The organism is Ralstonia sp. 25mfcol4.1 (assembly GCF_900104095.1).
Lineage (GTDB): Bacteria > Pseudomonadota > Gammaproteobacteria > Burkholderiales > Burkholderiaceae > Cupriavidus.
In genome coordinates, this window is record NZ_FNJO01000004.1 from 382,817 (window position 1) to 432,339 (window position 49,523).

Sequence of the window (49,523 nt, forward strand, 5' to 3'; positions counted from 1 at the left end):
TTGGTGGTGTTGCCCGAGATATTCGTCGAGCCGTTACCTCCGGTGTTGATGGTGCCATTGCCGTTGTCGACGCCAGTTCCATCGGTGGTGTTGCCCGAGATATTTGTCGAGCCGTTACCGCCCGTATTGATAGTGCCGTTACCGTTGTTCACCCCGGTACCGTTCGTCGAGTTACCCGAGACATTGGTCGAGCCATTGCCGTCGGTATTGATCGAACCATTGCCGTTATCGACGCCAGTTCCATCGGTGGTGTTGCCCGAGATATTGGTCGAGCCGTTGCCGCCGGTGTTAATGGTCCCGTTACCGTTGTTCACCCCGGTACCGTTGGTCGAGTTACCCGAGACGTTGGTCGAGCCATTGCCGTCGGTGTTGATGGATCCATTGCCGTTGTCAACGCCGGTACCGTTGGTGGTGTTGCCCGAGATATTCGTCGAGCCGTTACCTCCGGTGTTGATGGTGCCGTTGCCGTTGTCCACGCCAGTACCGTCCGTCGTATTGCCGGAGATGTTGGTGGAGCCGTTGCCGTCGGTTGTGATTGATCCGTTCCCGTTGTCGACGCCTGTTCCGTTAGTCGAATTACCGGAAATATTGGTCGAGCCATTCCCACCAGTGTTGATGGTGCCGTTTCCGTTATCCACCCCAGTGCTGTTCCCGGAACCGCCCGAGATATTGGTCGAACCGTTGCCTCCGGTGTTGATCGAACCGTTCCCATTGTTGACGCCGCTTCCGTTGGTCGAGTTACCCGAGACATTGGTCGACCCGTTGCCGTCAGTGGTAATCGATCCATTACCGTTGTCTACACCGGTACCGTCGGTCGTATTGCCCGAGATGTTCGACGAGCCATTGCCCCCGGTGTTAATGCTGCCGTTACCGTTGTTGACGCCGGTCCCATTGGTCGAGTTACCCGAGACGTTGGTCGAGCCATTGCCCTGCGTGTCAATGGTGCCGTTGCCATTGTCAACGCCAGTTCCATCGGTGGTGTTGCCGGAAACGTTTGTCGACCCATTGCCGTCAGTGGTAATCGAACCGTTACCGTTGTCTACACCGGTACCGTCGGTCGTATTGCCCGAGATATTGGTCGAGCCATTACCGCCGGTGTTAATTGTGCCGTTACCGTTATCGACGCCGGTGCCGTTCGTGGAATTCCCCGAGACATTGGTGGACCCGTTGCCGTCCGTGTTGATCGAACCGTTGCCGTTATCGACGCCGGTGCCGTTCGTCGAATTCCCCGAGACATTGGTGGACCCGTTGCCGTCCGTGTTGATCGAACCGTTGCCGTTGTCTACGCCTGGGCCGCCGGTAGAGTTGCCCGAGATATTGGTCGAGCCGTTGCCACCTGTGTTGATGGTGCCGTTGCCGTTATCCACACCGGTACCGTTGCCGGAATCACCCGTGACGTTCGTCGATCCATTGCCACCGGTGTTAATGGTGCCATTGCCGTTATTGACACCCGTGCCGTTGGTCGAGTTGCCAGACACATTGGTCGAACCATTGCCCTGGGTGTCGATCGTGCCGTTACCGTTATCGACGCCCGTACCATTCGTAGTATTGCCCGAAATATTCGTCGAGCCGTTACCCCCGGTATTGATGGTCCCGTTGCCGTTATCGACGCCGGTACCGTCCGTCGTATTGCCGGAAACGTTGGTCGACCCGTTGCCGCCCGTATTTATCGAGCCGTTGCCGTTGTTGACACCCGTGCCGTTAGTCGAATTCCCCGAGACATTGGTGGAACCGTTGCCTTGTGTGTCAATCGTCCCGTTGCCGTTATCAACGCCGGTGCCATTGGTGGTGTTACCCGAGATATTCGTCGAGCCGTTTCCACCCGTGTTGATCGTGCCATTTCCGTTGTTGACGCCGGTTCCGTCCGTCGTATTACCTGAGATATTGGCCGATCCGTTGCCGTCGGTATTGATCGAACCATTGCCGTTGTCTACCCCAGTGCCGTTGGTCGAGTTACCCGAGACATTGGTCGAACCATTGCCCGCCGTGTTGATGGAGCCATTGCCGTTGTCGACGCCGGTGCCATTGGTCGAGTTACCGGTGACGTTGGTCGAGCCGTTGCCGTCAGTATTGATGCCCCCGCCATTGTCGACACCCGAGCCATTCGTCGAGTTACCGGTGACGTTGGTCGAGCCGTTGCCGCCTGTATTGATGGAGCCGTTGCCGTTACTGACGCCCGTACCGCCGGTCGAATTACCCGAGATATTGGTGGATCCGTTGCCCCCGGTATTGATGGTGCCATTGCCGTTGTCTACGCCCGGGCCGCCAGTGGAGTTGCCCGAGACGTTGGTCGAGCCATTGCCCTGGGTGTCGATCGTGCCATTGCCGTTATCGACGCCAGTGCCATTGGTGGAGCCGCCCGTAACGTTGGTCGAGCCATTACCGTCAGTATTAATGCCACCGCCGTTGTCTACGCCAGTGCCATTGGTCGAGTTGCCAGTGACATTGGTCGAACCATTGCCGCCGGTGTTAATCGAGCCGTTTCCGTTGCCGACGCCAGTACCGTTGGTCGAGTTGCCCGACACGTTGGTCGTGCCGTTGTCGGTCGTATCGATCGTCCCATTACCGTTATCTACGCCAGTACCGTCCGTGGTGTTACCGGAGATATTGGTCGAGCCATTGCCATCGGTGTGAATCGAGCCGTTTCCGTTATCCACGCCGGTACCGTTGGTGGTATTGCCCGAGATATTGGTCGAACCATTGCCACCCGTGTCGATCGTGCCATTGCCGTTATCTACGCCAGTACCATTGGTGGAGCCGCCGGTGACGTTGGTCGAGCCATTGCCGTCGGTGTTGATACCACCGCCGTTGTCCACGCCCGAGCCATTGGTCGAATTGCCGGTGACATTGGTCGAGCCATTGCCACCGGTGTTAATCGAGCCGTTTCCGTTGCCGACGCCAGTACCGTTGGTCGAGTTGCCCGAGATATTGGTCGAACCGTTGCCCTGGGTGTCGATCGTGCCATTGCCGTTATCTACGCCAGTACCATTGGTGGAGCCGCCGGTGACGTTGGTCGAGCCATTGCCGTCGGTGTTGATACCGCCGCCGTTGTCCACGCCCGAGCCATTGGTCGAATTGCCGGTGACATTGGTCGAGCCATTGCCGCCGGTGTTAATCGAGCCGTTTCCGTTGCCGACGCCAGTACCGTTGGTCGAGTTTCCCGAGATATTGGTCGAACCGTTGCCCTGGGTGTCGATCGTGCCATTGCCGTTATCTACGCCAGTACCATTGGTGGAGCCGCCGGTGACGTTGGTCGAGCCATTGCCGTCGGTGTTGATACCGCCGCCGTTGTCCACGCCCGAGCCATTGGTCGAATTGCCGGTGACATTGGTCGAACCATTGCCACCGGTGTTAATCGAGCCGTTTCCGTTGCCGACGCCAGTACCGTTGGTCGAGTTACCCGAGATATTGGTCGAACCGTTGCCCTGGGTGTCGATCGTGCCATTGCCGTTATCGACGCCAGTACCATTGGTGGAGCCACCCGTGACGTTGGTCGAGCCGTTGCCGTCGGTATTGATGCCGCCGCCGTTGTCTACGCCCGAGCCATTGGTCGAATTGCCGGTGACATTGGTCGAGCCGTTGCCACCCGTGTTAATCGACCCGTTTCCGTTATGGACGCCAGTGCCATTGGTCGAGTTACCCGACACGTTTGTCGTACCGTTGTCCGTCGTATTGATGGTCCCGTTACCATTGTCTACGCCAGTACCATCCGAAGTGTTGCCGGAGATATTGGTCGAACCGTTGCCGCTCGTATTGACTGAGCCATTGCCGTTATCGACCCCGGTGCCGTTGGTCGAGCCGCCCGTGACGTTTGTCGAGCCATTGCCGTCGGTGTTGATACCGCCGCCGTTGTCCACGCCCGAGCCGTTGGTCGAATTGCCCGTGACATTGGTCGAGCCATTGCCACTGGTATTGATCGAGCCATTGCCGTTATCGACACCCGTACCGTTGCTCGAACCGCCGGTGATGTTGGTCGAGCCGTTTCCGCCGGTGCTGACGCTGCCATTGCCATTGTCCACGCCGGTGCCATTGCCTGAGCCACCCGTGATGTTTGTCGAGCCATTGCCATCAGTGTTGACGCGGCCGCCGTTGTCGACGCCAGAGCCGTTGGCCGAGTTTCCGGTAATGTTCGTTGTGCCGTTACCGTCCGTATCGACCGTACCGTTTCCGTTTTTCACCCCGACGCCATTTACCGAGGTGCCGGATAAATTGGTCGTACCGTTGTCGGTCGTATTGATGGAGCCGTTACTGTTATCTACACCCGTGCCATTGGTGGTACTGCCAGCAATATTGGTCGAGCCGTTTCCACCAGTGCTGATCGAACCATTGCCGTTATCGATGCCATGTCCATTCGTCGAATGCCCCGTGACATTCGTCGAACCGTTGCCGTTTGTATTGATCGAGCCATTTCCGACATTGGAAAGTACGCCAATGCCGTTGACGACGCCTGAACCATTCGTGGAAGTTCCCGAAATGTTCGTCGACCCATTACCGTCTGTGCTGATGTTCCCTTGAATACGAACACCTGCACCATTTGCCGAGTTGCCAGTGATGCTTGTCGAGCCGTTTCCAATAGTACTGATGGTGGAATTGCCCGTCGGGCTCATGGCTACGCCGGCCCCGTTATTCGAACTACCCGTAACGGCAAGGGAACCGTTGCCGGATACTTCCGCCACGGGCCGCAACCATACGCCAGCACCGTTACCGGTCGCAGTTCCGCTCAGATTAACCCCGGCCTGACCACCGATGTTGAGAATGCTGGCTACGAACACGCCCGCCCCATCAACAGTTGTTCCGTTGGCAGTTAACGTCGCATTCCCAGTCAGATCTGTTGTGCCGGTCAAATCAACGGCGCGACGATTTGTGGAATTTCCCGAAAAAATCGCTCCACCATCATCCGAGATGTTCAACTGCCCGGAAACATATACGCCGGTTTCGTTCGCCGAGGTACCCGTGGCAGTCAATTTGCCATTGTCGGACACAGTAGCATTAACAATATCGACGCCTCGACCGTTTGTGGAGGTACCTGAAAAATTCGCTCCGGCGCCATCAGAGATATTCAACTGCCCGGACACAAATACGCCGGTTCCATTCGCCGAGGTACCCGTGGCAGTCAATGTGCCATTGCCGGACACAGTGGCATTTACAATATCGATGCCTCGACCGTTTGTGGAGTTACCTGAAAAATTCGCTCCAGCGCCATCAGAGATATCCAACTCCCCGGACACAAATACGGCGGCTTCATTCGCCGAGGTACCCGTGACAGACAATGTGCCATTGCCGGACACCGCAGCATTTCCGATCTCAACGCCTCGATTATTCGTGGACGCGCCTGTGATGTTCAGCGCCGCATTTCCCGTGGCGTTGAGGCTTCCTACCACAACACCACTGCCATTACCGCCGGTTCCGGTGATGTTCATTCCGACGTTGTCGCCGGACAAACTTACCCGCTCAATAACGGCACCGGCACCATTGGCACTGCTGCCATCGATATTGATTGATGCATTGTCTGTGCCCCGGATATAACCGGTGTCTGCATCGCCAAAGGGCCGCATCCAGACAACACCCGATCCGTCCCCTTGCGATGTACCTTGGATATTCAGCCTGGAGCCTCCGGACACATTGATATCCGTAGCGTAGCCGACGACGCCTCGACCCAGAACGGAACTGCCGTTCAAACTCAATGTTCCACCATTGGATACCTGAATAGCCTGACTGCCGCTGTAGTAGCCATGGTTGACCGGGTTGTACCCCGAAGCGATGCCGACCAGATTCGTGGAGTGACCTTCAAACGAGACATCGGCACCGTCGATATTCATCCTTACCACATGATCGATACCGAGGGCGTTCTGCGATGTGCCGCGTACATTCAGTGTCCCACCCAGCACGGCGAGATTGGCTGCGGAATTAAATGCCGTGGTCCCAATCATCACGCCACTGGCATCGACCGAAGTACCAGTAATATTCAGAGTTCCTGCTCCGGTCTTGGTGATATTTGACGAAACCGAGAAAGCCACGCCGGCGCCGGCATTTGCGTTGCCGGTGATCTCGCCACTGCCGACCGATAAATTGCCACCAAAAAATACGGCAGCGTCCGTTCCACCTGTCGTGTTACCCGATACCCGGATATCCCCGCCGTTCAGATCGATGGTGCTACCGCCGTTCTGCCGGACTAGTCCGTTCGTGCCCCCCATCGCGGCCGTCAGATTCAGATTCAGCTCATTCGATGTCGAGGTGATATTCCCGTTCAGCGTGATGCTGCCGTTGGCAGCCAGGGTCAGGTTGGCCGCGCCGCCCGCCGTCTTGCTGATATCCGCACCACCTTGCTGCGTGATGTTTCCCGTGGCCGTACCCGAACTGGCGGTGGTAATCGTGACGTCCGTACCGTTGTTCAGCGCGTCGTTGATCGATGTGTTGCGGACCGTTGCCGTGTTGTTGGTACCGGCGTCGAAGCCGCCGGAGAGGTTGCCGTTATAGCCGGCATCGGCACCCGTACCGATTGTGATATCTGTCGGGTCAATCAGCCAGTGCCCGGATTTTCCATTCGGTGCCGCAGCCGTGACCGTGCCTTGCACGTTGAGCTTGTGACCCGACGTTTCAACGAACCCGCCATCGCCGTTCAGCGCGCCTGCGTCGATACGCGCACCGCCATCCACCTGCGTGAAATTGGCGAATGCCACGCCGTCCTGGAGCAGCGTCGCCGCGTCCGTGCCGGCCAGCTTGCCCAGGCTGTCGCCGCCCAGCACCACCTTGCCGCCGGCTGCGTCGCCCTTCACGTTGATCGACGCATTGCCGAACAGGCCCACGCGGTCGCCCGACAGCACCACCGTGCCGCCCTTGCCGCCCGCCGCCGTGCTGGACGCATCGATGGCGCCGGTCATCGTCACGTCGCCAGTCTTGCCGGCGTCCGCCACCACCGTGCCGGCGCGCACCACGCCGCTCAGGTTCACCACCGTCTTGAGCAGCGTGTCCTTGCCCCGCGCGGTCAGCAGCACCGTGCCGTCCTGGGCGCGGATATTGCCGCTGTTTTCCACCAGCGCGTTGGCCGTGGCGTTGGTCAGCGTTACCGAGATGCCCTGGCCGTTGTTCAGCGCGAACGTGGCGCTGTCGCCGGCTGCCAGCACGACCTGGCCGCCAGCACCGGCGTTGATCGAACCGCTATTGCGTACCTGGTCGCCGACCAGCGTGACAAAGCCGGCAGCGTTGATATCGCCCTCGTTGATGACGCCGGCCTGCTTGCCCGTTGCGCCGAGCGCCAGCGGGTTGCCGGCCATGAACGCGTTGACATCGATCGATTTGGTGGTGGCCAGCAGCGAACCCACGTTGACCACGGCGCCCCGGCCGAACAGCACACCGTTGGCGTTCTGGATCAGCACCTGGCCGTTGGCCAGCAGCGACCCCTGGATGTTGGACGGCACGCCACCGGTCACACGGTTCAGCGCCTGCGCCTGCGCGTTGGGCTGGTTGAACTGGACGGTGTTGCCCTTGCCGATGTTGAAGGTGTTCCAGTCGATCACGGTGCGCTGGCTGCCCTGATCGATGTGCATGGTGTTGCCGTTCGGCTGCGAGATCGTGGCTTGCCCGGCCACCACGTTGCCGTTGGTCGGCAGGGCCTGCGCGAAGGCCTGGCCCGACTCCAGAATCAGCATGGCCAGCGCGATGGAGGTCATCGCGGACACCACGCCGAACTGGGCGCCATTTGCGTCGCCACCCCCCTCGCCGGGGCGCTTGCCCTGGCTCTTCACGTTCTCCGCAACGGCCACCAGCATGCCGAGTCGCTTGCTGAATACGCGACGATACCGATTCTTGTTCATGGACTGATCCTAAAAATTGATTGCACGGCATCCGTCCCGCATCGCGCGGCGACGGATGAGAGCGCAGGCATTGCGGCGGGCATCGCTACGGCGATGTTCGGCAGGCAAGCCCTGCGATATCTCGCTTCCGGGAGTCGGGAGCGCGGGCGCACACGTCTGGTGGTTGCCGCGTTCGTGGCCTTCTGGCGAATTCGCCAGAACGCTTTTTGGCGATTCCTCGCTTCGGATCGTATGGAAGACGCCTTCGCTGCGTAATCGCAGATTTCCTAAAGTGCGGGCGTGTGGAAAAAACACCGCAGCCATGCGGACCTTGCTCAAAGGACAAGCCGCAGAACGTGAATAGTAATTCGACGAAATTCGGCCCAATGCCACTGCATTGCGCCAAATTCGAGTTAGTTCCATAGGCGGATATCCGTCTGATCAGCAGACTCGTCAGATTGCCTTTTCGCAGTCAGCCATTTCTGGATATGGCGCACGGGCCGGGCGATCCGATTCAGCAGGAAATGGAAATGGAAGTTCTTCCATCCTGCACGGGATGCCGGAAATCTACGCTCTTATTTGCGCTGTCTGGGCAGTGGCCTCACACGCCGAGATTTGAAAGTCGCGATCTGAAAGATCGAATACTTGCGGCGATATATCGGCGCTTGCAGTTGCCGGCCCCGTAATGCAATCGGCTGGCGGTGCGCTGTCGCCCGGCCAAATCACACCGGCATATTCCGGGAAATCGCACTATGACCACCATTCGCGTCATGCTGGCTGACGATCATCCGTTCATTGTGTTCGGCCTGCGCGAGATGCTCGGCAAACGGCTTGGCTTCCATGTGGTGGCCGAAGCCACCAACCCGCAAATGCTGCTGGAAAACCTGGCACAAAACGAATGCGATGTCCTGATAACCGATTTCTCGATGCCTTGTGATAATGCGCCGGACGGCCTTGCATTGCTGCATTCCATTCGTACGAGATTTCCGAAGGTCAGGATCGTGGTGCTGACCATGCTCGATAATCCCGCCCTGCTTGGCTGCATGCGCAAGGCCGGGGCGCTGTCGTTGCTGAACAAGCGCGACGGGATGCAGGAATTGTCCAAAGCCGTCATTGCCGCGTTCCAGGGCCGCGAGCATTCGAGTCCATCGGTCAGGAAGGCACTGGCCAAGCTCGGCGCGGCAAGTGCGGAAGCCCTTGCCATCGGCAGGCTCAGTCCGCGCGAGATCGAGGTGCTGCGGCTTTACGTCGGCGGGATGACCACCTCCGACATTGCCCGCTATCTGAACCGGAGCATCAACACGGTCAGCACGCAGAAACACAGCGCCCTGCGCAAGATCGGCGTGAAGAACGATGCGGAGCTTTTCGACTACGCGATCGAGCATGGGCTCAAGGCGTAGCCGATTTCTTAAAAGTAGTGCCGCTTCAAAAAAAACCCCGAGCCGTGATGGACCGGCCCGGGGGTGGGAAGGGGATACGCGGTCGAGGGGTCAGCCCGTGATGCCAAAGGCCGAAAGGGCCTTCGACGCAAAGGCCACCTGGGCGGCGGCACGTCCGACATCGAACGACTTCCAAAATCCGCGATGAATCTTCGGCGAGCCCGGCACGCCTGCGTCCGTCCGACGATGTGCGTCGAACGCTGCATTTGAGCCGTCAACGCGCCATGCTGTAAACTACGCCCCTTCCGTCGTACGGGCCCGGCCGTTTGATGCCTTTCAGGCACTCCGGCCATCGCCATTGTCGAAGTGGTGCGGCGGATATCGGATTCCTCAGGGCCCTGCGCCCGTCCCTGGCTTGCCTGCGCCTTGCCCGCAGCATTCGCCTTCTGACTTCGACCCTCGATCCGGGCCCTGCGCCCCTGGCTGCATCTGGCGGCCGTAACCCGGATAACGCCCCGTGCGCCTTCGCCAGAAGGGCTTCCGCGCGGGACTGGAACCCCCTCAGGTAGTTGCCTGAACCGACCCTTGCCGACGCTTGTGCGCGCCGGCCGGATCCGTATTCCGGAGGACAATTCGTGAAGAAACCAGCCAGCCTTTGGCTGCTAGCGGCCGGGCTGCTGCCTTGCGTCGCATACGCCGACCCCGGCGTGACCCTGTATGGCATCGTCAGCTCGGCGGTGCGCTATACGTCGAATGTCGACGCACGTCATCACGACCAACTGGCGCTGGTGTCGGGCGGCATGGTGGGCAGCCGTTTCGGCCTGAAGGGCTCCGAAGACCTTGGCGGCGGCAATCATGCGATCTTCCAGCTCGAATCGGGCTTCGGCAGCGATACCGGCCAGGCGGCCTACAACAGCTTCTTCGGCCGCCAGGCCTGGGTGGGCCTGAGCGGCGACTGGGGCAGCCTCACGTTCGGCCGGCAGTACAACGCGCTGAACAACATCGGCTGGGCCTTCGATCCGCTGGACCAGGGCTGGGGAAATTTCTGGTCCGATCCGCTCTACATCGGCGGCGACATCTTCTTCCAGGACTACCGCATCAATAACAGCGTGGTCTACCAGCGCACGGTGGGGCCGTTTTCGGTGCAGCTGGACTACGGCGCAGGCGAGCAGCCGGGCAGCATGACCCATGGCACCACGCTCGGTGGCGGCGTGAAGTACAGCCAGGGGCCGCTGGCGCTGGGCGTGGCGTATGACCAGCGTCGCAGCGACGACGGCAGCAACACGGTCCGCAACTATTCGGTGGGCGGCTCTTACACGATCGGCAAGGCAACGGGCTACATCGGCCATATGGGCCGGCGCGAATCGACCGGCCAGGCGCGCTACAACATCTCGTTCGTCGGTCTGGGCTACCAGCTGACGCAGGCGCTGCACCTGTCGGGCGCCTACTACCGCTACCAGCAGTCAGGCGACGTCACCACGCAGTTCCAGGACGCGCCGGTGCACCTGGGTGGCGGCAATGCGGACAGCGTGGCCTTCGTGGCCGACTATGCGTTCTCCAAGCGCACCAGCCTGTACCTGGAGACCGACATCGTGCACGCGCGCGGCGGCACGGTGGGCCGCGAGACCGAATACTGGGCCGGCACTCCGGTGACCGATGTCAGCCGCAGCACGCGGGTGGGCGCGATGATCGGCATGCGCCACCACTTCTGAGGATCCGGCTCAGGCGCCCTGGGTGCCCTTCTCGCTTGCTTCCTTTGCGATCTCGCGGATGGCCTGCTCGAACGCCTCGACAGGCTGGCCGCCCGTGACCAGGTAGCGGTTGTTGAAGATCACCGACGGCACCGACTGGATGCCCATGCCCTGGTATTCGCGCTCTTCTTCGCGGACTTCGTCGGCATAGGCCTCGCTGTCCAGCACCTTGCGGGCCTCGGCGGCATCCAGGCCCACCGACTGCACGGCCTCGATCAGCACGTCGTGGTTGCTCGGGTCCTTGCTGTCGCCGTGATAGGCCTGCAGCAGCGCCTGCTTCAGCGGCAGCTGCTTGCCCTGCGTGGCCGCCCACTGCAGCAGGCGGTGGGCATCGAACGTGTTGTAGATGAAGTTGCGCGGACCGAACGTGAAACCTACGCTGGCGCCGCGCTCGCGGATCATCTTCTGGGTCTCGGCGATCTGTTCCGGCGTACGGCCGTACTTGCGGGCGATGTAGTCGAGCACCGGCTCGCCTTCCGGCCCCATTTGCGGATTAAGCTCGAACGGGTGCATGACGACCTCGGCATCCACCACGTCGCGCGTGCGCTCGACGGCCTGCATCAGCGACGACAGCCCGATGGCGCACCAGGGGCACGCGATATCCGACACAAAGTCGATCCGGAGTGATTGAGTCATGGCTTTCTTCCAGTGGGCGGGTAGGGGGACAATCAGGTTGAAGGCCGACAGGGTAGCCCGATTTGCCGATGGCTGCAGGCGCCCGCGCAATCACCCTGCGCCCTATACTGGATCAGGCGCGCCCTCCATGCGCGCCAGGAGGCCTGCCATGGGACGCAAATACATCGATTGCCGCGACTACCCCAGCGATACCAACTGTACGGTCGCACTGAGCGCCGACACCGAGGACGAACTGCTGGAAGCCGCCGTGCAGCACGCCGTCCAGGTGCATCAGCACCAGGACACTCCCGAACTGCGCTCGCAGCTCAAGACCCTGTTCAAGGAAGGCGCCCCGCCGGCCTGATCGGGCCGAAGCGCCGCCGCGCCGGCTGGCGCGGAACGCAAAAAAGGACAGACCGTGCGCAGGGCACGTCTGTCCTGTCAAGAAACCGGCCCCAGCCCGAGTCCGGCTACAGATGCCTCAGCGGCCCGCGCCGGCCCCGGCTGGCACGGACTGCATCGGCATCATGTTCAGATTGGCGTTGTGCATGACCCACAGCGATCCCGACACGACGATAGCGATCAGGAACACCGTGCACGCGAAGATCGCCGTGTTGCCGCGCTGACCCTTGCGCGGCCCCAGGTGCAGGAAGAACACCAGCTGCACCAGCAACTGGGTGACGCACAGCGCCACGATCAGCGCCAGGCCCGCGCGCGGCGTCAGCACCCGGCCCATCACCGCACCGAACGACAGGAAGGTCAGCACCAGCGACAGCGCATAGCCGATCAGATGGCTGCGCAGGCTGCCGTGCGCCGCGCCATGGTCATGCCCATGGGCGTCCACTTGGGCGTCGGCGTGGGCGTGGGCGTGTTGTGGATGGGACATCAGAGGAACTCCCGCAGATAGACGACCGTGAACACGAAGATCCACACCAGGTCCAGGAAATGCCAGAACAGGCTCAGGCAGGCCAGGCGGCGGCGCACCACGGCGTCGAGCCCGAACACCTGCACCTGGTTGACCATCACGATGATCCACAGCAGGCCGGCGCTGACGTGCAGGCCGTGCGTGCCCACCAGCATGAAGAACGCCGACAGGTAGGCACTGCGGTTCGGGCCCGCGCCTTCGTGCAGCAGTTCGCGGAACTCGTAGACCTCCATGCACACGAAGGCCGCGCCCAGCGCGAACGTCAGTACCAGCCAGCGGATCACCGCCCGCGGCTTGCCCTGGCCGTCGCGGCCCTCGTGCAGCTTCAGCATCGCCACGCCGAAGGTCAGGCTGCTCGTCAGCAGCAGCATGGTCTCGCCCAGCACGAAGCGCAGGTCGAACAGTTCGCGGCCCGTGGGGCCGCCCGCCGTCCCGTTGAGCAGCACGCCGAACGTGGCAAACAGCGACGCGAAGATCAGGCAATCGCTCATCAGGTAGATCCAGAACCCCAGCTTAAGGGTGGATTCCGTCTGGTGGGCGTGATGCGCGTGGTCGTGATCGGGGGCGGCGTCGTGCGCGTGAGCGTCCGGCGCGGCGCCGGGCGGCGGTGCGGCGGCGTCGCCCCGCAGTTTCAGGGTGGTCGTCGTCATGATCAGTTGGCCCCCGTCAGGTTCGCGGCGGGCTGCGTGCCCAGCAGCGCAAAGCGGGCGCGCTCGATGCGCTCCACTTCGGCGGCCGGCACGTAGTAGTCCACGTCGCGGTCATAGGCGCGGGCGATGAACGTGAAGATCATCGCGGCCAGGCCGAAGCCGGCCAGCCACCATATATGCCAGACCAGCGCGAAGCACAGCACCAGCCCGAACACCGACACCAGGAAGCCGGTGGACGTGTTGCGCGGCATATGGATGTCCTCGTACCGGGCGGGCGGCATGTAGGCCGTGCCCGCTTCCTTGTTGTCCCAGTGCTGTTCCAGCGACGTGATCCGCGGCACGTGCGCGAAGTTGTAGAACGGCGCCGGCGAAGCCGTGGCCCATTCCAGGCTGCGGCCGTCCCATGGGTCGCCGGTCACGTCCATGTTCTGCTTGCGGTCGCGCACGCTGACGAACAGCTGCCAGAGGATCGCCAGGATGCCGCATCCGATGACCACGGCGCCCACCAGCGCCACGATCAGGTAAGGCTGCCAGTCGGGGTTGTTGTAGTGGTTCATGCGGCGCGTCATGCCCTGCAGCCCCAGCGCGTACAGCGGCATGAAGGCCAGGTAGAAGCCGATCAGCCAGCACCAGAACGCGACCTTGCCCCAGAACTCGTTCAGCGTGAAGCCAAACACCTTCGGGAACCAGAACGTCATCGCGGCCAGGCAGCCAAAGACCACGCCGCCGATGATCACGTTGTGGAAGTGGGCAATCAGGAACAGGCTGTTGTGCAGCACGAAGTCGGCGCCCGGCACCGCCAGCAGCACGCCGGTCATGCCGCCCACGGCAAACGTGACCATGAAGCCGATGGTCCACAGCGTCGACGAATGGAAGCGGATGCGCCCCCGGTACATCGTGAACAGCCAGTTGAACAGCTTCACGCCGGTGGGGATCGAGATGATCGACGTCATAATGCCGAAGAACGCGTTGACGCTGGCGCCCGAGCCCATCGTGAAGAAGTGGTGCAGCCAGACGAAGAACGACAGCACGCCGATCGACGACGTCGCGTAGACCATCGACGTGTACCCGAACAGCGGCTTGCGCGAGAACGTGGAGATGATCTCCGAGAACGCGCCGAAGCAAGGCAGGATCAGCACGTAGACCTCGGGGTGGCCCCAGATCCAGATCAGGTTCACGTACATCATGGCGTTTCCGCCCAGCTCGCTGGTGAAGAAATGCATGTCCAGATAGCGGTCGGCGGCCAGCAGCGCCAGCGTGGCGGTCAGCACCGGGAAGATGGCGACGATCAGGATGTTCGTGATCAGCGCCGTCCACGTGAAGACGGGCATTTTCATCAGGTTCAGGCCCGGCGCGCGCATGCGCAGGATCGTCACGATGAAGTTGATGCCGGTCAGCGTGGTGCCCAGCCCCGATATCTGCAATGACCAGATGTAGTAGTCCACCCCGACCGTCGGGCTGTATCCGAGCCCGCTCAGCGGCGGATACGCAACCCAGCCCGTGGCGGCGAAGTCGCCGACGAACATCGACATCATGACCAGCACCGCCCCCATCGCCGACATCCAGAAGCTCAGCGAATTGACGAACGGGTAGGCCACGTCGCGCGCACCGATCTGCAGCGGCACGATCACGTTCATCAGGCCCAGAATGAACGGCGTGGCCACGAAGAAGATCATGATCACGCCGTGTGCGGTGAAAATCTGGTCGTAGTGATGCGGCGGCAGGTAGCCCACCGCCTCACCCACGGCAATGGCCTGCTGGGTGCGCATCATGATGGCGTCGGCAAAGCCGCGCAGCAGCATGACCAGCGCCAGGATGATGTACATCACGCCAATGCGCTTGTGATCGACCGAGCAGATCCACTCGCGCCAGAGGTAGCTCCACTTGTTGTAGTACGTGATGGCGCCCAGCAGCGCTGCGCCGCCCAGCATCACCACCACCAGCGTGCCCATGATGATGGGCTCGTGCAGGGGGATGGCGTCGAGAGAGAGTTTTCCGAACATGATGATTAACGCTCCAGGGTCGTCTGCTGCGCCGGGAGCGGCGGCATGTTGGCGCCGGCAATGGCGCCGAGGGTCACGGGGCTGTCGGCACGGCAGATTTCGCCGTTGCTGGCCATGTACTGGTCCACCACCCCCTGGAACAGGCGCGGTTCGACCCTGGCGTACACCGTGACGGCGTCCTTGCTGCTTCGCTGCTCCAGCTTCCGGTAGGTGGCTTCGTCGAGCGTGTTGCCCGAGGCGCGGGCGCGTTCGATCCACGCGTCGAAGTCGGCGCGCGAGGTGGCCACGGTGCGGAAGTGCATATCGGAGAAGCCCGACCCGCTATAGGCGGCCGACCGGCCATCGAACACGCCGGTTTCGTCGGCGATCAGATGCAGCTTCGTCTGCATGCCGGCCATCGCATAGACCATGCTGCCCAGGCGCGGGATGAACAGCGCGTTCATCGTCGACTCGGCCGTGATCCGGAAATTGATTGGCGTACCCACGGGGATGGGCAACTCGTTCAGCGACGCCACGCCGTACTGCGGATAGATAAACAGCCATTTCCAGTCGAGCGCGACGACATCCACTTCCACCGGCGTCACCTTCGATTCCAGCGGCCGGAACGGGTCTAGCTTGTGAGTGGTGTCCCAGATGATGACGCCGAGCAGCGCCACGATCACGCACGGGATGCCCCACACGACCACTTCGATCTTCGTGGAATGCGACCAGCGCGGCGCGTACTCGGCCTTTGTGTTCGTCTCGCGATAGCGCCAGGCGAATACCAGCGTGAGGATGATCACGGGGATCACCACCAGCAGCATCAGCGCAGTGGCCAGCACGATCAGGTTGCGCGTCTGCACACCGATCGACCCGCTGGGGTTCAGCAAGTCCCACGAACAGCCGGTCAGGATCAGGGGGGTGATGGCATACAGCCACGCACGGGGGGAACGCAGGGATGGGGGGCGCCGACGCAGAGGTCTGGGGTCGGCCGGTTGCTCACGCATTTCAACACCTTCTTACAGGGGCACAGGCGGGGGCCCAGACAACATCCCGGTATTTGTATGGATTTGCCTGAGTTGCGCGGCATGCTAAGGTAAGACAACACCCATACAAGATGAGGCGAGTCTTGCGTACAACGAATCCGTCGATGCCTTCGCACCTGGAAGAAAAACCCGGCTGGATCGGCACCTTCGCCACCGCCGGCGGCCCGCGTTACGTCCAGATCGCCGGATTTCTGGAGCGCGCCATGGCGGACGGCGTGTTGGCCCCCGGCGATCGCCTGCCGCCCCAGCGCGAACTGGCGGCACTCCTTGGGGTGGATCTAACCACTGTGACGCGGGCACTGGCCGAGGCCCGGCGGCGCGGGCTGGTCGAGCCACGTGGATCTCTCGGCACTTTCATAGCGGCACCAGCGTTTGAGCTGGCCCAGGCCGTGGACTTGAGCATGAACGTGCCGCCGCCACCGGAAGGCATTGATTTCGCCGACATGCTCCGGCGCGGGCTGGCGCAAGTCACGTTGCGCGCCGATGCGAACCTGCTGATGACGTACCAGCTTGGCGGCGGCACGATGCCCGACCGCGTGGCCGGCGCCCAGTGGCTGGCGCCGATGCTGGGCGATGTCCCGCCCGACCGCGTGATCGCCAGTCCGGGCGCGCAATCGGCACTGGCGGCGCTGATGCTGTGCCGGACCACGCCGGGCGCGGCGATTGCCGCAGAGCCGCTGATCTATCCGGGGGTACGCGGCGCGGCCGCTGAACTGGGGCGCCACGTGGTGACCATCGCCACCGACGCCGACGGCATGCGCCCCGACGCGCTGGACGCCGCGTGCAGCGCCGGCAATGTGCAGCTGATCTACCTGAACCCGACGCTGCAGAACCCCACCACGCACACGATGCGCGATGCCCGCCGCCACGACATTGCGCGCGTGGCCCGGCGGCACGGCGTGCTGATCGTCGAGGATGATCCCTACTGGCTGCTGACGCCCGACGCCCCGCCGCCGCTGGCGGCCATCGACCCGGCGCAGACGGTCTACATCGCCACGCTGGCCAAGTGCCTGAGCCCGGGCCTGCGCACCGCCTACGTGGTGGCACCCGACCGCGACCTGCAGGAGTCGATCCTGGCCGCGCTGCGCGCGATCACGCTGATGGCGTCGCCGATTGCCACGGCACTCGCCACGCAATGGATTCGCGACGGCTCGGCGGCCGACCTGCTGGCCGGCATCCGCACCGAAGCCGCCGCGCGCCAGCTGATCGCCCGGCAATGGCTGGCGCCCAGCGGCCCGTATGCGCCGTCCGGCATCCACGTCTGGCATCCATTGCCCAGCTACTGGTCATCGGCCGGCTTCAGCCGCGCGGCGCAGGACGAATCGCTGCGCGTCACCGCATCGGACGTGTTCTACGACGGCGCCACTCCGCCCAACGCCATCCGCATCTCGCTTGGCGGCGTGGCTGAACGCGCGCAACTGTCGATGGCCCTGAAGAAGCTGTCCGGCCTGCTGGCGCGCAAGCCGCCCAACGCCTCGATGCCGGTGATTTGAGGCATGGCGCCCACACCACCCGCAGCCTACCCCACCACCGCCAGCAACCCCGCAACGCCGAACCCGAGCGCGGCCAGCGCGTCGCCGGCGATGAGACCGCCGCCGATCAGCGACGTGGTGCTCATGTCGTCGGGCATGGCGGCGTCGTTGGATACCGGGCGCTCGCGGTTTTCCACCAGGCTGGAGACCACACCGCCGGCGGCCATCCACGCGGCGGCCGGCAGGTTGACAAAGCCGCCGAACGACGATGCATAGGGCGAAGGCAGGATCACCGCATCGAGCATGAAATCGCACGCGCGGCCGGTGCGGCTGTGGTCGGCAAAGCGCCGGTAGCGCGCCGATGCGAAGATGGCCTTGCGCAGCACCTCGGTGACCAGCCCGATGACCAGACCGATCCATACGGCCTGCCGCTGGTAGGGCCGGTCCTCGGTCATGCTGCGCAGCGCGCCGACGATCTTGTAGGTCATGGCCGATGTCCACCGGGCGGGCTGCTGATCGGCAGGCAACACGGTCTGGTCGAGCCGCAGCACCGGATAGGCGTCCATGAACAGCCGCGCCAGCACCACCGCCAGGATCGCCCCCGCCACGACGCCGGCCACCTGATAGCCGAACTGCACCATGCGGTGGGTGCCCAGTCGCCAGCCCGTGGAACGGTCCTGCTGCATGTCGCAGGCTTGCGCCGTGGACACCAGCAGCACCGTGGCCGCGATCAGGCCGATATGCGGCTGGCGCAGGCCCACGGCCGCCATCAGGATCACCGTCAGCACGAACGCCGACGAGATCGGATTCTGGTCGACCATGCCGACCGAAATGCCGTTGACCAGTGCGAAGATCAGCACCAGCACCACGGCCATCAGCTGGTAGCCCACCGGCTGGCCGAACCACGCGGCGCCCGCCGCCACGACCGCCAGTCCCCACACCACGACCCACGCCACGATCCAGCGTTGCGGCTGCGCCGGCGCACGGCCAGGGGCGTGCGGCGCCCTGCTCGCCGGCTGTCGGGTGCGCTGCCACGCCGTCCGCAGCAACCGCAGCACATCAACCGCCGCCGCGCCCATGATCATGCCCAGCGCAAACAGGAACGTGATCTTGCGATAGGGGTCACCGGGCGCGAGCCAGCCGATCGACACGAAATACGGCGTCAGTGCCCACCCGGCCAAGCCGCCGACCAGCGCGGCGATGCCGATGCGCGCGCCGACGATCATGCCCGCGCCGACCGTTGACGCGGACAGGTCGATAGCACCGAGCCATGCGATGCGCGCTGTGCCCACACTGGCCAGCACCCCCAGCCCCATCCCGCCGGCCAGCCGCGCAATCGACCGGCGCAGCAGCACGGGGTCTGTCAGCGCGCGCAGGATATTGGCCACCGCCAGGCCCGACGGGAACGTGAGCTGCATCCGATCGACCAGCAACGGCGTGTAGAGCATGCCCACCCCCACGCCATACATCCCGATGCACAGCATGTAGCCGATCAGCTGCCACCACGGCGGCTGCGTCATCCCCATCCAGCCCATGGCCTGGATCACCACCACCATGCCGCCCATGCCGGCCACCGATGCGGCCGCGGTCTGGATGTAGTTGGCACCATGACGGCCCGCTGCGCCGTACCCGGCAGTGACCGCCGAACCGTGGATGCCCGCCAGCACCTGCCCGCCCACGAAGAAGCCGAGCGACAGGTTCATATAGGCCGCCGCGATGCCGCCCAGCGGCCCGAGCACGAGCATGCCGGCGGCGCCGAGCAGCGCGTGGTATGGCCAGGTGTTGGGAATGGGCAGTCGCATGCGTGTTGAAGTTAGGCGTAGTGGTGTGGAGGCGTTTGCCCTCTCCCCCGGCCCCTGTCCCGTTGGCGGGAGAGAGGAGATCACCAGGGGCATAACGGTCTCCGACGGCATTGGGGGTGAAAAATTGGCCTGATGGGCGGTGGATGCGGCTGCCCTCTCCCCCGGCCCCTCTCCCGCAGGCGGGCGGGGGGGAGAACGCCAGGGGCATCACAGTCTCCGACGGTTTGCTCCCCTTTCCCGCCGCGCGGGAGAGGGGTTGGGGGAGAGGGTGGGCCGGTCAATCACCAACACGCCCAAAGCGTACCCATTTCTGCGTGATTGCCCCAGCGAAAAATCGTGGAGCGTACCCGTTTCTGCGTACGCCGCCACACGGTGGCCTGGCATCTGATAATCGCCCGGAACCGCCAGGCGGTCCCAAGCACGCTACCCCATGCAGGCATAGAATGTGGCGTCGGCCTGGCCGACCTCCAACAACAACACCTCCTCGTCCCGCTGTCACGCATGAAGCCCGCCCTGCTCGTCCTGGTCCAGCTCGAACCGGACCATCTCGCCCTTGTCTCCCAGCAATACGACGTTGTCTACGCACCCAGCGCCGCCCAGCGCGCCGAGGCCGTCGCCAGTGCCGGCGGCACCTTCCGCGCCGTGCTGAGCAACGGCACCACCGGCATTACCGCCGCCGAAATCGACGCGATGCCCAGGCTGGAACTGGTCTGCGCGCTGGGCGCCGGTTACGAGAACATCGACATCGCCGCCTGCCGCGCGCGTGGCATTGCCGTGGGCAATGGCGCGGGCACGAACGACAGCTGCGTGGCCGATCACGCCATGGCGCTGCTGCTGGCCACCGTGCGCCGCGTGCCGGCACTGGACCGCGCCACGCGCGACGGCGTCTGGCGCAACACGATTCCGCTGCCGCCGAACGTGTCGGGCAAGCGGCTGGGCATCGTGGGCCTGGGCACCATCGGCCGGCGCATCGCCCAGCGCGGCCAGGGCTTCGACCTGGAAATCGGCTATCACAACCGCCGTCCGCGTGCCGACGCGCCGTTCCAGTACTTTGCCGATGTGATGGCGCTGGCCGAGTGGGCCGACTATCTGGTCATCGCCACGCCCGGCGGCGCAGAGACGCGCCATCTGGTCGATACCCCGGTGCTGCGCGCGCTGGGTCCGTCGGGCTACCTGGTCAATATCGCTCGCGGCAGCGTGGTGAACACGGCGGCGCTGGCCGATGCGCTGCGCGCCGGCGAAGTCGGGGGTGCGGGCCTGGATGTCTATGAAAGCGAGCCGAAGCCGCCGGTCGAACTGTTCGATTGCCCGAACGTCGTGCTGACGCCGCACGTGGGCGGCTGGTCGCCCGAGGCGGTGCTGGCGTCGGTGACCCAGTTCATCGAAAACGCCCGCCGGCACTTTGCCGGCGAGCCGCTGGTCGCACCCGTGAACTAGGCTACGGCCGGGAAGACCACGCGCACGCGCAAGCCCGGCGCCGCGTCTTCCAGCGCCACGCGGGCGCCATGGGACTGCGCCACCTCGTCAACGATGGCCAGTCCCAGCCCGCTGCCGCCCGTCGGTGCATCGGGTACGCGATAGAAACGGTCGAACACGCGGGCGCGCTCGTCGGCCGCGATCCCGGGGCCGTTGTCGGTCACCACCAGCTCTATGCCCTGCGCGGTGTGCGCCACGTCCACGTCGATGCGGCCGCCACGCGGGATGTAGTGCAGCGCGTTATCCACCAGATTGGTCAGGAGGATGCGCAGCGCGTCGGCATCGCCCCGGATCGTGACGGGCCCGTTGGCGCAGCTGTCCTCCAGCCCCAGGTCGATATCGCGATCGATGGCGGCCTGCGACATCTCGGCCACCACATCGCCCGCCAGCGCCCGCAGGTCCACAGGCTCATGCGGCGGCGGCGCGGCGCCCGGTTCCTGCCGGGCCAGCGTCAGCAACTGGGCCACCAGGTGCGTCAGCCGCTCAAGCCCCTGGCGCAACTGCCCCATCGCCGCCTGCCGGGCCTCGACGCTGGGCGCCCGCTCCACCAGCTGGGCCTGCAGTTGCAGCGCGGTCAGCGGCGTGCGCAGCGCATGCGCGGCATCGGCCACAAACGCGCGCTGGGTGTCGATGGCGTGGGCCAGCCGCGCCAGCAGCTGGTTCAGCGCATCGGACAACGGGGCGATCTCATCGGGCATGTCGCGCACGGCCAGCGGCGCCAGCGTGTTGGCATCGCGCGCGCGCACTTCGGTGGCAATCTCGCGGAGCGGCCGCAATCCGCGCCCCACGGCCATCCACACCAGCCACGCCAGCAGCGGCAACAGCAGCAGCAGCGGCGCCACGGTGCGCAGCGCCATATGCGCGGCCAGCGTGCGACGCGCGCTGAGCGGCTGCGCAATCTGCACCACCGCCGGCCCCAGTTGCACGCTGTAGATCCGCCATTCGCCGGATTCCGTACGGGCATCGGTAAAGCCAAGCTCCGCGCGCTGGGGCAACGCCGGGTGCGAATGCGACAGATAGAGGCTGCGCCCCGAGCCATCCCAGATATGGATCACCACGTCCTCGTCGGCGTGCAGCAGGTCGGCCCCGGTGGCGCTGTCGGGCGTGAACGGCGGCGCTACCGGCGCGCTGAACTGGCTCGGCAGCGCGGCGGCCACCTGCTTCATCTGGTAGTCGAACAGCGCGTTGGCTTCCTGCCGGGCCTGGCCGTAGATCAGCCCCGTGGCCACGGCGATCCCGGCCGCCAGGCCGGCCGCGAGCCACCACAGCAGCGTACGTTGAATCGATCGCATCAGTCCGGCGTTCCTTCCGCGCGGGCGGCGCCTTCAGCGCCGTCCCGGCCGTCCAGCTGCGGCATCAGGTATCCCACGCCCCGGATGTTGCGGATCAATGCCGCGCCGAACTTGCGCCGCAGCGCGTGGATATAGACCTCCACCGTGTTGCTGCCCACTTCGTCGTCCCAGCCGTAGAGCCGCTCCTGCAGTTGCGGCACCGACCAGACCTTGCCCGGCCGGGCCATCAGCGCCGACAGCAGCGCATACTCGCGCGCCGACAGCCGTACCGGCGTGCCGGCCCGCGAGGCCTCGCGCGTGGCCGGGTTCAGCACGATGTCGCCATAGCGCAGCACCGGTTCGGCCCGCCCTTCCGCGCGGCGCGCCATCGCGTGCATGCGTGCCACCAGTTCCTGCAGGTCGAACGGCTTGATGACGTAGTCGTCGGCCCCCGCGTTCAGGCCGGCCACGCGGTCGGCCACGGCGTCGCGCGCCGTGACGATCAGCACCGGCGTGCGGACATTGCGCGCCCGCAGCGTCTTCAGGACGTCGAGCCCCGAACGGCGCGGCAGGCCCAGGTCCAGCAGCACCAGGTCATAGCCGCCATCGGCGCGCGGGCCGTGCTGGTCGGACGCGGCGTCGAGCCCCGCGTCGCCATCGGTGACCCAGTCCACCGTAAAGCCCTCCTGGCGCAGCGCCACCTTCACGCTTTCGCCAATCATGGCGTCGTCTTCCACCAGCAATACACGCATGTTCGTCGGGATTCAGGATTGGGCGTGGCGCATATCGCCTTCGAGCCGGTCTGCCAGGGCACGGGCCAGGCCGGGCAGCGCCGGGAATTCGGACGCGATCACATAGACCGGGATATCGGCCAGGTACTGGCCCATGCGGCCCTTGTCGACAAAGCGCGCGTTGAACGGCGACGCGTGGAAGGCATCGACAAAGCGCGGCACGATACCGCCGCCGATATAAACGCCGCCACGCGCGCCCAGCACCAGCGCGACGTCGCCGGCCACCGAGCCCAGCAGGCCGCAGAAGGCATCGAATGCGCGGCGGCACAGGGGGTCGTTCTGCTTCAGGGCGCCCTCCGTGACCTGCGCCGGCGTCAGCGGTTCGGCCAGAAGCGTACCCATTTCTGCGGACAAGGCGGCGTGGATGTGTGAAAGGCCCATGCCAGACAACAGCCGCTCGGCCGACACCCGGCCAAGCTGGTCATGCGCCGCGCGCCATGCGATCCATTCGTCATCGGTGGCGGGCATCACCTCGATATGGCCGCCCTCGCCGGCCAGCGCCACGGCACCGCCGCCGGGCGCCGGCACCAGCCCCGACACCCCGAGGCCGGTACCGGGCCCGATCAGCGCGCGCGGCGCGGTGGCCATGGCGCTGCCCGGGCGCACCTGCACCAGATCGGCCGCGGGCAGGTACGGCAGCGCCAGCGCCAGCGCGGTGAAGTCGTTGATGGCCACCAGCGTGTCCAGGCCCAGCGCCTGGCGCATGGCCTCGATCGAGAACGCCCAGTTGTGATTGGTCAGCTTGACGTGGTCGCCGGTCACCGGGTTGGCCAGGCCGATGGCCGCGTGGCCGGGCCGCTCGCCCTGTGCCAGCGTCGACATGTACAGCCGCATCGCCGCTTCCAGCGATGCATGGTCGGCCACCTTGTAGGCCGTGACCTCGCCGATGCGCATCGGCGCGGATTCCAGGGCAAAGCGGACATTGGTGCCGCCGACGTCGGCAAGCAGGCGCGGATAGGTCATGGAAGAGACTGGGTTGCGGGATGGCGCGTCATTGCGCCTCGGTCCGGAAGATATCGACACCGCGCCGGTAGCGCGCCAGCACCACGCTGACCGGCAGCGCCGGCGTGGGCGCCTGCAACGCGCGCTCCAGCACGGCGTTCTTCTTTTCGCCGGTGATCGCCAGGAACGTGCGCTCGGCCGCCAGCAGCGCGGCCAGGTTCAGCGTCACGCGCGCGTGGGGCGCCATCGTCGGATGTGTGACCAGGTAACCCGGATCGGGCTCCGACAGCGCGGTCTGCAGCTCGGGCGCGTCGGGGAACAGCGACGCCGTATGGCCGTCCTCGCCCATGCCCAGCACCACCACATCGGGCTGCTGGAACGATGCATTGAGCCGCTGCACCGCCTGCAGCGGCGCGGCGGCCTCGGCCTCGTCGCGGATCAGCGGCACCCACCCTGCCACGCCCGCCCCTTCGCGCAGCAGGTGGCGGCGCACCAGTGCGCCGTTGCTGTCGGGATGGTCGGGCGGCACCGCGCGTTCGTCCACCAGCGTGACCGTCACGGCCTCCCAGCGGATCGGGCGATAGCGCAGCCGCTCGAACATCGGCACCGGCGATTTTCCGCCCGACACCGCCAGCACGGCCCAGCCCCTGGCCTTGATGACGAGGTCGAGCGCATGGCTGACCGAAATCGCCAGCGACTCGGCCTGGTCCATCAGCGTGGCATGTTCGAACTGGCGCATGGCGCGGGCTCCTTGTCAGTCAACAGGTGGATCGGGCCTGGGTCTGGCACGCGTCAGACTTCCTCGTGCCAGAGCGCGCCGTCGCGCGACATCAGCGCGGTGGACGCCGCCGGGCCCCAGGTGCCGGCCGTGTACTGCTTGGGCGGCACGGTGCTGGCGTCCCAGGTATCGATGATCGGCTCGACCCAGCGCCACGCCTGCACCTGCTCGTCGCGCCGCACGAACAAACCCAGCCGGCCGCGGATCACGTCCAGCAGCAGGCGCTCGTAGGCGCCGGCACGGCGCGTCTTGAACGAATTGGCGAAGTCCAGATCGAGCGAGGTGGGCGTCAGTTCCAGCGTGTCGCCGGCCTGCTTGACCAGGAAATACAGGCGGATGCTCTCCTCGGGCTGCAGCCGGATCACCAGCCGGTTCTGCGGCGACAAACCCAGCGGCTTGGGGAAGATGGCGTGCGGCACGTCGCGGAAATGCACCACGATCTCGGCCACGCGCGACTGCATGCGCTTGCCCGTGCGCAGGTAGAACGGCACCCCTTCCCAGCGCCAGTTGGCGATCTCGGCCTTGATGGCGACGAAGGTCTCGGTGTGGCTGTCGGGGGCGATGCCCTGCTCTTCCAGATAGCCCACCACCGGCTTGCCGGCGATGGCGCCCGAGCGGTACTGCCCGCGCACGGTCTTCTCGGCCACGTCGGCCGGCAGGATCGGCTTGAGCGCCTTCAGGATCTTGATCTTCTCGTCGCGGATGGCGTCCTCGCTGAGGCTGGCCGGCGGCTCCATCGCCACCATGCACAGCAGCTGCAGCAGGTGGTTCTGCACCATGTCGCGCAGCGCCCCGGTGCGGTCGTAGAAGTCGCCGCGCGTTTCCACGCCCAGTTCCTCGGCGATGGTGATCTGCACGTCCTGTACCCATTCGCGGCGCCACAGCGGCTCGAACAATGCGTTGCCGAAGCGGATGGCCATCAGATTCTGGACTGATTCCTTGCCCAGGTAGTGATCGATCCGGTAGATCTGGTCCTCGGCAAAGTACTGCGCCACGGCCGCGTTGATCGCCTCGGACGACTCCAGGTCGTGGCCAAGCGGCTTCTCCAGCACCACGCGCACGTTGGGCGTGTTCAGGCCGGTGCGGGCCAGTTGCTCGCAGATGGGCACGAAGATGTGCGGCGCGGTGGCCAGGTAGCAGACCACCACTTCGGGCTTGCGGGCCAGCACTTTCTCGGCCAGCGCGTCGAAGTGGGCCGGTTGGCGCGCGTCGGCCTGCACGTAGCAGATGCGGTCCAGGAACGATGCCCAGGCCTCGGGCGGCGCGTGTTCCAGGCCGGGGCGCACGGTGTCTTCCAGCGTGGCCTTGTACTGCTCGGTGGTCTGCGGGTGGCTGCCGGTGGCCAGGATGCGCGCCGACGGATGCAGCACGCCACAGCGGTGGGCGTCAAAAAGGGACGGCAGCAGCTTGCGCCGCGCCAGGTCTCCGGTGCCTCCAAACAGCACCATGTCGAAATCGGGCATGCTCACCCTGGGCTCCTTGCGGGGTATCGCGGAATGCGTGCGGAATGCATGGGGCAATGCGCGCCCCGGCATCTACTCAGTGGCGCCGGGCGGCGCATTGGTTCCAGTGATGTTACGTCACTCATGGCCGCTTGGACAGGCACGGGCGCCGCCAGGCGGAACCGGCGTACCCGTTTCTGCGTGCCGCCGGTGTGACCGAAAGCCGATGCGGAACATCCTGGCCGATCATCGATCCCATCTGCTGATAGCCAATGACGATGACACCGCAATGACGGTGACGTCCGGATTTTTCGGCTACGCTGAAAAGCGCCCTACAGGAGATATCCCCATGCCCCGCCACCCCGTACTGGAGAAGGTCACGGCCCGCATCGTGGCCCGCAGCGCCCCCACCCGTCAGGCCTATCTGGACCGCACCCGCGCCATGGCCGGCCAAAGGGTCGAGCGCGCCAACATTTCGTGTACCAACCTGGCGCACGGCGTGGCGGCCATGCCCGACGAAGCCAAGATCCGGCTCAAGGCGCAGGAGCGGCCCAACCTGGCCATTGTCTCGGCCTACAACGACATGCTGTCGGCCCACCAGCCGCTGCAGGCCTATCCGCAATGGCTCAAGGAAGCTGCCCTTGAAGCTGGCGGCACCGCGCAGTTCGCGGGCGGTACGCCCGCCATGTGCGACGGGGTGACGCAGGGCCAGGACGGCATGGATCTGTCGCTGTTCTCGCGCGACGTGATCGCCATGGCCACCGCCGTGGCGCTGTCCCACCAGATGTTCGACGGCGTGCTGTGCCTGGGCGTATGCGACAAGATCGTGCCAGGCCTGGTGATGGGCGCGCTGTCGTTCGGGCACCTGCCCGCCGTGTTCGTACCCGGGGGCCCGATGACCACGGGCATGAGCAACGACGAAAAAGCCCGTATCCGCCAGCTGTATGCCGAAGGCAAGATCGACCGCGCGGGGCTGCTGGAGGCCGAGACCCGGTCCTATCACGGCCCCGGCACGTGCACGTTCTACGGCACCGCCAACTCGAACCAGATGCTCATGGAAATCATGGGCCTTCACCTCCCGGGCACGGCATTCATCAATCCGAACACGCCGCTGCGCGAGGCGCTGACGCGCGAATCGGCCCGCCAGGCGCTGCGCCTGGTGCATGGCGGCGAACGCTACACGCCGATTGCCGAGGTGCTGGACGAACGCGCGTTCGTGAACGGCATCGTCGGGCTGGTGGCCACGGGTGGGTCCACCAACCATACGCTGCACCTGATTGCGATGGCCCGCGTGGCCGGCATCCAGCTGACATGGGACGACTTCCACGAGCTGTCTGCCAGCGTGCCGCTGCTGGCACGCGTGTACCCGAACGGCAAGGCCGACGTGAACCAGTTCCAGGCGGCCGGCGGTCTGTCGCTGGTGATCCGCGGCCTGCTGTCGCTGGGGCTCCTCCATGACGACGTGAACACGGTAGCCGGCCCCGGGCTGGCCCACTACATGCGGGAGCCGGCCCTGCGCGATGGCAAGCTGACATGGGTCGACGGCCCCGAAGCATCGCTCGACGACACCATCGTGCGCACCGCCGATGCGCCGTTCGCGCCCGATGGCGGCATCAAGCTGCTCGACGGCAAGCTGGGCCGGTGCGTGATCAAGACGTCCGCAGTCAAGCCCGAGCACCAGGTGGTGGAGGCGCCGGCCATCGTGTTCCATCACCAGGACGACGTGCTGGACGCCTTCAAGCGCGGCGAACTGGAGCGCGACTTCGTGGCCGTGCTGCCGTGGCAAGGGCCGGCCGCCTGCGGCATGCCCGAGCTGCACAAGCTCACGCCCACGCTGACGCTGCTGCAGGATCGCGGGTTCCATGTGGCGCTGGTCACCGACGGCCGCATGTCCGGCGCATCGGGCAAGGTGCCCGCCGCCATCCACGTATGCCCCGAGGCGTTGTCGGGCGGCGCCATCGGCAGGGTCCGCACCGGCGACATCGTGCGGGTGGACGCGCCGGCAGGCGTGCTTACCGTGAAGGTCAGCGATGCCGACTGGGCCGCCCGCACCCACGACGTGCCCGACCTGACGGCCAACCGCCATGGCGTGGGCCGCGACCTGTTCGCCGGCTTCCGCAAGCATGTCGGGACGGCCGAAACCGGGGCCTGTTCGTTGTTTGCGGATGAGGGCTGAGGGCTGAGGCTTCCCGTTTCCGCCGGCGTGGTTTCTTCCCGGCTCCTGCAAGCGGGAGCCGGGAAGAAGCCATCGGGAAGCTCAAAGCGTACCCGTTTCTGCGTACCCGTCGCAGGCGCTAGTTCGGCTTCCCTGACCCGGTCAGCCGGGCCCGATAGGCGTCGCCACGCCCGTCGCCACGCCCGTCGCCCTGGCCCGCTTCGGCCGTGTCCGCCTCGTCGGTGGACGGCACGCGCACCTCCTGCACGGGCACGGCAATGCGGCAGCCGGCCGCCTCCACCGTGGCCTTGAGCTTCGCGTACAGCGCGAACTGCACGCTCCAGAAATCGTCGTTCGACGTCCAGTAGCGCGCGTTCAGCGTGACGCCGCGCTCGGTGTAGCGCACCACCATGACTTCGCGCTTCGGCTGGGGCAGCAGGCGCTTCTCGCCGTCGAGCATGGCCGCCAGCGCGTCCAGTCCGGCCTGGATCGGGCTGTCGAAGGTCACCGTGACCTCCATGTCCATCCGGCGCGTGGGGTTCTCGCTGTAGTTCATGATCGAACTGCCCCAGATCTTGCCGTTGGGCACGCGCAGGCAGACGCCATCGAACGTCTGCAGCTCGATCATGAACAGGCCGGTCTCGCGCACCGTGCCGGCCACGCCCTGCGCGTCGATGTACTGGCCCACGCGAAACGGCCGCAGCAGCACCAGCATGATGCCCGCGGCGATGTTCTGCAGCGTGCCCTGCAGTGCCAGGCCGATAGCCAGCCCGGCCGCGCCGAGCATCGCGATAATGCTGGCCGTCTGCACGCCGAACTGCGACAGCACCAGCACCACGGTCAGTACACGGATCACCCATTGCACGATGCTGGCCAGCATGGGCCGCAGCGTATCGTCCACATGGGTGTGTTGCAGGGTCTGCCGCAGCGCCCGGGCGGCGCGCGCGGACAGCCACCATCCGATGATCAGGATGGTCAGGGCGGCCAGGCAATTCAGGCCCTGGCTGACGGCAAACTGGGTCAGATAGGCCCAGGTGGCTTCCAGCTTGGCGTGATCGATAAGGTTCAGGTCCATGCGTCGGGCTCCGGGTGTCAAACCCCGCACGACTTGCGAAGGACGTGCCAGCTGCAGCACAACCGGCGGCAAAAGCGTACCCGTTTCTGCGTGATTCCCGGCGGCACAACGGTTGCGGTGACGACATCCCCGGACGCGCCTCGGGCATCACAAGCGTGCCCGTCGGGCCGTCGGTGTGCAGGATTTACAACTCGCCTGAAATTCCTGCCGCCGTGCGCCACTGGCCCGGCGTGACGCCGTAGGCCGCCCGAAAGCGGTTGTTGAAGTGGCTGGCCGACGCAAAGCCGGCGCGGCTGGCCACCTGCTGCAGCGACAGCCGGCCGTCGTCCAGCATCGCACGTGCGAGATCTAGCCGGGACCGCATGACCCAGGCGTGCGGCGCCATGCCAAACGACACCCGGAACATCCGCGCGAAGTGGAATTCCGACAGGCCGGCCAATGCGGCCAGTTCACCTAAAGTCGGATTTTGGGCGGGATGGGCGTGGATCCAGTCGGCCACGCGGCGTCTGGCCTGCGCCGACAGCCCGCCGCGCCAGTCCGCCGCGGGCTTGCGCGCGCCATGCGACAACAGCAGATGGGTCACGGCCCGGTGCGCCATGGCGTTGCCGACCATACGGCTGTCCGGGTCCTGCCAGTCCAGCGCCACGAGCTGGCGCGACAGGGCCGCCAGCCCGGCATCCTCGACGAAAAGCAGGTCCTGCAGCTGCAGCGCGCGAGGCTCGGTGTCGAGCACGCGCACACAGTGCCAGGCCAGGTGCTCCGGCTGGAAGTAGAGATGCAGGAATCGCTGCGCGCCGCCCACATGCCAGGCCGATTCGTGTCCGGCCGGCAGCAGGCAAAGGCGGTCCGGGCCGCCCTTGCGATCAGGGGCATCCCGGCGATAGGTGGAATAGCCGCCTTGGAGGTACATCGACATCGTGTGGTGCCCGGGCCGGGCGTAGGCGGTGTCGTCGTGGCGGTTGCGCCAGAGCGCCAGCCCGAGGCCATCGCCCAGCACGCAGGCGCGCTCCAGCGACGCACGCGATTGCGTGAGCGCGGAAAACACGGCGTTGTCGGTGAGCGGCTGGGAGGTGTCTGCCATGGCGTGACTCTAATCCAATCCGGCTTCCCTGCGGACGGATGGCGGCGACGCAGAAACGGGTACGCTCGTTCGTGCGCGCCGACATGGAAAAAGGGCGGCCAGGCCGCCCTTCCGAAGGTTCGCGCCGTGCTGCATCAGCGTGCCGGCGCCGCCTTGTTGGCGGACGCGTCCGCGCCTTGGGGGCCGGCCGGATGGTCGTGCAGGCGGTCGCGGTTGGTCAGCATCGGGAACAGCTTCATCCATGCCGCCACCACCAGGATCGTGCCGGCGCCGCCCAGCAGCACCGCGCCCACCGGCCCGAGCAGCGCCGCCGTCACGCCCGATTCAAACTCGCCAAGCTGGTTCGATGCGCCGATGAACACCGAATTGACCGCGCCTACGCGGCCGCGCATGTCGTCTGGGGTATCGAGCTGTACCAGCGTCTGGCGCACCACCACGCTGATCATGTCCGACGCCCCCAGCACCACCAGTGCGGCCATCGACAGCGGCAGCCACGTCGACACGCCGAACACCATCGTCGCCACGCCAAAAATGGCCACCGCGCCAAACATCACGCGGCCCACGCGGCGGTTCAGCGGATGCCGCGCCAGCCACAGCGCCGTCACCAGCGCCCCGATGGCCGGCGAGGACCGCAGCAGGCCCAGGCCCCACGGGCCGGTATGCAGGATGTCGCGCGCATAGATCGGCAGCAGGGCCGTGGCGCCGCCCAGCAGCACCGCGAACAGGTCCAGCGACACCGCGCCCAGCAGCACCTGGTGGCTGCGGATATAGGCAAAGCCGGCGAACAGCGTCTTGATGCTGACCGGCGCGGTCAGGCGTTGCGCGGCCTGGCGCAGCTTCAGCGTGAACACCAGCACCGCGGCGATGGCGAACAGCACGGCGCTGATCGCGTAGACCACCCCCGCGCCCGCCACATAGGCAAACCCGCCCAGCGCGGGGCCGATGATGATGGCGGTCTGCGCAGCCGAACTGGCCAGCGCCACGGCGCGCGGCAACTGGCGGGGCGTGACCACGCTGGGCAGCAGTGCCTGCAGCGTAGGCGTCTCGAACGCCCGGCAGCCGCCGATGGCCGCCACGAAGAAGAAGATGTGCTCGCTGGTGACCCAGCCCGAGAAGCTGGCCACGGCCATCGACGCCGCAATCACGGCTTCGAGCATCTGGCAGGTCCGCACGATGATGCGGCGATCGAAACGGTCGGCCACGTGGCCGGACATCAGCATCAGCACGATCGACGGCAGGAACTGCACCAGCCCCACCATACCGAGCATGAACGGATCGCGCGTCAGGTCGTACATCTGCCAGCCCACGGCGACCGTGAAGATCTGATAGCCAATGGTGGTGCAGAGCCGGGCAAACCAGAAATGCCGGAAGGCGGGGTCACGAAAGACGGAATCCGGCTCGTCGGCCGGCAGCGCTGAGGCGTTGGACATGGGGCTGAAAGCGCCCTGAGGGCGCAGGAGGCAGGCAATGTACGCATTCGCGTACAAAGCTCAGGATTCTAGCCCAGACGCCAGCATTGCGCCGCGCCGGTGTTGTATCGTTGCCGACACAATGAAGTTATCAACACAGCACGCCAAGGCTGGCCCGACGCCGTCGCGGAGTCGGGCCAGCCTCGGGGCCCCGCCTCGGTCGGATCAGGCGATCTCGCGCGTTTCGAGGAAGCGGATATTCGGGAAGCGCTCCTGCGTCAGGCGCAGGTTGACCATGCTCGGGGCCAGGTAGACGTGATCGCCGGCACCGTCGATGGCCACGTTGTGGCCGTTCTTGTCGATCAGCTTCTCGATCTCGGCCGGATCGCCCTTGAGCCAGCGCGCCGTGGCGCATTCATGCGACTCGAAGATCGCATCCACGCCATATTCGTGCTCCAGGCGGTGCGCCACGACGTCGAACTGCAGCATGCCGACGGCGCCCAGCACCAGCTCGTTCGACATCAGCGGACGGAACATCTGCGTGGCACCCTCTTCGGCCAGCTGCTGCAGGCCCTTCTGCAGCTGCTTGACCTTCAGCGGGTTGTTAAGGCGCGCGCGGCGGAAGAATTCGGGCGCGAACGACGGGATACCCGTGAAGCGCAGCGGCTCGCCTTCGGTGAACACGTCGCCGAGGCGGATCGTGCCGTGGTTCGGCACGCCGATGATGTCGCCGGCGTAGGCTTCCTCGGTCGTGTTGCGGTCCTGCGCCATGAACGTGATGGCGTTGTTGATGGCCACGGTCTTGCCCTGCGCCACGTGCAGCAGCTTCATGCCGCGGTCGAAGCGCCCCGAGCACACGCGCACGAACGCGATGCGGTCGCGGTGGCGCGGGTCCATGTTGGCCTGGATCTTGAACACGAAGCCGCTGAACTTGCCTTCCTGCGGTTCGACGGTGCGCGATTCGGTCGCACGTGCCAGCGGCGGCGGCGACAGTTCGCACAAGGCGTCCAGCAGCGACTGCACACCGAAGTTGTTGATCGCCGAGCCAAAGTACACGGGCGTCTGCTTGCCGGCCAGGAACGCCTCGCGGTCGAACGTGTGCGACGCGCCGCGCACCAGTTCGATCTCCATGCGCAGTTCGTCGGCCTGCGAGCCCAGGATGCGGTCGAGTTCGGGGTTGTCCAGGCCGTCGAGCATGGCGGCGGTACCCTTCTCGCCCTTCGGATCGAACAGCTGCACCTTGTCGTCGATCATGTGATACACGCCGCGGAAGGCCTTGCCCATGCCGATCGGCCAGGTCATCGGCGCGCACTGGATCTTGAGCACGTCCTCGATTTCGTCGAGCAGTTCGATCGGCGAACGGCCTTCGCGGTCGAGCTTGTTGATGAACGTCAGGATCGGGGTGTCGCGCAGGCGGCAGACGTTGAGCAGCTTGATGGTCTGGGCTTCCACGCCGTTGACGGAGTCGATCACCATCACGGCCGAGTCAACCGCCGTCAGCGTCCGGTACGTGTCTTCGGAAAAGTCCTCGTGGCCCGGCGTGTCGAGCAGGTTCACGATGTTTTCCGGCACGTCCGGCCGCGACTGGTACGGGAACTGCATCACCGACGACGTCACCGAGATGCCGCGCTGCTTTTCCAGCTCCATCCAGTCGGACGTGGCGTGGCGATCGGCCTTGCGCGCGCGCACTTCGCCGGCCACCTGGATGGCGCCGCCGAACCAGAGCAGCTTTTCGGTCAGCGTGGTCTTACCCGCATCCGGGTGGGAAATGATGGCAAACGTGCGGCGACGCGCAATTTCGGAAACGAGCGAACTCACGGCTTCTGGAATCGGATAAGGGGCGATGGGCGAAAGGCGCCCGGGCGGGGCGCCGGCGCCGCCGCGACGGGTTCGGGCGGGCACCAGGGGCCTGGGAGCAACCCGGGACGCGTCCCGGGATCGGATTGGGGCGCTATTTTACCGGTTCGCGGTGCCGGCCGGGGGCGTGTGTTGCCGGAGGGCGGTTTTCTCGCGCCGGATCGCGCCCACGCAGGCTGCCGAATTGCAACGCATACTGCCGCGTCAGTTCGGCGCCAAAGAAGAAAATCTGTGCCGAGTAATACACCCAGAGCATCAGCGCCACCACCGAGCCTGCCGCGCCGTACGACGACGCCACCGCGCTGTTGCCCAGATACAGCCCGATCAGGCGTTTGCCCACCGAGAACAGCAGCGCCGTGATGATGGCGCCCATCAGCACGTCACGCCACGCGATCCGCACGTTCGGCAGCATCTTGAAAATCGTGGCAAACAGTGCGGTCACCACGGCGAACGAGAAGGCGGTGGAAATCGCGTCGGCCACGGGCGCGAACCACGAGGCCGTCCAGAGCTGGCCCCAGAACCGGTTGACCACGGCCAGGGCCGCGTTGACCACCAGCGACACCAGCAGCATGAACGCCAGCGCCAGCACGATGCTGAACGACAGCATGCGCGCGCGCAGCAGCTTCTTCCATCCAGCCCCGATTGGCGGCGGTGCCTGCCAGATATCGTCGAGGCTGCTCTTGAGCTCGGCGAAGGCGCTCGTGGCGCCGACGATCAGGATGCCGAAGGCGATCGTCGCAGCAATGCCGCTGCCGCCGGCCCGGTGCGTCGCGGCCAGGATGCCCTGGATGGCTGCCGCGCCCTGTTCGCCCACCAGGCCGTTGAGCTGCGAGAAGATTTCGCCGCGCGCGGCTTCGGCGCCGAAAAACAGGCCGGCAATGGAGATGACCAGCACCAGGATAGGCGCCATCGAGAACAGCATGTAGAACGACAGCGCCGCACCCTTGCTGGCGGCGCGGTGATCGAACCACGACATGATGGCGGCCGACACCACGCGCGCGGTGCGGCTGCCGGTATGGCGATCGGGCAGCCAGCGGCCGCGCTGGGGGCTGGGCGGCGAGCGGTCGGGCTTCTCGGGCACGTGTTCTGAAGGCATGCCGGGGGCGTCCTTGAGTGGGCTGGCGTCGGGCAGGTTCGAGCAGACCGGCGAGGCTGGCCCGGAGCCTTGGACCCTGGCCCCGAGCATCGCCCGTGTGGCGCTTGCTGTCTGTCAGCTGAAGTCTGATGCGTGCGTTCATCATAGTGCGCTCGGGCCGCGGCCGACACGTCTGCCTGCTACAGTTGATCAAGGCACACATGCCGTACCGGCCGCGACCGGTGCGTCCCCCCGGCACGCAGCGAGTCGGGCCCTAACAGGAGCCATACGTGATCTTCACCAAGAACGGCCAGCCTTCCACCGCTTGCGCCGGCCGCGTTGCGGCCCGGCTGATGCCGTGCCTGATGCTGCTTGGCCTGGCAATGTTGTCCGGCTGCGAACGCAACCAGCAGCCGGGGCCGGGCCCCAAGCCGATATCGGGCAGCACCGCGACGACGCCCCCCGCGCCCGCCACGAACGGCGCCTCCGGCGCGCAGGCCGCGCCGCGCTGACGCGCGAACCGCTGCCGGCGCGCACTGCCGCAACCCGGCGGCGAGCATTCGGCAGCGTACCCATTTCTGCGGACTGTCGCTGGTTTCAGTGATGCAACCGGATGCACGCGTCATCGGCGGGCAAAATCCGGCGCGGCCGGACTTGCGGCATTTCTCTCGGCGCGCGGCGGTTCTGGCCCGAAAAGCAGACGCGCCTGCGGGTTTGGCGGCCTGCAGATTGCCCCACTCCCACCTTCGCGCCCGTCCGCGCCCCCTTGGCGCCCCCTTGGCACCCCCTCCAGGCCCGCCGCGGGCGCGGCCGGCCCCCTGCATCCGGCAAGTTGAGTGTCGCGCGTGACGGGTCCACGCGATCTGCCGTCCGCTTGTCGTAACACTGGCGTAACCGATTGCCGCCGCCGGGCGGTCATGGCGCGCGACATACAGCGCCGCGCTGGCCGGCAAGCCTTGTAAAACAAGCGTTTGCACCCGATTGGCACACTTGTCGCTCTGTTTCGGCTGGGAGAAGTACGAGTCGAATAACAAAGACGTCAGAACGCAGGAGAAGACACTGCCATGCGTCATCCACCCGCCCGAATGACGGCGCGCCGCCGCGCCTATCGGCTTGCAGGCCCGCCCCCGTCCGTCAGGGAATTGCTCTCGCCGCCCTTGCTTCCGTCTCCACGGCAGGCCACGCGGCCAGTCACGTCGTTTTGCGCCACCGCCCAGCGCAGTTCGGCCGCGCCGGCCAGCCGGCAGCGCAACGGACATCCTGGCTGCTGACGGTCGCCTGGACGATGCATTTGGCCTGGCAGATGGCGTGAAACAGGCTTTCGGGCACGCGCCCGTTGCTTTTTGGCGCGCCTGCACCTAAACAGGTTTACGTGCTCCGTCCCCCGGCGGGCACCTTTTTCCAGCAAGGGAGGGAGCCACCCATGTACGCCAGAGTTTTCGCCACCATCGCAGTGGCATTGCTCTCGACCGCTGCCACGTCCGCACTGGCGGGCAACTACGCCTATTTCGACCGGCCGGACGATGCAAGCCTGAACAATCACGCGGCAGTCAGCAACGATATCTACGTGCGGGCCTTCGGCTGGGCCTGGGGCGACGTGCGCTTCAAGCCCGACCAGACGCCGGCACAGCCCGCGCAGCCGGCCGAACGGCAGGCGCGCGACTACATCACCGACCCCCACGACGTGTCGCCGGGGCGTCTGCAGCACGACGACAGCCCGCCCCCTCGCGGGCGCCGCGGCAAGGTCAGCATGAGCTGAGGCCGCTGGCCGGCAGTATGCGCGGGCCAAGCCGCGCCAGCCTTTCGCCGCTGTCCGGGCGAAAGGACGAAGGGGATCCGGCGAGCGGACGTCGCCGGATCCCCCTTGGCGCCACGTACAGGTCGTGGCGTTTTACCTTTGCCGGTCTTCTGCGACGTTCGGGCTAGTCTCCCGACGCGCCTGGCTGCAAATCCACGCGGATATTGTGCTTGTGCATCAGCCGGTACAGCGTCACGCGCGACACGTTCAGTTCGCGCGCGGCCGGCACCACGTGGAAGCCATGGCTGGCCATCACCGTGCGGATGGCTTCGCGCTCGGCTTCTTCCCGGATGGCATCGAGCGTCTTGCGCGGGACTTCCACCCCACCATGCAACTGCAGGTCCTCGGCGGTGATCTTGCGGTTGTCGGTCATCACGATCGCACGCCGCACGCGGTTGATCAGTTCTCGCACATTGCCGGGCCAGCTGTATTGCATCATGCCCTGCGTCGCACACGTGGAGAACCCGCGGATGCGCCGGTGCGCCTCGTGCCCATGCTCGGCCAGCACGGCGTTGGCCAGCAGCAGGATGTCTTCGCCGCGCTCGCGCAGTGGCGGGATGGTGAGCGTCAGCACGCAGAGCCGGTGGAACAGGTCGGAGCGGAAGCGGCCGTCGCCCTGCGCCGCCACCAGATCCACGTGCGTGGCGGAGATGATGCGCAAGTCCAGCGGAATCGACTGGTGGCCACCGAGGCGCGTGATGGTGCCCTGCTGCAGGAACCGCAGCAGCGCCACCTGGCTTTCCAGCGGAAGGTCGCCGATTTCGTCCAGGAACAGCGTACCGCCCTGCGCCTGCTCGATCCAGCCGATCTTGCGCTGGTTGGCGCCGGTGAAGGCGCCCTTCTCGTAGCCGAACAGTTCGGACTGGACCAGGTGCGACGGAATGGCGCCGCAGTTGATGGCCACGAACGGCCCCTTGCGCCGGCTCGACGCTTCGTGAATGGCCTGAGCAGCCAGCTCCTTGCCGGTGCCCGATTCGCCGGAGATGAACACGGGAGCATCGTTGTGCGCCACCTTGGCCAGCGACCGGAACATGGCACGCATCGGCTGGCATTCGCCGATCATGGGTCCGCGCGTGTTCTGTTCGGGAATGCGCGCGCCGTGCAGGCAGGCCATGCCGTGGGCGTGCTTGAGCGTGTAGAGGAGTTCGTCGAACGAAAACGGCGTGCGCACATAATCCACGCAATAGTCGCGGATCAACCGTCGTACGCGTTCGTCCTGGAGCATGACCGTCGACGTGATGGCCACCCACATGACATGCAGATGCTGCAGTCCCTGCTCGAGCTGGGTCAGCTCGGCGTCGGTGTACGGCGCCTGCAGGTCGATGATGCCGGCCATCGGCGCGCTGCCGCGCACCGCGCGCTCCAGGTCTCGCACCTGTTGCACGCGCCGGATTTCCCAGCCTGATCCAAACTGGGATGCACTGAAACCAAAATCTTCATAGCGCGACACGAGCACGATCTGTGCGGTGCGTGCGGGCGCCTTGCACAGTCGGTCCATGACGTTCTCCCTGACGTTGGGCTTCTTGTTGGTAGCAACGGAACCGGCGGAACGCGCGGCCGCGGGCCATTCGGCCCGGTCCGGTTCCGCTGGCTGCGCGGGCTGGCCCGCGCGCAACGTCTGTGGGATCACGGCGTGGACAAACTGCGTGATGGGTCTTCGAGCACGCTGGCACGATCGCCGGCCGCGCACAGTTCGTCGCGGATGCGTCGGCGCACCATGTCTTTCTCGCGCATGAGCTCGATGCTGGGCGACTCCGGTTTCTGGCCCGAATACTGGTAGTACAGCGCCTTGTACGTCAGCTGGCTCAGGATCCATTCCTGCAACAGCAGGCGCTGCCGGCATAGTTCGTTGGCCAGCAGACGATGGCGCTGCAACAGCCCGTCGACTGCGGCGCGCGTGCGCGGCGAGATTTCGTGGTCTTCGGCGAGCACGGTGGCGACGTCGGTGATGGCGTAGTCCTCGTGCCCTGCATCGCTCCCTTCATGCAGCGCGATTCCTGCGGAGGCTTCTCCCAGGGCTTTCCATTTGCCATGCGCCGGCTGGCTGCCAGGCTGGCTGATGGGCCCGATGGCGGGACGCCGGATTTCTCCTGCGGTCATGATCTGTTCCCCGTTGAACAACATCCCCCGGCACTACACGTTCGCGTTTACCACTTTCTGTTCTGGATTTGAGCTGTTTTGTCTGGTGCACGTGTATGCCGCGCACTCTTTCTTTCGTGGTGGCGAAGCCGTCCTGCGAGGACGGTCTCATGATCGGCTGGCCCCTTTCTGGTGCTACCGGCGGGCCTCGCCGCTTGCCGTTCGGTGCGGTCGATGCTCGTCGACGGCCCCCGGATCCCGGAGTCAACAAAGGGCGCTCTTGCGCGCCCTCAAATTTTTGCCACGCCTCTAGTTCAGTGCATTTCACCCCTTTTGTCCAGCCCGGAATGTTGGCTTTCAGCCAAGTCTCATACTTTTGTATGAGACTTGGAAGCGGCATTTCAACACGCTCGCTAGGTTAATGAGTGCTTACATTCTCCGCAGAAACGGGTACGCCGTGGCGTTACCACACGTCCGTTTGATACGCAGAAACGGGTACGCGTACATTCACCGGCCACGTCGGATGTCATCGTTTTCATTTTGAACGTGGAAAAACCGCGCCAGCCAATGAAAAAGGGATGGCGTTCCCGCCATCCCCACTTGTTTCATGAAACCTTCGCGCGTTGCCGAGCCGGTCAATGCCCAGGCAGATAGTAGAACTTGAACAGGAACACCGCGGCGATGATCCATGCCATCACCGGGACGTCCCTGGCGCGGCCCGTCAGCAGCTTCAGTACGGCATACGAGATAAAGCCAAAGGCCACGCCGTTGGCCACCGAGTAGGTGAACGGCATGGCAAGCGCGGTCAGGACCGCGGGCACCACTTCGGTGACATCGCTCCAGTCGATGTCGACCAGCTCGCGCAACATCAGGCACGACACGTACAGCAACGCCGGGGCGGTGGCATAGGCCGGGACCGTGCCGGCCAGTGGCGCAATGAACAGGCACGCCAGGAACAGCACGGCCACGGTGACCGCGGTCAGGCCGGTGCGGCCGCCCGCCTGCACGCCCGAGGCGCTTTCGATATAGGCAGTGGTCGAAGACGTGCCCAGCAGCGAACCCGCCATGATCGCGGTGCTGTCAGCCATCAGGGCCTTGTTCAGGCGGTCCATCTTACCGGCCTTGAGCAGCCCTGCACGGTTGGCCACACCCATCAGCGTGCCGGTGGCGTCGAACAGTTCCACCAGGAAAAACACCAGCACGACGTTGATGATGCCGATCGACAGCGCGGCGGAGATATCGAGCTTGAACAGCGTGGGCGAAATCGACGGCGGCGCCGACACCACACCGTGGAACTGGTTGCCCGCGAAAATGAAGCTGAGGACCGTGGTCAGCAGGATGCCGATCAGGATGGCGCCCTTCACCTTGAGCCGGTCCAGCGCCACGATCGCAAAGAAGCCAATGATGGCCAGCACGGCCTGCGGCTGGTGCAGGTCGCCGATCGTAACCAGCGTTGCGGGATTGCCGGTAATGATGCCCGCACTGTGCAATGCGATGATGGCAAGGAACAGGCCGATACCGGCGGTGATGGCGCCACGGATGGCGAGAGGAATGCCCTTGACGATGGCTTCGCGCACGCGGAACAGCGTCACCACCAGGAACAGGCAGCCCGAAATGAACACGGCCCCCAGCGCAGCCTGCCAGGGCAGGCCCATACCTTTGACCACGGTATAGGCAAAGTAGGCGTTCAATCCCATGCCAGGCGCCATGGCAATCGGGTAGTTGGCATAGAAGCCCATGATCAGGGTGCCGATGGCGGCAGCCAGGCAAGTGGCCACGAAGACGGCATCCTTCGGCACGCCGGCATCGCCCAGGATGCTCGGGTTCACGAAGATGATGTAGGCCATCGTCAGGAACGTGGTGACGCCGGCCAGCACTTCGGTGCGCACATTGGTGTTGTGTTCGCGCAGGCGGAAGATGCGCTCTACGAGGCTCGCTGAGGAGGAAGCGGCGGATGGATGGCTTGGCCGCGGGGCCTGTTCAGGGGTAGACATGGTGTCTCCAGATGCTCCAGCGACGCGTGCCACGAGCGTCACCAGGTGCCGTGTTGACCCGACAATGCGGAAAAGGCGGGATCATCCCACAAGCCGCCAGGCGCATCCAGCCCACGCCGGGGAATTCCCTGCCTTGACGAGATCGGCATTCCCCCGTATAAATCTCCGCTAGATTCAAGCGACGAGGCAACAGTTCATTCGTTAGCCAACGTCTTGGTACTTCGGTTGTCCATGGTGTCCTTTCCTTGAGTTGGCAATACGGTGGTGTGCGCACCATCGGTTTCTTTTTTATTTTTTTTGGAAAGCAATACCATGCAAACCGGTATCGTAAAGTGGTTCAACGACGCCAAGGGCTTCGGTTTCATCAAGCCGGACGCCGGCGGTGACGATCTGTTCGCGCACTTCTCGGAAGTTCGCGCCGAGGGCTTCAAGTCGCTGCAAGAAAACCAACGCGTGTCGTTCGAAGTCAAGAACGGCCCGAAGGGTCTGCAAGCGGCTAACATCACCCCGATGTAAGTCCGGCTGCACGCGCGCTTCGGCGTGCGTCGCACCAAAAAACCCGCCATCGGCGGGTTTTTTTTCGTCCGTTCGCAGCGGCCTGTCAGGGCCGCTTTGCCGATATGGCGTACCCGCCATAGGCGCTTCCCCTCTTGCCTCCCTCGCGAGAACGCGGGCTTTCTCCCCCCGCCGCGTCTCGAAAATGCTCCGTATTGTTCTGGCGCGCTCCAGGCGACTCGATTCGCAGAAATGGGTACGCCTTTCGTAAGTGTGCTGGTCTGCCGTCGCAGAAACGGGTACGCAAGTCGGACCCGCCCACGCAGAAACGGGTACGGCGCATCCGCCACCGCAGGTTGATTGTCACCTGATTACAACAGGTTTGTGCAACGCAGAAATAGGTACGCTTTTACGTTCCGCAGTCGCCGGCCGCGTGCGGCGCGGGCAGTTATCCAGCCTAATGTTTGAGCAACGTGGTTTTCCCCGCAGAATTTGGTTCGCCCGTCCAGCTGGGCATGTATACATGGTTTGGGCGTCGGCGCCGCGCAGAAACGGGTACGGTTTTCGGGTATCGCCGGACGCAGAAATGGGTACGCCCCTGGCGTGGAAGCCTGGCCCGACCGTCCATCCGCGTTCGGCCAGTGACGCCATGCTACGCAGAAACAGGTACGCGAGGTGGCGCGGCATGCTTCATCGGCAATGCGCAAAGTGTGGGCTGGCTCCACGTATACGTCTTGATGTAGCGGCAGCGCATAGGCGCTGTCGCCGTATCCCGATGCTGCCGGCTCGCAGAAACGGGTACGGCCGGGTTGAAACGATCCGCTTTTCGGAACGCAGAAATGGGTACGCTTCGGCGGATGGTGGGCCTGTAGGGTGACGTCCGCAGATTTGGGTACGCCGCAGAAACGGGTTCGGCGAGGCGTTGTTGGGTCCTCCAACCGTGTATACGCAGAATCTGGTTCGTTTTTGGATCGTCCGGGCGCAGAAACGGGTACGTAAGGCGGCTCCGGTTTGGCGTGCGGCCACCAAGGCGTACCTGATTCTGCGGGGATAAGGCACCGAATCGACCCCAGTAAGGCCTGTGACTGCCGTTTCTAGCCAGGCCGCGCAGAAACGGGTACGCTTTGGCCTCGGATTTCTGTGGAAAAGCCTGTGGGATCAGTGACTTATCCCCGCAGATTCCGGTACGGCGTTTTCGCTGAAACGGGTTCGGTTGGCCGCAGATTCGGGTTCGGGCCTACGCAGAAACGAGTACGGCATGCCGCAGAAACGGGTACAGAGATGCTCAAAAAGCGCTTTGCAATCAAGGGCGTTGGCGCTCCGTATACGGTTTACGAGTAGTTAACCCGTATCGGTATCGTTTACTTGTAGTGGATAAGCAGCCAACCGTGGACAACCCTGCCGGGTTGCCCACCGTACGGCCGCCATCTCATCAGTCGCCGGATACCCCGCCTTCAACACAGCCGGCTTGCAGGACAAGCCACGAGCTGCCGAACCGGCGCAGCTTCCGACTCGCTGTGGACGGCAAACGGCATCGTCGCCAGATAAACGCGTATACGTACCCGTTTCTGCGTGACAACGTATACGTGATCGCGTAAAAAGGCGGGTAATCCGAAGCCCATCAATATGTCGATCAAACGCTCTATGGCCTCCGAGGGAGAACGTGCCGTCCTGGAATCGGACGCGGAACCGTCCCGCATCATCATTCCCGGGAACGAGAACATCCTCGCGCCGTCCGAGAAATTCCAGCGTCTTTTCGACGAAGCCCAGGCCATGGAGCGCGAAGACGCGTGGCAAAGTGGCGAAGTAGGCTTCCTCAGCCGTGCCAGCGTGCAGGTGACCCTGCCGTATCGCGCGCCGAAGGGCGCGCCGCCTGTCTGGACACGCACCAGCGGGAATATCTCGCTGATGATTCAGCCTGGCTACTTCACACAGCAACGTTCCGAGCGCGCGTCGAACGGTCGGCAGAAGCTCGTTTCCGAAACCGTGTCGCTGGGGTATCCGTACGGCTCCTATCCGCGCCTGATGCTTGCCTGGATCGGCAAGGAAATCATGGCCAAGAAGAAGCGTGGCGAGTTCACCGGTACTGTGGAAGACCGTCGCATATCGCTTGGCAACTCGCTGTCGGAGTTCATGTACAACCTTGGCATTCCGATGGCCACGGGTGGCAAGCGCGGCACGATGACGCTGGTTCGCCAGCAAATGATCCGGCTGTTTTCTGCGACGATCGCCATCGTCCAGAACAAGTCTGTGCCGGTGCCGAATCAGGCACCCAACCATGAGCCACTGTCGATTGATCGGGTTGGTTACCTGCTGGCCGATCAGTTGTCGACCTGGTGGGACCCGATGCAGCCGGGGCAGGGCTCGATGTTCGAGAGCTTTGTGGTGCTGTCTGAGCCGTTCTTCAACGAACTGGTCAACCGGCCCGTGCCGGTCGATATGCGCGCCCTGAAGGCGCTAAAGCAGTCGCCGTTCGCGCTCGACGTGTATTCCTGGCTCACCTATCGTTTCTTCACGATCCAACGGCGGACGGAAATCCCGTGGGAAGCGCTGCAGATGCAGTTCGGGACCGAAACGGAGAGCGAACGAAAGTTCCGGGCGCTGTTCCGCAAGGCGCTCAAGGACGTGCTCGTTGTCTATCCTGGTGCGAAGGTCGACGCCGACTCTTCCAAGGCCCTGATCCTGCAGCCTTCGCGTACCAGCGTGCGCAAGCTCGGGTAAGCCGACAGCCAGGAGCCAGCAAGGAAGGCGTGGTACCAGCGGCGGCACGCGTCGGCTGAAAAGCAAGAAGGGCAAGCATGTGCTTGCCCTTCTTGCTTACCGGTCAGTCATCTCGACGACCGCCGGGAAACTGCAGTGGTTCACTTCAGGCCGGCTTGATTGCCGAAGCCTGCAGGCCCTTCGGGCCTTGCTTGACTTCGAACGTCACGCGCTGACCGTCCTTCAGGGTCTTGAAACCCGAGCCCTGAATCTCCGAGAAGTGGGCAAACAGGTCTGCGCCGCCATCGTCGGGAGTAATGAAGCCGAAACCCTTGGTCTCGTTGAACCACTTGACCGTACCGGTTGCCATAAGAAAGTCCTTTCGAAGCAAGTTCGTTTTACACAACGCAAACAACCGTTCAAGCACGCTGGGGTCTCGTAGATACCGAACGGAAGTCAACGAGTTGACACGACTTGACTCGACTGTAACGGGCATCATAACCACATTGTGTTGCGGTGTCATGTGCGCCCTAATGCGCACTACCTTTACTTTAGGCGGATTCTGTACCGCTTTTCAAGAAGAAGAATCCCCAAAAGTTGATATAGGCGGTTTCTCCCACCGTTGGCACTTCTCCGCACTATCGGGGTTTCAGTCCCTTTTTTGCGCTCGCTTCCAATTAATTTAAATTTTCGGAAATGGGTTGTAGCGCACTGTGGGATTGGCTAAAGTTTCGCCTTGATTGAACACCATCATTCGCGCTTTCAGCGCTGAAAGTGAGGCCCCAAGTGGCAGCAAAAATCATCACCGTTTTTAACCAGAAGGGCGGCTGCGGCAAGACCACCGTTAGCATGCATCTCGCTGGCACGTTGGGACTTCGTGGCGCACGCTCCCTGCTCGTCGACATGGACGAGCAGGGCACTGCGACCCGGTGGGCAGCCCAGGCCAGCGATGAGCGGCCCTTCCCGGCTTCTGTCATCGGACTCGCACCGTCGGGTGGCGCAATGCATCGGGAAGTGCGCAAGTTCGTGCATGACTACGACTACATTCTGGTCGACTGCCCACCGGCTGTGCATTCGGCGGCGCCCTCCAGCGCGCTGCTGATTTCGGACCTTGCGATTATTCCCGTGGTGCCGTCGCCGCCTGACTTGTGGGCCGCCGTGGCAGCCAAAACGCTGGCGCAGCATGCGCAGGTACAGAACGAGACCCTGCAGATTCGCGTCATGGCAAACATGGTCCAACGCCGCGTTTCCATCGCGCGACAGGCTATCGAGATTCTCGGCGACGACGGGGACGTGCCCCTGCTGAATTCGATGATCGGCTCGCGCTCTGCGTTTCGCGAATGCCAAGCCATCGGCTGCACGGTTCACGGGGTTCCCGGCGCGCGGGAAGCGATCCAGGAAGTCGACATGATGGTGGACGAGGTACTGTCCTTGATTGAGTAATCCGAATGGCAACAAAACTGAAAAGTCTAAAGGCCGGCATGCTCGCCGGCATGGCCGCGGAAAAGACCCGCAGCGATGCGATCGACCGGTTCGCACGTGCGGAAGCTGCCCTATCCGAGCACCCGAATGGCCTTCTGCAGAACCAGCGCCCCCCGCAGACGACGGCGACTTTCAGCGCTGAAAGTACCGTCGCCAATACGGAAGGGCGCCTGCTGATTCGCGTACCCATCGCGAACCTGCACGACAACCCATTCAACGCACGACGCATCTACGATCCTGCCGTGGTGCAGGAGCGCGCAGCGTCGATCGCCACGCACGGCCAGAAGACCCCGGGCCTGGCTGCCCCCGATCCCGCGCGGCCAGGGCAATACATCCTGATCGACGGTCACTATCGAAAGCGCGCCCTGGCCTCGGCCGGCAAGCTGGAGATGGAGTGCTTTATCGAGGACGACCTCAGCGACCTCGATTTTTACCGCCTCTCCTTCCTGCTCAACGAACAGCGATCGGATCAGTCCGCACTGGACAATGCCATTGCGTGGCGCCAGTTGCTGGATGAAGGCAAGGTTCAGAAAGAAGAAGAGATCTGTGAACTGACCGGGATGTCCGCCGGCACGGTCAACAAGACGCTGGCACTGTTGAAGCTGCCTGAATCGGTGCTTGCCGTCATGCGCGAGCGGCCCAGCGCCATCGGCATTTCGGCCGGCTACGAGCTGACCCTCTATTGCAAGATCGCTGGCGAGGATCGCACGCGCGAGCTGGCCACGCGCATCATGAACGACGGCCTGTCGAGCCGCGAGGTGGAATCGATCCGGAAACACGCGCAGGAAGGCAAGTCGCGCAAGGTCAAGGAAATCAGCCGCCAGTACAAGATTCGCACCGAGGCAGGTCAGCTGCTTGGGACGATCAAGGAATGGGATTCCGGACGAATCATGCTCGATGTCCAGCTGACGGACCGCAACGCGCGCGAAGATCTCCTGGAAGTCCTCAAGGCGCGCTTCGGTCTGGACAAGACGCTACTCTGATCTCAAAGGTTCCTGAGCTGGCGGGGTGTGAACGCCGTCGGCACATCGTCATTCGCGGCGGCGAAGCGCCGCCAACTGACGCGCAGCAGCCGCTCGAGCCCGCTGGAAGAGTAGCCCGCCGCCGTCTGAGAACGCTTCGCCCGACCCCGTTCGGTGTCAGGAAAATCAACCGGCGCGAGCAAGGCTGCATCCGGACGCTCGGCTGAAAAACTGCCGTCCCAGTCCAGCTCGCGATCGCCCCAGTGCATCAACAGCGCCTGCCAGACATCGGCGTCCAGCGAGATATTCCCCGCCCTTGCAGCACTCTTTGCCTCCAGTGCCAGATGGACAGCGGCGATCCCCGGTGCCAAATGCGCGATGCGAAGCGTAGACAGTTCGGTCACGCGTAGCCCATGCCGCGCAATCAGCAAGGCCGCGGCAAGCGCTGCGCGTTGCTGAGGCGACGGCGTATCGTTCGCAAGCCAGTCCAGGAAGCGGTCAACCGGAATCGTCGACACAGCGTGCGGTAGTGCCGACGAATTCAGCGGCGCCTCCACTACGGAGGTTTGCATCGACAAGGCGTGAGGCGGAGTCAGCGCATCGTACCCACGCCGAGGGATTGGATCGCGGAGCTGAGGGCCAAGTTTGCGCGGCACTTCGTTGTGAAGCGCCCCCAGTAGCGACCGGACAACGCGGAGGGCAGCCTCGCGGGAACTGGCACGCAACGGCCCTTCAAATGGGCGCCAATGCACCTTGTCGCGCGCGCTCGCCGGGCCGCACCAGAAGTCCGCCGGTTGGGGATCGGCCAGAAACGATTGGTAGGCCACCAGGTCCGCTGCCGCCAATGACCGAAGTGAACGGCCTCGTCGCGCGGCCCATAGCAGCAGACGTTCGGCCTCGCGCCGATAGCTCTTCCAGGTGTTCGGCGATGATTCTTTCGCCTTGAGCCAATCCTTTACCGAGCGCAGATCTTCGGCTAGTTCCCTTTCCGGGGGCGTTCCCCCGCTGTCCACGCGCATCGATTCCAATGGGACTGGGACGCGCATGCCGGGGCCCAACGCTGCTGCCGAAAGAGGCTTTCGCGCAACAAAATCATCAGGGAGGAGCACAAAATCACGCAGCTTGATATCCGACGCCGCCTGCTGTCCCGCCAGCCAGCGCACCACGGTTTCGCAGGATTTCTTGCCGATCCGGGGTACGTAACGCCACCAACTGCTGCCCCGCCGGTTGGCCAATGCCACGAGATCGGCAATGGTATGGATGTTCGCGGCCATCAGTCGTCGGGCCAGGCTGGGTCCGAACCACAGCGTCACCCGGTGCGACGGTAGCGGCCGGCCCTGACCGAGCTGCTCGATCGACGACAGCGCCTCGACCCGGCGTGACATGCCCGTGTCCGACCGGCCGCGCAGTGCCTCGAACATCTCGGCAATATCCGGGCGATTGTGCTGGAGGGCGAACTGCACCAGACGATCGCGCAGCGACAGAATGCGCTGGACGGCTTGATGCTCGGTCAAGTCGTCATCGTCATCGGGGTCCAACAGATAGCGGTTGGCGATATCGACCGGGCGCATACCCTGCGCATACGCACGCACCACCGCAAATTCGGTGCGGGTCAGCTTGGTCGCCGCCAGCGTGTCGCGATCATCGGACACGCTCGTCCTCCACATTTTGTGCTGTCACCGTCCGGTAAAGCTCAGAAATATGTCCCTGCGGGAGGCTTCCAACGGCACCCGCCGCTGGTTTGTGGCTCGGCTGTGCGCCGAACCCGCCGCATGCGTCCAAACTCTCGTAAGTGACTGATTTACAACTGAAAGTTACCATCCCCGTTCCATACCGGCCCATTCTGCACATCAAAGTGCAATGCAAATTATTTTAATGCAAGATGGTTCACATGGGGAAACTTGGCGGAATCAGGGGGGATGGCAGCATGGCGACGTGAATTCGGGGTTTGCGCCATATGGCCGAAGCTCCGGCCCCGGGGTGGACGATACCAGAGCCAAGTCGCTTCCGGCGCCTTAGTGAGTACATGCACGTCCGGCGGACGCGGTGAGAAACAACGGGGCAGGCTCTCAGGGCCCTCGGATAGCGCGCTGGGAAAGACGCGCCTGGCTCGCCCGCCCTCCGCCGATGGACTTCGGCATATCGCATGCCGCCCCCAATCCAGCGAACGAATGTGACCCGGGTTTCAACAGGGCCCTTCATTCGTGCCATGTGCGACTGGGCCGATGACAGGGGCAAGACATCGGTGGCTCAAAGCGCTTTCCTCATCTCGGACCCGCGCGTCGTCCCGGTCACTGCAAGCGCTGAGCAGCCTTATGGCGGTACTCGGCGTACAGGATGCCAGGGGCGCTCCAGCGAGAAAAACGCGTCGTTGCACCCGTCATTCTGCAGCATTGATTTAAAAGGAATTTCATACGCAGCAGTGAGTACGCTTTGTGTTCGGCGACATGGTTCGACGCGTGTGGAAGCGGATGCTGTGCGGGCCGCTCGAAACGCAATGGGCGTATACGTATACGCGTATACGCATTCCAGTACCCTCTCGCCTCCCAGATCCGCGACGATACACGGAGCCGACAAATCCCCAAAATACGCATCATTCGTTCGAATGATTTTTCACTGGCTCCAGAGCGATCACATCACTAATCCACCGAATACATTGCGTCCAACGAACACGGGCACGCGAGCGCCGCCGCGATGGGGGCTGGCGCTCGGTGCCGTGATTTGTTGGGTGTGTTGGCGGGTGGCAGATCAGTACTCGATCACCGGTGCATGCACCGGGGCGATCGACGGATGGGCACTCTGCGTGCGCTGGGCGGCCTTGTGCACCATCGTGTAGGCGTAGTCGATGCCCATGCCGTAGGCGCCCGAGTGTTCCTTCGCCAGGCCCGTCACCGCGTCGTACGTTTCCTTGTTCTTCCAGTCGCGCTGCCATTCCAGCAGCACCTGCTGCCACGTCACCGGCACCACGCCGGCCTGGATCATGCGCTGCATGGCGTAGTCGTGCGCTTCCTTGGTGGTGCCGCCCGAGGCGTCGGCCACCATGTAGATCTCGTAGTCGCCTTCGAGCATCGCGCTCAGGGCGAAGGTCGTGTTGCACACCTCGGTCCACAGACCGGCCACGACGATCTTCTTGCGGCCGTTGGCGGCCAGCGAGTCGCGCACCTTCTGGTCGTCCCACGAGTTCATCGACGTGCGTTCGAGCGTTTCCTTGCCCGGGAAGACGTCGAGCAGTTCGGGGTAGGTGTA

Annotated in this window: 35 protein-coding genes; 12 read left to right on the forward strand and 23 right to left on the reverse strand. The window is 64.5% G+C overall.

Features of this window, described 5'->3' with window-relative positions; genetic code table 11:
- On the reverse strand, positions 1–7,814 hold a 7,814-nt coding region (locus tag BLQ58_RS10255), incomplete at its 3' end, for an ESPR-type extended signal peptide-containing protein (protein ID WP_092597276.1).
- 731 nt (positions 7,815–8,545) lie between these two features.
- Here BLQ58_RS10255 and BLQ58_RS10260 point away from each other — a divergent pair.
- Positions 8,546–9,193 (forward strand): response regulator, encoded by a 648-nt coding sequence (locus BLQ58_RS10260; RefSeq protein WP_049815929.1) that lies wholly within the window; start codon positions 8,546–8,548, stop codon positions 9,191–9,193.
- Positions 9,194–9,807: 614 nt separating this feature from the next.
- Complete coding sequence (locus BLQ58_RS10265) at positions 9,808–10,884, forward strand: porin (protein ID WP_092597279.1); 1,077 nt, start codon at positions 9,808–9,810, stop codon at positions 10,882–10,884.
- Positions 10,885–10,893: 9 nt separating this feature from the next.
- On the opposite strand, the gene BLQ58_RS10270 is transcribed toward BLQ58_RS10265, so the two are convergent.
- Complete coding sequence (locus tag BLQ58_RS10270) at positions 10,894–11,559, reverse strand: DsbA family oxidoreductase (RefSeq protein ID WP_029051377.1); 666 nt, start codon at positions 11,557–11,559, stop codon at positions 10,894–10,896.
- A 148-nt stretch (positions 11,560–11,707) separates the two neighbouring features.
- On the opposite strand from BLQ58_RS10270, the gene BLQ58_RS10275 reads away from it, so the two are divergent.
- Positions 11,708–11,902 carry a DUF1059 domain-containing protein gene (locus BLQ58_RS10275; RefSeq protein ID WP_029051378.1) on the forward strand — a complete coding sequence of 65 codons (195 nt, stop codon included), beginning with the start codon at positions 11,708–11,710 and terminating at the stop codon, positions 11,900–11,902.
- A gap of 117 nt (positions 11,903–12,019) precedes the next feature.
- Here BLQ58_RS10275 and cyoD read toward each other — a convergent pair whose 3' ends face one another.
- The 4 genes from cyoD to cyoA are packed head-to-tail and all read right to left on the reverse strand — an operon-like array spanning position 12,020 to position 16,102.
- Positions 12,020–12,424 carry a cytochrome o ubiquinol oxidase subunit IV gene (gene cyoD, locus BLQ58_RS10280; RefSeq protein ID WP_049815930.1) on the reverse strand — a complete coding sequence of 135 codons (405 nt, stop codon included), beginning with the start codon at positions 12,422–12,424 and terminating at the stop codon, positions 12,020–12,022.
- A complete protein-coding gene (gene cyoC / locus BLQ58_RS10285) occupies positions 12,424–13,113 on the reverse strand; it encodes a cytochrome o ubiquinol oxidase subunit III (protein WP_092597282.1) in 690 nt (229 codons plus the stop codon). Before cyoC ends, cyoD begins: the two co-directional genes overlap by 1 nt.
- A gap of 2 nt (positions 13,114–13,115) precedes the next feature.
- Positions 13,116–15,116, reverse strand: a complete 2,001-nt coding sequence (cyoB, locus tag BLQ58_RS10290; protein ID WP_029051381.1) for a cytochrome o ubiquinol oxidase subunit I — start codon at positions 15,114–15,116, stop codon at positions 13,116–13,118.
- A gap of 5 nt (positions 15,117–15,121) precedes the next feature.
- A complete protein-coding gene (cyoA, locus tag BLQ58_RS10295; RefSeq protein ID WP_029051382.1) occupies positions 15,122–16,102 on the reverse strand; it encodes a ubiquinol oxidase subunit II in 981 nt (326 codons plus the stop codon).
- Positions 16,103–16,245: 143 nt separating this feature from the next.
- On the opposite strand from cyoA, the gene BLQ58_RS10300 reads away from it, so the two are divergent.
- On the forward strand, positions 16,246–17,634 hold the full coding sequence (locus BLQ58_RS10300) for an aminotransferase-like domain-containing protein (protein WP_049815884.1): 1,389 nt from the start codon (positions 16,246–16,248) through the stop codon (positions 17,632–17,634).
- 26 nt (positions 17,635–17,660) lie between these two features.
- On the opposite strand, the gene BLQ58_RS10305 is transcribed toward BLQ58_RS10300, so the two are convergent.
- Entirely contained in the window at positions 17,661–19,415 is a 1,755-nt protein-coding gene (locus tag BLQ58_RS10305; RefSeq protein ID WP_049815883.1) for an OPT/YSL family transporter, read from the reverse strand.
- A 501-nt stretch (positions 19,416–19,916) separates the two neighbouring features.
- On the opposite strand from BLQ58_RS10305, the gene BLQ58_RS10310 reads away from it, so the two are divergent.
- Entirely contained in the window at positions 19,917–20,852 is a 936-nt protein-coding gene (locus BLQ58_RS10310; protein WP_029051106.1) for a 2-hydroxyacid dehydrogenase, read from the forward strand.
- Here BLQ58_RS10310 and BLQ58_RS10315 read toward each other — a convergent pair.
- From BLQ58_RS10315 to zwf, 5 genes are read right to left on the reverse strand one after another with little or no spacing between them, the layout of a single operon-like run.
- On the reverse strand, positions 20,849–22,183 hold the full coding sequence (locus BLQ58_RS10315; protein ID WP_029051105.1) for a sensor histidine kinase: 1,335 nt from the start codon (positions 22,181–22,183) through the stop codon (positions 20,849–20,851). The genes BLQ58_RS10310 and BLQ58_RS10315 overlap by 4 nt on opposite strands.
- Positions 22,183–22,914 carry a response regulator transcription factor gene (locus BLQ58_RS10320; RefSeq protein ID WP_029051104.1) on the reverse strand — a complete coding sequence of 244 codons (732 nt, stop codon included), beginning with the start codon at positions 22,912–22,914 and terminating at the stop codon, positions 22,183–22,185. The genes BLQ58_RS10315 and BLQ58_RS10320 overlap by 1 nt, the downstream gene beginning before the upstream one ends.
- 12 nt (positions 22,915–22,926) lie before the next feature.
- The gene (locus BLQ58_RS10325; RefSeq protein WP_029051103.1) at positions 22,927–23,916 is read right to left on the reverse strand and encodes a glucokinase; all 990 of its coding nucleotides are present in this window, start codon (positions 23,914–23,916) and stop codon (positions 22,927–22,929) included.
- A gap of 28 nt (positions 23,917–23,944) precedes the next feature.
- Positions 23,945–24,634 carry a 6-phosphogluconolactonase gene (gene pgl, locus BLQ58_RS10330; RefSeq protein WP_029051102.1) on the reverse strand — a complete coding sequence of 230 codons (690 nt, stop codon included), beginning with the start codon at positions 24,632–24,634 and terminating at the stop codon, positions 23,945–23,947.
- 53 nt (positions 24,635–24,687) lie between these two features.
- Positions 24,688–26,136 carry a glucose-6-phosphate dehydrogenase gene (zwf, locus tag BLQ58_RS10335; RefSeq protein WP_029051101.1) on the reverse strand — a complete coding sequence of 483 codons (1,449 nt, stop codon included), beginning with the start codon at positions 26,134–26,136 and terminating at the stop codon, positions 24,688–24,690.
- 328 nt (positions 26,137–26,464) lie between these two features.
- On the opposite strand from zwf, the gene edd reads away from it, so the two are divergent.
- Positions 26,465–28,291, forward strand: a complete 1,827-nt coding sequence (edd, locus tag BLQ58_RS10340; protein WP_029051100.1) for a phosphogluconate dehydratase — start codon at positions 26,465–26,467, stop codon at positions 28,289–28,291.
- Positions 28,292–28,409: 118 nt separating this feature from the next.
- On the opposite strand, the gene BLQ58_RS10345 is transcribed toward edd, so the two are convergent.
- The 5 genes from BLQ58_RS10345 to BLQ58_RS10365 all read right to left on the reverse strand — a co-directional run bounded on the left by BLQ58_RS10345 (position 28,410) and on the right by BLQ58_RS10365 (position 34,788).
- Complete coding sequence (locus BLQ58_RS10345) at positions 28,410–29,345, reverse strand: mechanosensitive ion channel family protein (protein WP_092597285.1); 936 nt, start codon at positions 29,343–29,345, stop codon at positions 28,410–28,412.
- 184 nt (positions 29,346–29,529) lie between these two features.
- Positions 29,530–30,426 carry an AraC family transcriptional regulator gene (locus BLQ58_RS10350; RefSeq protein ID WP_029051099.1) on the reverse strand — a complete coding sequence of 299 codons (897 nt, stop codon included), beginning with the start codon at positions 30,424–30,426 and terminating at the stop codon, positions 29,530–29,532.
- Between the two features lie 134 nt (positions 30,427–30,560).
- Complete coding sequence (locus tag BLQ58_RS10355) at positions 30,561–31,856, reverse strand: MFS transporter (protein WP_049815882.1); 1,296 nt, start codon at positions 31,854–31,856, stop codon at positions 30,561–30,563.
- 204 nt (positions 31,857–32,060) lie between these two features.
- Positions 32,061–33,653 (reverse strand): peptide chain release factor 3, encoded by a 1,593-nt coding sequence (locus tag BLQ58_RS10360; protein ID WP_029051098.1) that lies wholly within the window; start codon positions 33,651–33,653, stop codon positions 32,061–32,063.
- 133 nt (positions 33,654–33,786) lie between these two features.
- Positions 33,787–34,788: a YihY/virulence factor BrkB family protein gene (locus BLQ58_RS10365; protein ID WP_049815881.1), complete on the reverse strand. Its 1,002-nt coding sequence runs from the start codon at positions 34,786–34,788 to the stop codon at positions 33,787–33,789.
- A gap of 269 nt (positions 34,789–35,057) precedes the next feature.
- On the opposite strand from BLQ58_RS10365, the gene BLQ58_RS10370 reads away from it, so the two are divergent.
- Both BLQ58_RS10370 and BLQ58_RS10380 read left to right on the forward strand, forming a co-directional pair.
- Positions 35,058–35,279 (forward strand): hypothetical protein, encoded by a 222-nt coding sequence (locus tag BLQ58_RS10370; RefSeq protein WP_049815880.1) that lies wholly within the window; start codon positions 35,058–35,060, stop codon positions 35,277–35,279.
- Positions 35,280–36,190: 911 nt separating this feature from the next.
- Complete coding sequence (locus tag BLQ58_RS10380) at positions 36,191–36,526, forward strand: hypothetical protein (protein ID WP_029051097.1); 336 nt, start codon at positions 36,191–36,193, stop codon at positions 36,524–36,526.
- Positions 36,527–36,689: 163 nt separating this feature from the next.
- Here BLQ58_RS10380 and BLQ58_RS10385 read toward each other — a convergent pair whose 3' ends face one another.
- From BLQ58_RS10385 to BLQ58_RS10395, 3 genes are all read right to left on the reverse strand, one after another.
- The gene (locus BLQ58_RS10385) at positions 36,690–38,063 is read right to left on the reverse strand and encodes a sigma-54-dependent transcriptional regulator (protein WP_029051096.1); all 1,374 of its coding nucleotides are present in this window, start codon (positions 38,061–38,063) and stop codon (positions 36,690–36,692) included.
- A 128-nt stretch (positions 38,064–38,191) separates the two neighbouring features.
- Positions 38,192–38,665, reverse strand: a complete 474-nt coding sequence (locus BLQ58_RS10390; protein ID WP_029051095.1) for a hypothetical protein — start codon at positions 38,663–38,665, stop codon at positions 38,192–38,194.
- A 614-nt stretch (positions 38,666–39,279) separates the two neighbouring features.
- Positions 39,280–40,638 carry an NCS2 family permease gene (locus BLQ58_RS10395; RefSeq protein WP_029051094.1) on the reverse strand — a complete coding sequence of 453 codons (1,359 nt, stop codon included), beginning with the start codon at positions 40,636–40,638 and terminating at the stop codon, positions 39,280–39,282.
- A 312-nt stretch (positions 40,639–40,950) separates the two neighbouring features.
- Between BLQ58_RS10395 and BLQ58_RS10400 the strand changes: the two genes are divergently transcribed.
- Positions 40,951–41,154: a cold-shock protein gene (locus BLQ58_RS10400; RefSeq protein ID WP_029051093.1), complete on the forward strand. Its 204-nt coding sequence runs from the start codon at positions 40,951–40,953 to the stop codon at positions 41,152–41,154.
- A gap of 1,605 nt (positions 41,155–42,759) precedes the next feature.
- Positions 42,760–43,854 carry a replication protein RepA gene (locus tag BLQ58_RS10405; RefSeq protein WP_029051092.1) on the forward strand — a complete coding sequence of 365 codons (1,095 nt, stop codon included), beginning with the start codon at positions 42,760–42,762 and terminating at the stop codon, positions 43,852–43,854.
- A gap of 145 nt (positions 43,855–43,999) precedes the next feature.
- Here the strand turns inward: BLQ58_RS10405 and BLQ58_RS10410 are convergent, their stop codons facing one another.
- On the reverse strand, positions 44,000–44,203 hold the full coding sequence (locus tag BLQ58_RS10410) for a cold-shock protein (RefSeq protein WP_006159056.1): 204 nt from the start codon (positions 44,201–44,203) through the stop codon (positions 44,000–44,002).
- A 416-nt stretch (positions 44,204–44,619) separates the two neighbouring features.
- Here BLQ58_RS10410 and BLQ58_RS10415 point away from each other — a divergent pair, with 416 nt between their 5' ends.
- Both BLQ58_RS10415 and BLQ58_RS10420 read left to right on the forward strand, forming a co-directional pair.
- The gene (locus BLQ58_RS10415) at positions 44,620–45,276 is read left to right on the forward strand and encodes an AAA family ATPase (protein ID WP_092597291.1); all 657 of its coding nucleotides are present in this window, start codon (positions 44,620–44,622) and stop codon (positions 45,274–45,276) included.
- Positions 45,277–45,281: 5 nt separating this feature from the next.
- On the forward strand, positions 45,282–46,298 hold the full coding sequence (locus BLQ58_RS10420; RefSeq protein WP_092597294.1) for a ParB/RepB/Spo0J family partition protein: 1,017 nt from the start codon (positions 45,282–45,284) through the stop codon (positions 46,296–46,298).
- Positions 46,299–46,300: 2 nt separating this feature from the next.
- Here BLQ58_RS10420 and BLQ58_RS10425 read toward each other — a convergent pair whose 3' ends face one another.
- Together BLQ58_RS10425 and BLQ58_RS10430 are read right to left on the reverse strand one after the other, a co-directional pair.
- Positions 46,301–47,929, reverse strand: a complete 1,629-nt coding sequence (locus tag BLQ58_RS10425; protein ID WP_092597297.1) for a phage integrase family protein — start codon at positions 47,927–47,929, stop codon at positions 46,301–46,303.
- Positions 47,930–49,025: 1,096 nt separating this feature from the next.
- Positions 49,026–49,523, reverse strand: a 498-nt coding sequence (locus tag BLQ58_RS10430) for an isochorismatase family protein (RefSeq protein ID WP_092595484.1), incomplete at its 5' end; no start/stop codon positions are given.

What these genes read in the sequence shown, in the direction of transcription:
- BLQ58_RS10260 (WP_049815929.1), top strand. Translation starts at nt 8,546, where the DNA reads ATGACCACCATTCGCGTCATGCTGGCTGACGATCATCCGTTCATTGTG.
- BLQ58_RS10270 (WP_029051377.1), bottom strand. Translation starts at nt 11,559, where the DNA reads ATGACTCAATCACTCCGGATCGACTTTGTGTCGGATATCGCGTGCCCC.
- BLQ58_RS10275 (WP_029051378.1), top strand. Translation starts at nt 11,708, where the DNA reads ATGGGACGCAAATACATCGATTGCCGCGACTACCCCAGCGATACCAAC.
- cyoD (WP_049815930.1), bottom strand. Translation starts at nt 12,424, where the DNA reads ATGTCCCATCCACAACACGCCCACGCCCACGCCGACGCCCAAGTGGAC.
- cyoC (WP_092597282.1), bottom strand. Translation starts at nt 13,113, where the DNA reads ATGACGACGACCACCCTGAAACTGCGGGGCGACGCCGCCGCACCGCCG.
- cyoB (WP_029051381.1), bottom strand. Translation starts at nt 15,116, where the DNA reads ATGTTCGGAAAACTCTCTCTCGACGCCATCCCCCTGCACGAGCCCATC.
- cyoA (WP_029051382.1), bottom strand. Translation starts at nt 16,102, where the DNA reads ATGCGTGAGCAACCGGCCGACCCCAGACCTCTGCGTCGGCGCCCCCCA.
- BLQ58_RS10300 (WP_049815884.1), top strand. Translation starts at nt 16,246, where the DNA reads ATGCCTTCGCACCTGGAAGAAAAACCCGGCTGGATCGGCACCTTCGCC.
- BLQ58_RS10305 (WP_049815883.1), bottom strand. Translation starts at nt 19,415, where the DNA reads ATGCGACTGCCCATTCCCAACACCTGGCCATACCACGCGCTGCTCGGC.
- BLQ58_RS10310 (WP_029051106.1), top strand. Translation starts at nt 19,917, where the DNA reads ATGAAGCCCGCCCTGCTCGTCCTGGTCCAGCTCGAACCGGACCATCTC.
- BLQ58_RS10315 (WP_029051105.1), bottom strand. Translation starts at nt 22,183, where the DNA reads ATGCGATCGATTCAACGTACGCTGCTGTGGTGGCTCGCGGCCGGCCTG.
- BLQ58_RS10320 (WP_029051104.1), bottom strand. Translation starts at nt 22,914, where the DNA reads ATGCGTGTATTGCTGGTGGAAGACGACGCCATGATTGGCGAAAGCGTG.
- BLQ58_RS10325 (WP_029051103.1), bottom strand. Translation starts at nt 23,916, where the DNA reads ATGACCTATCCGCGCCTGCTTGCCGACGTCGGCGGCACCAATGTCCGC.
- pgl (WP_029051102.1), bottom strand. Translation starts at nt 24,634, where the DNA reads ATGCGCCAGTTCGAACATGCCACGCTGATGGACCAGGCCGAGTCGCTG.
- zwf (WP_029051101.1), bottom strand. Translation starts at nt 26,136, where the DNA reads ATGCCCGATTTCGACATGGTGCTGTTTGGAGGCACCGGAGACCTGGCG.
- edd (WP_029051100.1), top strand. Translation starts at nt 26,465, where the DNA reads ATGCCCCGCCACCCCGTACTGGAGAAGGTCACGGCCCGCATCGTGGCC.
- BLQ58_RS10345 (WP_092597285.1), bottom strand. Translation starts at nt 29,345, where the DNA reads ATGGACCTGAACCTTATCGATCACGCCAAGCTGGAAGCCACCTGGGCC.
- BLQ58_RS10350 (WP_029051099.1), bottom strand. Translation starts at nt 30,426, where the DNA reads ATGGCAGACACCTCCCAGCCGCTCACCGACAACGCCGTGTTTTCCGCG.
- BLQ58_RS10355 (WP_049815882.1), bottom strand. Translation starts at nt 31,856, where the DNA reads ATGTCCAACGCCTCAGCGCTGCCGGCCGACGAGCCGGATTCCGTCTTT.
- BLQ58_RS10365 (WP_049815881.1), bottom strand. Translation starts at nt 34,788, where the DNA reads ATGCCTTCAGAACACGTGCCCGAGAAGCCCGACCGCTCGCCGCCCAGC.
- BLQ58_RS10380 (WP_029051097.1), top strand. Translation starts at nt 36,191, where the DNA reads ATGTACGCCAGAGTTTTCGCCACCATCGCAGTGGCATTGCTCTCGACC.
- BLQ58_RS10385 (WP_029051096.1), bottom strand. Translation starts at nt 38,063, where the DNA reads ATGGACCGACTGTGCAAGGCGCCCGCACGCACCGCACAGATCGTGCTC.
- BLQ58_RS10390 (WP_029051095.1), bottom strand. Translation starts at nt 38,665, where the DNA reads ATGACCGCAGGAGAAATCCGGCGTCCCGCCATCGGGCCCATCAGCCAG.
- BLQ58_RS10395 (WP_029051094.1), bottom strand. Translation starts at nt 40,638, where the DNA reads ATGTCTACCCCTGAACAGGCCCCGCGGCCAAGCCATCCATCCGCCGCT.
- BLQ58_RS10400 (WP_029051093.1), top strand. Translation starts at nt 40,951, where the DNA reads ATGCAAACCGGTATCGTAAAGTGGTTCAACGACGCCAAGGGCTTCGGT.
- BLQ58_RS10405 (WP_029051092.1), top strand. Translation starts at nt 42,760, where the DNA reads ATGTCGATCAAACGCTCTATGGCCTCCGAGGGAGAACGTGCCGTCCTG.
- BLQ58_RS10410 (WP_006159056.1), bottom strand. Translation starts at nt 44,203, where the DNA reads ATGGCAACCGGTACGGTCAAGTGGTTCAACGAGACCAAGGGTTTCGGC.
- BLQ58_RS10420 (WP_092597294.1), top strand. Translation starts at nt 45,282, where the DNA reads ATGGCAACAAAACTGAAAAGTCTAAAGGCCGGCATGCTCGCCGGCATG.